We start from the raw sequence: 57671 nt of genomic DNA, 5'->3' as shown, positions 1-57671 counted from the left end.
GATCCGCACCGGCAAGACGCAAGCCACCGATCCGCACCCCATCGCGATCGCGTTCCAGCAATCCTGTGACTCGCGTGGCGTTGTCGCGTCGCTTCTCGACGAGGCTGGCGACGATGACGCCGTCGGTTCGACGCAATCCGGACACCGCAACATAGGTGCCGGGACGCCAGGTTTCGCGCCCCGTGAACGTCACCCGCTGGCCCAGCACCGACATCTCGCCTGCCCCGACGGATTGGATCGGTCCGATCACTTCGCTGACGGCCGAGATACCACGGGTGGTCAGCGCGCCATTGGCCTGACGCATCGCCACGACGCGCGCGACGTGTCCGATCCGCAGCGCCTTGACCGACGCCGCCTCGCCGTTGATCCGCACCGGCACATCAGGCGCGTAGCCGATGCGTTCGCCGTTGACGAAGATGCTGCCGAAACGCTGGATGACGCCGACAATGCCGGTACCACCGATACCGTGATCGTCACCGATTCTCGGGGCGCCGGTGCCGCCGATACCCTGATCGTCGCCGCTGCGGCCGCCCCGGACCTGTGCCCAGGCCGACGACACGCCCGCAAGCCAAAACCCCGCCAGCAGCGACCGACGGGTGACGATCGGCGGTTTGCTCATGATTGGCCGCCTTCTTTGGCGTCATCGCCGTCCGGCGCCTCGTGGTAGATATAGACGCCGAAATTCCACCTGGCGCCGCCGCCCTTGTCCTTGGCGACCGCGCGGTTGGCTTCGCGGTTGGCGGTCTTCAGCGCGTCCATCGCAAGTTCGCGTGAACGTGCTTCGAGGCGCTTGGCCAATTTGGGCGACAGGCCGTCGTAATGCACGGCGCGTTCGAGGAAGCGCGGCGTGACGGCTGACACGTTGTCCGCGGCCGCGGCGACGTGGTCATGCAAATTGCGGCCGAGATAGTGCCATTTGCGGTCGTCGTCGCCGCGCGGCACGAAGGCGGTATCGACCAGCACGATCTCTTCGTTCGCGTTGATGCTGACAAGTTGCCGGTCGAGCCATTCATCCAGCACCGCGCGCGGCCGGACATCCTTGGTGACCGACTCGACGAGCGCCTCGAACGATGGCGCATCGCCGTCGGCGGTGCGCGGCAATGGCAAGGGGTCGCCGGCCTTGTCGGTGAATTCGGGCGCGGCCATCCAGCGGGCGATGATCGCGCTGGTCCGCGACAGCGTGGCCGGCGTTTCGTTGACGGGCGTTCCGGCGCCGCGCAGCCGGGCCACTTCCTTGCGGTGGATTCCGGTCAGCAGGCTGACGCGGCTGTCGGTCTGCTCCTTGCCGTCAAGCGCGAAGTCATGCTCGGCGACATTGACGAAGAGTTCGCGCAGCAGCTGCGCCAGCGCGGGAAATGTCATGCCGCCGCGGATGCACAACCTCACCAGCGGACGCAACAGGCGCGCCAGCGGCGCCTGCAGACGGTCCGCGGCGATCGGTTGATGCGAAGCCGGCTTTGGCGGCGGCGGGTTAGCACTCATGGCGAAACTGTAGCTGCGCTCGACGTGGGACACAATCCCACTTTTTTGCGGTTGGTTATTGACGTGTGAAATTTTCCCACATATACGCAAATCATCAACCAGGGGAACCCAACCATGCACGTCCTTTCGCCCCGCAATTCCGCTCCATCCCTCCCGGCGGCACGTCGCCTCGCCCAAAGCGCGAGGCCGGCGGTCGTCGTGCCCGTGCTGCCGGCGCTGATCCGCTGCGTGACGTTTTTTGCAGCGCTGGCGACGCCGTTCGTCGCTGCCCTCTTCATCCGCTGACCGGCGCGAGCTGCATGATGACTTCGATCGACACCTCCGCCCGCCGCCTGTCGGTGCTTCACATCTTCAAGGTCTATTATCCCGACCTGTTCGGCGGGACTCTCACCGTGATCCGCGACATCTGCACCGGACTGAAGGCCAGCTTCGCCTTCGCCGTGCTGGTCTGTTCCAGCGCGAATGGACGGCGCCGGATCGTCGTGAACGACGTGCCGGTCGAGCGCGTGCGCTCGTTCGGCGACATCCTGTCACTGCCGTTTGCGCCGACCTATCCGTTGCGGCTGTGGCGCCGGATCGCACAGCACGACCTGCTGGTGCTTCATGCGCCGTTTCCGCTGGCCGATCTCGTGTTCGCGCTCGGCTTTGGCCGCAAGCGTCCGCTCGTCGTGCACTGGCATGCCGACATCGTCACGCACGCCAAGCTCAGGCGGTTCGTCGAACCGCTGATGCGCCGGACGCTCTCGCGGGCGGAAGCGATCATCGTCTCCGATCGCGCCCTGCTGGACGAAACCCCGTTGCTGCGCGAATTCGCCGACAAATGCCACGTCGTCCCCTTTGGCATCGACGTCTCGAAGTATGAGCGGCCGGCCCCGCGTCACCACGACCTCAAGGTCGGGCACGATCGCGGGCGGCTGGTGCTCGCTTGCGGCCGCCTTGTTCCCTACAAGGGTTTTGACGTGCTGATCCGCGCCGCGGTCGGCCAGACCTTCGAGGTCTGGATCGTTGGCGAGGGCCGCGAACGCGCGAGGCTGGAGCAGTTGATCCTGAGCCTCGGCGTCGCCGATCGTGTTCGCCTGCTCGGCTCTGTTCCCGATGGTGAACTGGTCAAATTGATGTACATCGCTGATGTCTTCGTGATGCCGTCGGTGACGTCCGCGGAAACCTTCGGACTGGTTCAACTGGAAGCGATGGCGGCAGGTCGCCCGGTCATCAACACGTCGCTCGACACCGCCGTTCCACACATCGCACGTGATGGGATCGAGGCCATCACCGTGCCGCCGGGCGATCACGGCAAGCTTGCGGAAGCGATCGACGTCCTGATCCGTGATCCGGAGCGACGTCAGCGCATGGGGCTTGCCGCCCGGCGGCGCGCCATGTCGAAATACTCCACCACGCAATTCAAGCAGGCGATCGAGGCGATCTATCTCGATGCCGCCACCTGCAAGGCGGAGGTGCGGTCCGCCCGTGCCATGCGATCCGAAACCGCCGGGCTCGTCGGCGCTGTCAGGATCGCCGCCACCCTCGCCTGGTCGGATATGCGTCACCGTTACGTCCGCTCGCTGCTGGGTCCGTTCTGGATGTCGATCCAGATGGCGATCATGGTCGCGGTGCTGGGTTCGGTGATCGGACATTTGTCCAACGCCAGTGCCGTGGCGCGGCTTCCGATGCTGGCGATCAGCCTGACGGCCTGGACCTTTCTCAACAACGTCGTGCTGGATGCGACGACGGCGCTGCAGAATTCGGCCGGCCTGATCAAGGATCGCGCGCTGCCGCCGGTGACCTTCCTGCTGCAATGCCTGTTCCGGCAGGCCCTGTTCGCGCTCCACAATGCCAGCGTGCCGTTTATCCTCTGGCTTGCTTTGGCCCGGACCGATATCGAAGGCTGCATCGCCGCCGTGCCGGGATTTGCGCTGTTCGTCGCCTGCACGCTTGGCCTCGGCCTGGTCCTCGGCGCATTGGCCACGCGATTCCGCGACATGAAGCCGATCATCGAATCGACGCTGACGCTGGCCTTCCTGTCCTCCCCGGTGATCTGGACCGCGGAGATGGTCAATCCGAATTCCACGGTCATGCGACTCAACCCGCTGACGCATTTGTTCGCCGTGTGGCGCGAACCGCTGGCGACCGGTCATGTCAGCCAGACCAGCATCATTTACGCCCTCGTGTGCGTTGCCGTACTGGCAATCGCGAGCGTCGTGACGGTCAAGCAGCTGCGCAAAGCCGCGTTCTGGATCTGAATCATGGTCAGCATCAGCCTGCGCGACGTCAGCCTCGATTATCCGCTCTACGGAGCCTACGACTTCTCGGTCAAGCGCCGCCTCCTCGGACGGTTGCTCAACGAGCGGAGCGAGATGCGCACGATCCGCGCCATCGACAACATGTCGCTCGAAGCCACCGCCGGTGCGCGCATCGGCCTTGCCGGGCCGAACGGCTCCGGAAAATCGACCCTGCTGCGGCTTCTTGCCGGCGTTTATCCGCCGACGCGCGGCCGCATGGAGATATCAGGCAATGTCGTGCCGCTGATCGGCCTGAACGCAGGCGCCAACATGGATTTCGTGGCGGATGACAATATCCGCCTGCTGCTGCGGATCAGCGGACACACGCCGACCCAGGCCGTCGTGGACGAAATCTGGCAGTTCACCGAGCTCGAAGAACGCATGCGGCACATGCCGCTGCGCATGTTCTCCTCGGGCATGCTGATGCGGGTGCTGTTCGCCACCGCCACGGCGTTTCCGGCCGACATCCTGCTGCTCGACGAATGGCTGAGCGTGGTCGACGAAAAATTCTCGGCGAAGGCCGAGCAGCGGATGCTCAAGCTGGTCTCGATGGCCGCGATCGTGATCATCGCGTCCCACGATCAGGCGCTGCTGCGCCGCACCTGCACCAGCGTCATCAACCTCGATCAAGGGCGCATCGTACGCACGATTCCGCTCGACAGATATTCCGAACGCCCATTCGAACTGGAAGAGAAGAGAGCATGAAGATCCTGGTTGTCAGCGAGGCGCTCGGCGAGCCGAACCACAAGCGCGGCATTTTTCATTTCACGCGCGAGCTGATCCGGTCGCTCGCCGCCGACGGCCACGACCTGACGCTGCTCGTCGAAACGACGCGCCGCTATCGTCAGTTGCGGACCCGGCAGCGGCGCGCGCAACTGTTTCCGGCGGATTCGCGCCTGATCGAACTGCTGGCGCTCTACCGGTTCCTCGACGAAGCCGACATGAACGAGCCGGTGGCGCGGAGCGCGGTGCGGCGCACGATCGACTGGGTCAAGCACCGGATCCGCGCGTGCACCTCGTGGGAGTTCGGCGCCTGCCTGCTGCGGGCGATCGGGCTGCTGCCTCTGCGGGTCAAGCTGATCGAGAACAAGACCGCGGGACTGGAGTATATCCCGACCGATTTGCGCCACCTCGAACTGTTTCGCGACTTTCTGCTCGAGCCCGGATTTTACAGCTACCAGGACGCTTCGGCGCTGACCCAGCTGCCACCGCCGCAGATCGACGCCCGCGACTATGACGTCATCCTGGTCGATACGCCGACGCGGGTTGCGATCAAGCGTGGCCCCAACGCCAAGGTCATCTGCGTGGTCCACGATCTCTTGCCGCTCACGGATCTGAAGCTGAGCGACGTCGCGACGCGCCTGTTCCTGTCGCGCCTGATGACCAGCCTCAATCAAGCCGACGAACTGGCCTTCGTTTCCAACTACAGCATGAACCGGTTCCGCGACCTGCTGCCGCAATTCTTCTACCTTCCGGCGCGGGTGGTCTACCCGCGCACGCGCTTCGAGCCGTTCCGGCTCGCGCCGGTGCCGGTGCCGGTTTCGACCGCACGGCCGGGACAACCGACCTTCGTCGTGATCGTTTCGGCGGAACCGCGAAAGAACCTCAACGCGGTGGTCCGCGCGTTCCGGAAGATACCCCATGCCGACCTCGTCGTGATCGGTTACGCCGGCGGCACCAGCCTGATGCGCAATCCGCCACCGAACGTCCGGTTTGCGGGCTATGTCGAGGAACATGACAAGGCCACGCTGATATCAGATGCGCACGGCCTGATCATGCCGAGCCTGGCCGAAGGTTTTGGCGTGCCCATCATCGAAGCGCTGGCGGCCAACACGCCCGTTCTATGCTCGGACATTCCGGTGTTTCGCGAAGTGGCCGGCGAGCTTGCCGACTATTTCGATCCGTTCTCAACCGAGTCCATCTGCGCATCCGTCACCCGGGTGCTCTCCGGTCAGGATGAATGGCGCCGCAAAATTCGCGAGCGCCGCGGCGAACTGGTGGAACGCTTCGGCCACCAGACCCAGGCTCGCGACCTCCTCGCTCCCCCGAGAACCGTCGAGTTCCTGGTCGCCGCGCAATAGGACGCCGGCGGAACCGCCGACGCCTCTTGGCGACGGCCGAACGAGATTTTCAGAACCTTGAAAAACCCTGGGATGCTGCGATGACGAGCGTCGAGCGTAATGTGCTGTGCGGCCATGCCGGACCGGCCGGCCAAGCGGGATGGCGCGGCACGCTGCGCCGTCTGGCGGTCGATGTCCGCAATGCCGATATCCTGGCGGCCCTGACCGCGGCGGCGCTGCCGTGGTCGACCTCCGCCACGGCCATCCTCATCGTGCTCTGGCTCGTCGTCCTTGTCCCAACCATCGATCGAGACGCCTTCGTTCGTCATCTGGCGCATCCGGCCTGCGCCCTGCCCTACGCGTTTGTCGCGCTCGCCATTCTCGGCGTGTTCTGGACGGAAGGCACATGGTCGGCGGCTTTGCACGGCATCAAACCAGTCGCAAAACTGCTGATGATCCCGTTTCTGCTCTATCACTTTCAGCGTTCGCAGCGCGCCATGTGGGTTTTCGTGGCGTTCCTCGGCTCCTGCACGCTGATGATGATCCTGTCCTGGATCGTATTGTTCTATCCGGCGTTCAAGCTCACGCGGACCGTGTCGGATGGCGTCCCCGTCAAGAACTATATCGACCAGAGCCAGGAGTTCGCGCTGTGTGCATTTGCGCTGGCGTTGCCGGCGCTGATCGCGCTTCGCGAGCGGCGGCTGGCCTCGGCGATCGGCTGGCTGGTGCTGTCGCTGGCATTCGTTGCGAACATGATGTTCGTGGCCTCGGCGCGGACGGCGCTGGTCTACATGCCGGTGCTTCTGGTGTTGTTCACCGCATTGCATCTGAGCCGGCGCACCATGCCGGCGCTGTTTGCGGCCGCCATCGTCGCCGCCGCCATCGTCTGGTCGACCTCGCCCTATCTGCGGCAGCGCATCGCCGACATTGCGACCGAGTATCAGGGCTATGAAACCAACACGGTGGTGTCGACGGCGCAACGATTGCACTACTGGCGCAAGTCGCTCGGCTTCTTTGCCGATGCGCCCTTGTTCGGCCACGGCACCGGCTCGACCCGGCAGTTGTTCGCGCGCGCAGCCGCCGGGCAGACCGGGCTGTCGGCCGAGGTGGTCAGCAATCCGCACAACCAGACCCTCAACGTTGCCGTGCAATGGGGACTGCTCGGCGTCATGACGCTGTACGGGATGTGGCTGAGCCATCTCCTGCTGTTCCGCGGTGAAGGCCTGGCGGCCTGGATCGGCCTCATCACCGTCGTGCAGAACTTCGTCAGTTCGCTCCTGAACTCGCATTTGTTCGATTTTCACGAGGGATGGATGTACGTGCTCGGCGTCGGCGTCGCCGGCGGAATGTCGCTGCGCGCGACGATCCGGCGGCCTCGATCTTTGGGAAATCCTGCGAGCCGGAGTGCGGCCTAGCCCGGTTGTTGGCCGCCTCCCCGCGTCATGCCGATACCTTGTAGTCCGGCGCAGAAGCGAGAAACCGCGCATACGCATCCGCGTCCGGCGGAGTAAATTTCTCCGTCAGCGCGCTGCGCCGGCGCGTCGTTGCCCCGATGTCGGCGATCAACTCGTCGAAATGCTTGAAGTGGTAGGGCGCCACGCACAGCCCGCCATAGACGCCGGCCGCCGGCCGCTCCACGCGCTTGAAGTTGAGCATCAATTCGATGTTGTCACGCATCTCGGTGGGGCTCGGCTGCTGTGCAAGCTGGCCGTCGGCGTAACGGACCAGCCAGTTTGCCGCCAGATCGGCGCACAGCACCGTGCAGAAGCTGGAGTTGAAGCCGACAAAACCCATGTCCGGCAGATCCGGGTTGGCGATCAGCCGGTAGAGCCTGTACTGGCCATCGGGGTCCACCAGCCGGTCTCGAAGCGCCGGCGGCAGGAACGGCACGCCGAGCTTGTAGCCGATGGCCAGGATGGCGAGGTCGGCTGCAACGCGCTCGCCGCCGGTCATCACGATGCTGTTGCCGTCATAGTGGTCAAAGCTGCCGCGGATCGCCTTGATCCGGCCATCGGCCACCATCGGAAAGAAATCCGGCGTGGCGATCGGCACCGAGCAATTGACGCCGTCCTCGATGCGCTGCTTCGGAACCATGTCGCATTTCTTCAGCTTGAGCTGCAGCTTCAGCATGCTTTCCAGGCCGCGCCAGTTGGCCCAGACAAACGGCTTCGCCACCGCGTGCTTGAACCGCGACAGCGCCCCGATGCCCCAGCTCTTGAACATCTCCTCCTGCGCGCGGATGTAGAGGATGCGCTTGAAGTTGATCAGGCCGCCGATGAAGTAGGGAATCCGCCACACCGGTTCGCGGTACACCAGCGTGACCTCGCTGGCGCCGGAATTGACCGCGTTCACGGCGATGTCGGTGGCCGATTTCGAGCCGCCCAGCACGACCACCTTCTTGCCCCTGGCGAGGCCGGCATCGTTGTATTGCGAGGAGTGCAGGACGCGCCCGCCCTGCGCCTTGAACGCCTCCTCGCCGCGCAGGCTGAGGGTCTGCGGTTCGTTGAACTGCCCGATGCAAACAGCAACGAAGTCAAAATCCTCCTGGGTTGTGCCGGCGGGGCTACGAAGGTCGAGCCGCCAACCCGGCTTGGAGTCCGAGCGGCTATTCATCTGCACCACTTCGGTGTTGAAGCGGATCAACCGATCGAGGCCATGGTCGCGGGCGTATTCGGCCAGATAGGCATGGACCTGCGGACCCTTCGGCCATTCCGGATAAGATGCCGGCATGGCCTTGTCGGTGTAGCGGTAAAGCTCCTTCGGGCTTTGGGTCTGCACATCGGGATAGGATCTTGCCGGCTCCCACACGCCACCGAGATCGCCGCTGCGCTCGACAATGGTGACGCCGTGTCCGCGCGACAAAAACGCCTTGGCCGCAGCAAGCCCGGACACACCGGCGCCAATGATGCAGACCTGCTTTTGCTTGACCATGGATTTGTCTCCGTCGTGAGGTGAAAGCTCGCCGCTATTCGTTGGCCTCGGGCGGCAGGAAGTTCACCTCGTGCTCGGCGGAAACCCGGACCACCTCCGCGGGGTCGGTCAAATTGTGCAGCCGGTTGAACAGCGCTTCGAGTTTCTGCATCGGCGACACCCAGAACAGCGCGCGCGCCGGCTTGTCTGATTTGTTGAAGTAACCGTGCGGAATGCCGCGCGGCAGCCGCACCAGGTCGCCGGCCTTTGCCTTGACCCAGACGCCGTCGAGTTTGAGATCAAGTTCGCCTTCCTGCACCAGAATGAACTCATCCTGGGTCGGATGGATATGGACCGGCACGAACTGCCCGGGGTCGCTGTTGGTCTCGAAGGCGAAGGTGGAATCGGTCACCGCCTTCGGGAAATAGACCTGACCCAGGATATTCCAGGTCACGCCGCCGTAGCCGGTGCCATCAGCGGTAATCCCCTTTTCGAGTGCTGCCATGTGCCGTCTCCTGTTGGATGGCTGATCGGTCAAGATCAGTTCTGTTTGCGCAGGCTGCGGCGATCCCACCCGGCCGTCTAGCCGCAAAACGAATCCGCCATCGGCGCCGAAGAATTTCTTTTTGGACGGGCGCGGGCGATGTTGCGGCGCAGAATCGTCGTGGCGCTGATGTCGCCGGCTGCGCAACGATCGGGCACAATCCGCTGCCAAATCGCCTTTCCAAGCACCCGCTCCGGAGATATTATAGGGTTCAAACAAACCCGAAGGCCGTGTGAGGACGATGGGCGCAGCCGTTGCGGAAAGGGTAGGAGACGCGAGGCTGGCCGCGTTCAATCGCGTATCGACCGGCGATGTCGATGCCGCCGCCGAGGCGATCGGACGCATCTTCTGTCCCCATGAGCTGACGCCTACCCGCCCGTCGGCGCCGGGTTTCTACGCCCTGCACAATTGCGCCGCCTTCGACGGGTTCTCCATCAACTACGTCGCCTATGGCGGATCGGTATCGATCGATCCCGGCTGCCTCGATCGCTTCTTTCTGCTGCAGATTCCGCTGCACGGATCGGCGCGAATAGCCACCGCGGCCTGCGAGGTTGAAAGCAGCCCGGGCACGCGCGCTTCGCTGCTTTCCCCGACGATCCCGACGCAGATGACATGGGACGGCGATTGCGCGCAGCTGATCCTTCTGGTGGACCGGCGGCTGGTCGAACAGCGGGCCGCAGCGCTTTCGGGCAAGCCGGCGGGTGCGGTCGAGTTTACGCCGGCGATCGATCTCAACCAGGCCTGCGGGCGCGAGCTGCAGTCAGGGGTCGCCGACCTGGTCGATCTGGCCGAGCGTCTCGGACCAAACCGCCGCCTGGCACCGGTTGCCGCAGCCGAACTGCGCGAGGCGCTGCTCGGCGCCCTGCTCCATGGTCAGCATCACAGCCGGAGCGAAGCGATGCAGGTATTCGGCGGCTGCGCTGAAACGCTGCCGCAACCGTTGCGGCGGGCGCGAGATTGCCTGCACGCCCACGCCGCCGAGCCGCTCGATCTGGCTCAACTCGCCGACATCACCGGCATCGGCATCCGCGCGCTGCAGATCGGCTTCCGCCGCCATTTCGGCACGTCGATATCGCAGATGCTGCTCGATATCAGGCTGGCGCACCTCAATGCCCGGCTGACCAGTGCCCGCCCCGGCGAGAGCATCACGGAGATCGCGTTCGATCTCGGATTTACCCATCTCAGCCGCATGGCGCACGCCTACGGCCGGAAATTCGGCGAGACGCCGTCCTCGACCTTGCGCAGGATGAGCTGAATCAATCCCCTGGCTTAGTGCCCCACCTCACCCGCGATGATGTCGCCGAACAGCTCCCAGCTTGCGCCGTTGAACTTCATCAGCTGCATCTGCTCGATCGGAAAGAAATCGTTCGGGCCGGTGTTGACCTGGATGCCGGGCAGCAGCACATCGCTGGTAAAGCCCTTCAGACTGGCGGCCTGCTTCATCACGTTCTCGCGCGTGAGATTGTCGCCGCATTGCTTCAACACCTGGACCATGGTCTGCGCCGTCGCATAGCCATAGACGTTGTTGTTGTTGGTCTTGTCGCCGTCCGGAAAATACTTGTCCATGAAGGCGCCCCACGCCTTGATGCCGGGATCGTCCTTCCACACGGGATCGGTCGGATCCTTGATGTAGGCAGTCGAGATAATGCCCTTGGCGTTGTCCAGTCCGGCCGGCTTGAGCACGGTCGCCACCGACGTCGAAACGTTGCCGAGCAGGTAGACCGGCTTCCAGCCGAGTTCCGCGACCTTGCGGATTGCCTGCGCCGCACCCTTGGGCGCTGCCCACGTCATGAAGATGTCGGCGCCGGAATCTTTCAGCGCCACGATCTGCGAATCGATGGTGGGATCGGCAACCTCGTATGATTTGTCGGCGATGATCATGCTGGCCTTGGCGCCGAGGCCGTCGCGCAGTCCCTTCATCTGATCCCGGCCGGCGTCGTCGTTTTGCCAGATCGCGGCGATCTTGCCGTTCGGATAATTCTTCAGGATGTAGGCCGCGTAGATCCGGCCCTCGCTCTGGTAGTTTGGCTGCCAGCCCATGGTCCACGGGAAATTCTGCGGATCGCCAAATTTGGTGGCCCCTGTCGCCACGAAAAGCTGCGGGACTTTCTTCGCATTCATGTATTTCTGGATCGCCGAGTTCGACGGCGTGCCGAGCGGCTGGAAGACCAGCAACACCTCGTCGCTCTCCACCAGCTTGCGTGCCTGCTCGACGGCCTTCGGCGGACTATAGGCGTCGTCATAACTGATGAAATTGATCTTGCGGCCGTTGATGCCGCCTTCGGCGTTGATCTTGTTGAAATAGGCGGCCTGAGCCTTGCCGATGGTGCCATAGGCGGAGGCCGGGCCGCTATAGGGCATGATGTTGCCGATCTTGATTTCGGTATCGGAGGCGCCCGGATCGTATTTCTTCTGCGCGTGGGCTGCGGTCGCGGTCATCGCGGCGATCGCCGTCATGGCAACCAGGGTTCGGATTCGAGCCGTCATCGTTCTCTCCCAAGTCGTTTATTATTATGTCGTTTATTGTTTTGGCAAAGTGTCGCAAGCCGCGCGCGGGCTGGCAAGCGGCGGCTTATTCCGCTGGATGAAACAGCATTGTTGCGCGCCGCCTTTTATGATTGATGCATGGCGACACGTTTCCCTTGCAAGGCTTCCTTGGAATTGAACCCGACGACACGCATTGGCCCCCGACATCCGAAGCTCGCCGCAGGCGGATTCCGTGCCGCGCGATGGCTGGCTGCGAAGACGTTTGGCGCGGCCGGCTTTCACCAGCTCGGCTCGAAATTCGCCGATGCGAAGCTAGCGCAGGTGCGCGACAAGCTCGCGCGCGGGGAAACGGTCTATCTCGCCGGCCTCGGCGCACCCGGCACGCACAATTCAGGCGTGGCGCTGGTCGACGTGACGCAGGCCCATGGCCCCCGCCTGATCCTCAACAACGAGGAAGAACGTTTTTCCGGCAACAAGCACACGACGGAATATCCACACGCCTCTGTCGATGCGATGGTTGCAGCCTTGCGCGGCATCGGGCGCGACATCGGCGATATCGACGCCTGGCTGACCAGCTGGGACTACCCGACATTGGCCGGAACACTGGCACGCTCGGTGCTGGAAGAGGTGCCGCAAAGCCTGAAGCTGCTGCGCACCACCGAAGCCGCGGGCTTCGACGGACGGCGTCTCGACCAGATGACGCGCACGCCGAAGATCCTTGCGAAGCAATTGGGGCTTTCCGAACGCGTGCCGCTGATCTGCCTGCCGCATCACGACAACCATGCCTGGTTTTCCTATGCGGCCTCGCCCTTCGCCGACGACGGCGAGCCGGTGGCGGTGGCGGTGCTCGATGGCACCGGCGATCAGGGGTCGATCTCGCTGTACGTCGTCCAGAACGGCAGGATGCGCCGGCTCTACTGCAACGACAGCATGTTCGATTCACTGGGCGCGTTCTACAGCGTGATATCTTCGACGCAGGGCGGTTGGACCTGGCTCTCCAGCGAAGGCCGCTACATGGGCGCGGCCGCCTGGGGCGACATGGACCGCGCGACAAATCCGTATTACGCGCGGCTGCGAAACGTCCTGCACTTCGGCGAAGCCGGCGAAGTCAGGCTCAATCGTGCGATGGCCAACTGGTATTGCGACCCGTTCGACAACCCTTACAAGGCAGCCCTCACCGACGTCCTCGGGCCACCGCTCAAGCCCGAGCAGCTCTGGAATCCCGACGCGGTGCTGCGCGTCGAGGACATCCATCACCGTCCCGATACGAAGGATCGCCTCGACAAGGCCGCCGCGACGCAACTGGTGTTCGAGGATGCCATGATCCACGTCGCGGATCACCTGTTGCGCATCACGGGCGCGAGCCGGCTGGTGCTCACCGGCGGCGTGGCGCTGAACGCGATCGGCAACATGCGCCTGCTCGAACATTTCGATGAGGCCTGGTTCGCCGGCGCCCAGCAGCGCAACGCGCGCCTGCATCTGTGGGTGCCGCCGGTGCCCGGCGATCCCGGCGTCACCATTGGCGCAGCGTGGCTGTTCGCGCATCTGGCGGGCGCCCCGCGCGGCACGCCGATGACGCATGCGTTCTATTGCGGCCTGCCGCCGACAAATGAAGCCATTGTGAGCGCGCTTGAATCCGATGATATCGACTCGCAACGCATCGGCGATATCTCGACCGCTGATGGGCGCGACGCCATCGCCGACCTGATGGCGTTCGTGGTTGCGCAGAGCGGCGTGATTGCGCTGTACCAGGGCGCCGCCGAGACCGGCCCGCGCGCGCTCGGCCACCGCTCGATCCTCGCCAACCCCTGCGATCCCAACGCGCGGGAGCGGCTCAACGAGCGCGTCAAATACCGCGAGGCGATCCGCCCGCTGGCGCCGATCGCAACGCTGGAAGCTGCCCGGGAATATTTCGAGCTGCTGCCAGGCGCGTCGGACGCCGGTTACAACGCCTACAATTACATGGTGCTGACGGCGCAATCGAAGCCGGGCGCGCGTGACAAGATTCCGGCCGTGATTCATGCCGACGGCACCGGCCGGATCCAAATCGTCAATGCGGATGACGATCCCCTCACCCACGCTTATCTGAAGGCGCTCGGCCGTCATGTCGGCGTCGAGATATCCGTCAACACGTCCTTCAATGTCGCCGGTCCAATCGCGCAAACGCCGCAGCAGGCCATCGACACGCTGCGCCGTTCCAAGGGCCTCGACGTTGTTGTGCTGGTGGCCGACAACGGCGCGGTCTATGCCGCCTGGCACGGCGGCGAGCGCGACAGTGGAAGATTTTCAAGCTGGTTCGCGCAATGGAAGAGCCGCCGGTAAGGTTGACAGGTTAGCTTAACCAGCGACTTCAATTGCATCACGACCGCCGCGGGCTATCCTGCATGCAGTGGACGATTTGTCCGTTCCAACCCCTGTTAACTTCGCCGTCGGGCGACCAAATTCCGCCCGGCGGCCTCGTTATATCGTGAGCGCGCGCCATGCATGCGGAAAGCCAGGAGCGGTTACGAATATTGAGCCTCAGTCCGAAGCCCGCCTGGGCCGAAGTCTGGCACTTGCGGAAGATTTTCATTCCGCGGCGATCCATCACCGGACGCTTGCTGACCGGCAAGGTCTGGCGTCGTCATGACGGAAGGCGCTGGATCTACAAAAAATTCATCGAACCCGCCGGCTGAGCGCCATCTATCCGATAGCAGCCGGCCGTCGAAACAACCCGAGCACCCGCCCGTCGATCAACAGCAGCGCGCTGCCGATCACCAGCGCGCCCGCGATCTCGCGCAGCGAAATCTGTTCGCCCAGCACCAGATAGCCGAGCACGATGGCGGTGACCGGAATCAATAGCGTCACCAGCATGACGTTGGTGGCGCCGGAGCGGCGCAGGATCTGGAAGAACACGATATAGGCCAGCGCCGTCGACAGGACGGCCAGACCGATCACCGCACCCCACGTCGCAAGCCCCGGCATCGGTAATTGCCAGGGACGATCGACGAAGCCGGCGACAATCATCATCATGACGGTTGAGGCGAGCAACTGAAACGTCGCCGTCCCCAGCGGCGGCGAGTTCGACAAAAGCCGTCGCGCCAATAGCGCCGACAAGCCATAGCTGAACGCACCGGCGAGGCAGAGCAGGATGCCGATGCCCTGCCCGCTCCAGACTCCGTCGCCGTCAAAACTCCAGCCGCGCAGGATCACGACGCCGATCAACCCCACGACGACCCCCGCGATCCGCCGCGCCTGCAGCTTCTCCTCGCCGGCCGCCGCCATCACCACAACGGTAAACAACGGCGTGGTGGCGTTGAGGATCGAGGCGAGCCCGCTCGGGATCGTCGTCTGCCCCGCCACGATCAGCGAGAACGGCAACACGTTGTTGAACAACCCGATCGCGAAAAACGGCTTCCAGCCGGCAACCCCCTTCGGAAAATCAATCCGGTAGACCCACAGCAAAGGCAGCAGGATGATTGAGGCCAGCGCCACGCGCAGCAGCACCAGTGTCAGCGGCGGCAATTCGCGCAGCACCACGCCGTTGAAAAAGAACGAGCCGCCCCACAGGATCGAAAGCACGCCGAGCAGCGACCAGTCGCGGGCGTCGATCCGGTTGTCGGCGGTGGTCATGTACGGCTCATATCTGCGTCTGCTGCAGATCTATTCCGGCTCGGGAGTCGTTCCCACCCGATTTCCGAACGGAGGCGCGCCTATTTCGGGCGCGACACGATCTCGATCATCCTGCCTTCGTCGTCGTCGGGCATCTTGGCCGTGGCATGGGCGTAAGCCTCCACTGCGGCGCGGCCGACTGGCGGCGTACGGGCCAGCAGGCTTTCGGCCAGCTTCACCGCATAGTCCGCATCCTTGTGGCGGAGCGCCGCCGTGAACGACGCACCGGAGAAGTCGCGTGCCACCATGCGCTTTGAATGACGGATCACCTGCGGGCTCGCGACCGCGCCGGTCGCTAGCGCTTCCGCCACGAGGTTCATGTCCAGCCCGGCCTGCTCGGCCATCGCAATGCCTTCGGCCAGACTGGCGATCTGCACCGCGCCCATCAGGTTGTTGATCAACTTGAAGACGGTGCCGGTACCGACCGCACCAAAGTGCCGGACCACGTCACCGATCGGCGCCAGATATAGTTTTGCCTGATCGAGATCAGCCGCGTCAGCACCGACCAGCAGCGTCAGTTTTCCGGCGGCCGCCGCGCTCGGCAGGCCGGTGACGGGACAATCGATGTAGATCAGGCCGCGCCCGCGCAGGTCGCGCGCCAGATCAAGCGCGTGCTGGTACGACACCGTCGAGCATTCGATCGCCAGCGCACCGGGCTTCATCTTCGTGGCCGCGCCATCCTGGCCGAGCCACACGGCGCGAGACGCCCCGTCATCGGCGACCATGGTGACGACGGCATCCGCGCCATCGGCCGCATCCGCCGGTGAGCCCGCCCAGCGCGCGCCGCGCGCGATCAGATCCTCGGCCTTTGCCTTGCTGCGATTCCAGATCGCAACCGAAAAGCCGGCATCGAGATAGCGGCCCGCCATGCCGTGCCCCATGCGACCGAGGCCGATGAAAGCGACTGTCGTCATGGGCAAATTGTCATGGGTTAATCCACATCCTCGACCGAACCGGGCGAGGTGCCGAACGCGCGCTGCGCCAGGGTCGCGGCCATGAACTCATCGAGATCGCCGTCGAGCACGCCCGACGTGTCCGAGGTCTGCACACCGGTGCGCAAATCCTTGACCATCTGGTAGGGCTGCAACACGTAGGAGCGGATCTGGTGGCCCCAGCCGATATCGGTCTTGGCGGCCTGATCGGCCGCGGCCTGTTCCTCGCGCTTCTTCAGCTCGATTTCGTAGAGCCGCGCGCGCAACATGTCCCAGGCCTGCGCGCGGTTCTTGTGCTGCGAACGGCCGGCCTGACAGACCACGGCGACGCCGGTCGGAATATGCGTCAGCCGCACGGCGGATTCGGTCTTGTTGACGTGCTGACCGCCGGCGCCGCCCGAGCGCATGGTGTCGGTGCGCACGTCGGACTCCGCGATATCGATCTTGATGCTGTTGTCGACCACGGGAAAGATCGCGACCGACGAGAACGAAGTGTGCCGGCGCGCGTTGGAATCGTACGGCGATATCCGCACCAGCCGGTGCACGCCCGCCTCGGTCTTGAGCCAGCCATAGGCGTTGTGGCCCGAGATCTGGATGGTGGCGGATTTGATGCCGGCTTCTTCGCCTTGCGTCTCTTCCAGGTACTCGATCTTGAAGCCGTGCTTTTCGGCCCAGCGCGTATACATGCGCAGCAGCATCTCGGCCCAGTCCTGGCTCTCGGTGCCGCCCGCGCCGGCATGAACTTCGAGATAGGAATCGAACCGGTCGGCCTCGCCCGACAGCAGCGCCTCGAGCTCGCGGCGCGCCACTTCCTTTTTCAGCGCCTTCAGCGCGTTCTCGGCTTCGGTGACGACGCCGGCATCGTTCTCGGCTTCGCCGAGCTCGATCATCTCGACATTGTCGCTGAGCTCACGCTCGACCTTGCCGATGCCTTGCAGCGCATCCTCCAGCGAGGTGCGCTCCTGCATCAGCTTCTGGGCCTTCTGCGGATCGTTCCAGAGAGTGGGATCTTCGGCGAGCTTGTTCAGCTCGGCCAGCCGTGCCGTGGACTGTTCGACGTCAAAGATGCCTCCTCAGCAGCCCGACTGACTGCTTGATCTCTTCAACGAGGCGTTCAATTTCGGCGCGCATGGTGTCTCTGATCTGCGGTGTAGAAACCGCCAACTATAGATGTTCGCAGGGATGTAGCGGCGACCGCTACAAAGCGCAATCCGCCTGGGGTTTGGTCCCAAGCGGTTTCTTCGTATCAAGGCTAGTACAGCCCGCCGGGCCGCATGATGTGGCCGGAGTCAGGCGACTGATATCCCCCCTGATATCCGGCCGGATATCCCTGCGGGGCGCGCCCATCGGCATCGGCCACGCCAATGACGGAGTAATTGTCCGGCGGCGCGGTGCCCGGCTTGAAGGCTTCCAGGATGGTCCGGCCACCTTCGCCGGGACCTGCGCGCATGCCGCTCTTGGCATCGACGCGAACCAGCTTGATTCCGGCCGGCACCTTGAACGGAATCGCGGCCTTGTCGGCGAGCGCGAGCTTGAGGAAGTCGCGCGCGATCGGCGCGGCCAGCGCACCACCGGTCGCCTTGCCGCCGAGGGTGCGCGGCTTGTCGTAGCCGACATAGATGCCGACCACGAGGTCCGGCGAGAAGCCGATGAACCACGCGTCTTTCGCATCGTTGGTGGTTCCGGTCTTGCCGGCGATCGGCTTGCCGACTTCCTTCACGACAGTCGCGGTGCCGGCCTGCACGACATATTCCATCATCGAGGTGATCTGGTAGGCCGTCATCGGATCGAGCACCTGCTCGCGGCGGTCGACCAGCTGCGGTTCGGGCTGATTCTTCCAGCCGCCGGGCGCGTCGCAGCCGCGGCATTCGCGCGCGTCATGCTTGTAGATCGTGTGCCCGTAGCGGTCCTGGATGCGATCGATCAAGGTCGGCTTCACGCGGCGGCCGCCATTGGCGAACATCGAATAGGCCGTGACCATCCGCATGACCGTGGTTTCGCCGGCGCCCAGCGAATAGGACAGATAGTTCGGCAGTTCGTCGTAAACGCCGAAGCGCCGCGAATATTCGCCGATCAGGGGCATGCCGATGTCCTGCGCCAGCCGCACCGTCACCGTGTTGAGCGACTGCCGCAGCGCATTGCGCAGCGTCACCGGACCGTTGTACTTGCCCGACGAATAGTTTTCCGGTCGCCAGACGCCGGCGCCCTGCCCCTGATCGATTTCGATCGGCGCGTCGACCACGACGGTCGACGGCGTGTAGCCATTGTCCATGGCCGCCGAATAGACCAGCGGTTTGAACGAGGAGCCCGGCTGCCGGTACGCCTGCGTCGCGCGGTTGAACTGGCTCTGGTCGAACGAGAATCCGCCGACCATGGCCAGCACGCGGCCGGTCCAGGGATCCATCGCCACCATCGCGCCGGATACTTCCGGCAATTGGCGCAGGCGGTACTGCCCCTCCACCGGATTGCCGTCCTTGCCGAACAGCGGATCGACATAAATCACGTCGCCCGGGGCGAGCACTTGCGCGACCGATGTCGGCGTTCTGCCTCTGGTCGGTCCCGACGCCGCCTTGGCCCATTTGACGCCTTCGATGGTGATGATGCCGGTCTGCCGTTGCTTGGCGACGGCGCCGCCAAGCTCGCGGCCCGGCTGGAAACCGACCCGCGCCGACTGGTCGCTGGTCTCCAGCACCACAGCCATCCGCCAGGGCGAGATATCGCTCAGCGCCTTGACGTCGGCCAGCTTTACGCCCCAGTCGCCGGAAATGTCGAGCTTGCTTGGCGCACCCCGCCAGCCCTGCGCCTCATCGTAATTGACCATGCCGGCCGCCATGGTCTTGCGCGCCATCACCTGCATCTTCGGGTCGAGCGTCGCCCGGACCGAGAGGCCGCCTTCATAGAGCTTCTTTTCGCCGTAGCGTTCGAAGATGTCGCGGCGGACTTCCTCGGCGAAATATTCGCCGGCGAAGATATGCGCGCCGGTACCGCGGCTGGTGACGAGCAGCTGATCCTTGCGCGCCTTGTCGGCATCGGCCTGCTTGATCCAGCCGTTTTCGACGAGACGATCGACAACGTAGTTGCGGCGTTCGATCGCGCGGTCGCGGTTGCGCACCGGATGCAGCGCCGCCGGCGCTTTCGGCAGCGCCGCCAGGTACGAGGCTTCCGAGATCGTGAGTTCGTTCACCGACTTGTCGAAATAGACCAGCGACGCCGCCGCGATGCCGTAGGCGCCGAGGCCGAGATAGATTTCATTGAGATAGAGTTCGAGGATGCGGTCCTTCGAATAGGCGCGCTCGATGCGCATCGCCAGCAGGGCTTCCTTGATCTTGCGGGCGAAGGAGACCTCGTTGGTCAGTAGGAAGTTCTTTGCGACCTGCTGGGTGATGGTCGACGCACCCTGCGGCCGACGGTTGGAGCCGTAGTTCTGCGCATACAGCACCGCCGCGCGCGCCATGCCGGTGAAGTCGATGCCGCCATGCTCGTAGAAGTTCTTGTCTTCGGCGGCGAGGAACGCGTTGATGACGAGTTTCGGCACCGCCTGGATCGGCAGATAGAGCCGGCGCTCCTTGGAATACTCGCCGAGCAGCGCGCCATCGGAGGCGTGCACGCGCGTCATCACAGGCGGTTCATAATCCTGAAGCTGCGAATAGTCCGGCAAGTCCTTGGAGAAATGCCAGATCGCGCCCGCAACGCCGGCGACGCCCACCAGGAACACCACGGTTCCGGCGGCAAACAAGAAACCCAAAAACCGCACCAGCAAGCGCATGATCGAAGTTCCGTTCCAACCCTTGCGCCGTGACTTTCGGCGTCTGCCTTGCCATCAAAATCCAAGCGCAAATCGAAGCGCTCGAGCCCCGCCCAACGGACCGCCGTTGCGCGTACGAACAATAAAGGGGCCGACGGACAATAATGGCCGATTCCGAAGACCCTGCGGTAGTTTTCTATACCGCTGCCGCTGTGGCCAAACTAGGGCTTCCTCCATGGCATCGCGTGCATTTAATCAGCATTTTCATACGGCTTTTCATTTGCCGGGCCCGGCAGTTGCCAGCCGTTTGGCGAAAAATGCATCAATCGCCAGCGCCATCGACCCGACGGTCTTGTTCCGCCAGTTCTCCGACATCAGGAGTTCGAGGTCGCCCTTGTTCGAGACATAGCCGAGTTCGACCAGCACCGAGGGCACGTCCGGCGCCTTCAAGACGCGGAAGCCGGCGGATTTCAACGGGTGCTTGTGCATCCGCACCGTGGTCTTCATCTCGCCCATCAAGATGCGGGCGAACCGGTTTGAAAACGTTTTGGTCTCGCGCTGCGCGAGGTCGATCAGGATGTCGGCGACTTCGGTCGGCTCGTCGGTGAGATTGACGCCGCCAATGGCGTCCGACTTGTTCTCGGCCTCGGCCAGCCGCTCGGCCTCAGCGTCCGAGGCCTTGTCAGACAAGGTGTAGATGGTGGCGCCGTGGGCATCGCCCTCCCGCCGCGGCAGGGCGTCGGCATGGATCGAGACGAACAGCGCGGCCGACTGGGTGCGCGCAACCTTCACGCGGTCGTTCAACGGAATGAACGTATCGTCCGTACGGGTCATGACGACGCGGTATTTGCCTGATTTCTCGATGCGATCGCGCAGCGCGAGGCCAAATCCCAGCACCAGATTCTTTTCCATCTCGCCGCCGGCCTGGGTGCCGTTGTCTATGCCGCCATGGCCGGGATCGATCACGATCAGTGGACGGGTATCCTGCGCCTGTGCGGGCTTTGCCGCCGCCGCAGCATCGTCCGGCCCGACCGCGGCATTGGCAGAAGCAATCGCGGGCCGCAGTTCGGGGCGATTCTCGGGCGCCAGCAACTGCACGAAGGCGGTCCGGTCCACCTCTTCCAGCTCCAGCACCAGCCGCGGCGGCTGGTCGTTGGCCGCTTCCAGCACATAGGATTTTGCGACCTTGGCCGGTCCCGTCAGGTCGAACACGATTCGCGAACCGCCCGGCATGACGAGGCCATAGCGGAACGCCTTGACCAGCCCGCGCCCCGCGCTGCCGGTGCCCGCGGCCAGCTTGAAGCTGACCTGGGGAATATCGACGACCACGCGATAGGGATCGGCCAGCGCAAAGGCGCGAAACTGGATCGGCCTGTCGAGATCGAGCACGAAGCGGGTTTGTTTGCTGTCGCCGGCCAGCCTTGCATCGGAGGCGACCGGAAAATTCAAGGCGGCGGTCGGGGTCGGACTGGGGGCGCTTGGCGCAGCGGGACCAGGCGCAGGCCCCTGCGCCGCGCTCGGGGTGATGAAATTGGCACACAGCAATGCTGCGACGCACAATAGGCCGCGCCCCAGCAAAACCCGGTGATTTGCGCGGTTAGCCAACGATTCGACGCCTCCGAGCCGCTCTCTTACCGCATTAGAACCACAGGGTTAATCGCACCTTAAGGGTCCAAAAGCGAAAAGGGATGAGTGTTGCCGTGCTGCGACGCTTCCCTGATGCTTCCCTTGCACCGGGCGGGCAATCCACGTATGTACGACGTGCTGACGGCTAATACTCCCGGTTGTGTCGCGTTCAGCCTCCCGGTGCAGCGCCGGAACCTTCGAAGCCGAAGTTTCCTGCGTCTTTCCCGATCCCCTCCACCAGCCAGCGCTGCGCGCGGCTGACACGGAGTGGCGGTTTCGAGCCCGAGCGGCGTCCGCTCCCAGGTACTAACTTGCAAGGTACTATCTTGCTCCAGGGACGGTTTAAAACACGGCAGAACCGATTATCCGGACCCCCAAACGGTCCGATATGCGATGGCCGGCGAGCGCTTTGGCGCCGCGCCGGGCCTTCAGCGATAGATACGGCGGTCAATTTTGCCGCCAACATGTTCAGACGGGCCGACGCTTGATGCGCCAGACTGTGTTGCCGACCAAGATCCACGGATCGATCGCGCCGATGCGAAGCGAAAGCTTCGCGCGTCGCCTTGTTCCGGTGGGTTCCCGTTCGGCGCGGCGCCAAGGTTTGCGTTTTGGCCTTCCCCTCACCCCCGAATCAGGTGGACCGTCGCGTCACCGGGCCGCGCAATATGCGCGCGCCTTGCACCGCGCCCGCCGCCGTCAAGAGCTCCAAAATGCCCAACAAGATGTTGATCGATGCCACCCACCCGGAAGAGACCCGGGTCGTCGTGGTCCGCGGCAATCGCGTCGAAGAATTTGACTTCGAGACCGCCCAGCGCAAACAACTGCGCGGCAATATCTACCTCGCCAAGGTCACGCGCGTAGAGCCGTCGCTGCAGGCGGCCTTCATCGAATATGGCGGCAACCGCCACGGCTTCCTGGCCTTCAGCGAAATCCACCCCGACTATTACCAGATCCCGGTCGCCGACCGGCAGGCACTGATCGAGGCCGACGAACGCGCCCATCGCGAGGCCGAGGAAGAGAGCGAGAACCGCTCCTCCAACCGTCACCGCGGCCGTTCGCGCCACCGCAACGCCCGCCGCCGCGGCCATGGCGAACGGGTGCAGAGCGACGTCGTCGAAAACGCCGCGATCGATCCGGCGCAGGCCGCCCAGCCCTATGAGGGCGAGGCGCAGCGCTTGCATGAAGGCGCGCACCCCGACGAAGCCCACGCCCATGATGGCGGTCACCATCCCGCCGATACAGCCGACCACGGCCACGATCATGGGTACGTTGCGCATCATCACGACGACCATTCGCATGAACAGGGTCGCCCTCAGGAAGAGCATGTCCAAGAGCACGCCCAAGATCGCGTCCAGGATAACGCCCCTGATCATGCCGCGGCCGAAGCACCGGTAGCTTCATTCCAATCCGATGCGGCACCGGTTGAGGCCGTCGCCGCGCCGGCAGAGGCAACGGCGAGCGCGGTCAGCCACGAGGATCATGCGCATCACGACGAGCCGGCGCATGACGCACGGCACGACGACGAACACGCGCTCGAAAACGCCGCCCATGCCGATGATGCGCCGCGCGCCGAGCATGCCGGCGAGGAATACGCCGCCGCCTCCCACGAGGATCGTGCCCCCGCGCCGGAAGGCGACGAGCAGGACGACGACGCGCAGGACGATGAAGACGACGGCGACGATGCCGAAGAGGAAGTCGTCGAATCCGTCGGCGGCGACGATGTGCTCGAGGAGGTGCCGGAGCGCGCCTTCCGCCCGCGCCGCCAGTACAAGATCCAGGAAGTCATCAAGCGCCGCCAGGTCATGCTGGTGCAAGTCGTCAAGGAAGAGCGCGGCAACAAGGGCGCGGCGCTGACTACCTATCTGTCATTGGCCGGCCGTTACGCCGTGCTGATGCCCAACACCGCGCGCGGCGGCGGCATCAGCCGCAAGATCACCTCGGCCCAGGACCGTTCGCGGCTCAAGGAAGTGGTGCAGGATCTCGACGTGCCCGAGGGCATGGGCATCATCCTGCGCACCGCCGGCGCCTCGCGCACCAAGCCCGAAATCAAGCGCGACTTCGAATATCTGATCCGCATGTGGGAAACCGTGCGCGACATGACGCTGAAGTCGCAGGCCCCGACGCTGGTCTACGAGGAAGGCTCGCTGATCAAGCGCTCGCTGCGCGACCTCTACAACAAGGAAATCGACGAAATCCAGGTCGCCGGCCAGGCCGGCTACGATGAAGCCCGCGACTTCATGAAGATGCTGATGCCCTCCAACGTGCGGGCGGTCCGGCAATATCGCGACGGCCAGCCGCTGTTCTCCAGGATGGGCGTCGAGAGCCAGCTCGATGCGATGTTCTCGCCGACGGTGCAATTGCGCTCGGGCGGCTACATCGTCATCAACCAGACCGAAGCCCTGGTCTCAATCGACGTCAACTCCGGCCGATCGACCCGCGAGCACCACATCGAAGACACCGCGCTCAAGACCAACCTCGAAGCATCAGAGGAAGTCGCGCGGCAGCTGCGCCTGCGCGATCTCGCGGGCCTGATCGTCATCGACTTCATCGACATGGACGAGAAGCGCAACAACCGTGCGGTCGAGCGCAAGCTGAGCGACTGCCTGCGGCAGGATCGCGCCCGCATCCAGGTCGGCCGCATCTCGCATTTCGGCCTGCTGGAAATGTCGCGCCAGCGCATCCGCGCCAGCGTGCTGGAGAGTTCGACCGAGCCCTGCGCACATTGCGGCGGCAGCGGCCATGTCCGCTCGGTGTCGTCGGTGGCGCTGCAATTGCTGCGCGGCATCGAAGAAATTCTGATGAAGGGCGCGACCCACAATCTGGTGGTGCGCACCCGCACCGACGTCGCGCTCTACGTCCTCAACCACAAGCGCGGACATCTGCGCGATCTCGAAAACGCCTTCAAGGTCACGCTTGCGGTGGTCGCCGATCCGACCGTCGCCGGCCAGCAATCGTTCATCATCGATCGCGGCGAACAGGTGCACACGCTGGAAGCAGCCAAGGCCTTGCTCGCAGCGCAGGCCGCGGCCTCCCCGTCCCAGGTCGAGGAAGCCTATGACGACGAAGAGCCGTTCGACATTGAAGGTGAAGTCGAGACCGAAGAGACCGAAGGCCTGACCGAGGAAGCCGCAGGCGGCGAAGAAGTCGCCGGTGAAAGCGAAGCCGACGGCCACCGCCGCAAGCGGCGCCGGCGCCGCCGCGGCCGTGGCGAGCCGCGTGAAGGCGGCGCCCCGCGCGACGACAATGACGCCCTGCGCGTTGCACCCGAAAGCGCTGATGGCGCGGTCACGGTTGCCGACGACGGCGAAGCCGACGACGACGAGGGCGACGAACAGGGTGCCGTTGCGCGCGGCGAACAGGGACCAAACGGCGAGCGCCGCCCGCGCCGTCGCGGACGTCGCGGTGGACGCCGCCGGCGTGGCAGCGGACCGGAAGATGGTCTCGCCGGATCAATCTCCGACGAACTCGGACCGACCCCGGTTTCGGAAGTCACCAGCGCGGTTGCCGATTTCGACGGCCCGTCGGCTGAGCCGGCGCCGACATTGGTCGAACCCGAGCCCGTTCCGCAGCCGCCGCAACCGCAATGGCAGCCCGCGGAACACGCCTCGCCCGAAACCGTCAGCAGCGCGCCGACGCCGACGCCCGAGGAAACCGCGCAGGAGGCCGACCGGGCCGCCGCACGGCGGCGTTCGACGGTGCGCGAAAAAGTCTCGTTCCTGACCAGCGCCCCGTCAGAGCCAGCACCGGCCGTCAGCCATAGCGAGGCGGAGCCGGCGGCAACGGCCCCTGCTCCCGCGCCCGCTGAACCCGCGCCTGCCGCGGCCAGCGATGCCGCGCCGCGCAAGGCCGGCTGGTGGTCACGGCGTTTCGGCAGCGGCGAGTAAGCTTCAAACCCAGACAGAAAACCGCCCGGCAAAACCGGGCGGTTTTTTTATTGCATCAGGATGGTCCCGAAGACGCCGACCGTCAGTCGGTCGTCAGCGCCGTCTCCATGTCCGCCGGATCGATCTGCCTGTCGAGATTGGCGTGCAGCTTCTCCTGATCGAGTTCGCCCTCCCACCACGACACCACGATGCAGGCGACGCCGTTGCCGCAGATATTGGTCAGCGCGCGGCACTCGCTCATGAACTTGTCGATGCCGAGCACGATGGCCATGCCGGGCACCAGCCGCGGATCGACCACCGCGAGCGTCGCCGCCAGCGTGATGAAGCCCGCACCGGTGACGCCCGAGGCGCCCTTCGAGGTCAGCATCGCCACCAACAGGATGGTGATCTGCTGGCCCATCGTGAGATCGAAACCGAGCGCCTGCGCGATGAACAGGGTCGCCAGCGTCATGTAGATGTTGGTGCCGTCGAGGTTGAACGAGTAGCCGGTCGGCACCACCAGGCCGACGACCGACTTCGAACAGCCGAGCCGCTCCAGCTTTTCCATCAGCGACGGCAGCGCGCTCTCGGACGACGAGGTGCCGAGCACGATCAATAGCTCGTCCTTGATGTAGGCCAGGAACTTGAAGATCGAGAATCCGACCATGCGCGCGATGGTGCCGAGCACGATAAAGACGAACAGCGCCGCGGTGACATAGAAGGTCGCAATCAGCCCGACCAGGTTCACGATGGCGCCGGTGCCGAACTTGCCGATGGTATAGGCCATGGCGCCGAACGCGCCGATCGGGGCCGCCCTCATCACGATCGCGATCACGCCGAACACCGCGTGCGCGGAATCGTCGATGAAGGAACGCAGGGTATGGCCGCGTTCGCCGAGCGCCATCAGCGCAAAGCCGAACAGGATCGAAAACAGCAACACCTGCAGGATTTCGCCCTGCGCGAAGGCGCCGACGACGGTGTCGGGAATGATGTGCAGGAAGAAATCGACGGACTTCTGGGCCTCGGCCTGCTTGGCGAACCCGGCGACCTTGGCCGCGTCAGCCATCGCGCCGCCAAAGCCGTGGCCCGGCTTGACCACATTGCCGATGAGCAGCCCGATCACCAGCGCAAAGGTCGAGACGATTTCGAAGTAGACCAGCGCCTTGATTCCGATGCGGCCGACCTTCTTGGCGTCCTGGATATGGGCGATGCCCGACACCACGGTGCAGAAGATGATCGGCGCGATCACCATCTTGATCAGCTTGATGAAGCCGTCGCCGAGCGCCTTGATCCAGTCGTTGGTCGCCAGCGCCGGCCACAGCCAGCCAACCAGCGCACCGAGCACGATGGCGATCAGCACCTGGACGTAGAGAATCTTGTACCAGGGCTTGCCTGCGCTCACCGGTGCTTCAACCGCAATCGTTGCCGCCATGACGTCTACTCCCGTTCGACCTGCGGCGTTCTGCCACACCCCCGCCCGCTAGCACAGCCAAATTATTTCGGCCAGCGGGAATCAGGGGCGTTGCGCCGGTGTCCGAACGGGATCGGTCAGCGGCGGTCGAATGGGCGGCGGAACAAAGGCACGAGCGTAGCGCCGAGCGCGTTCTTGATCAGCGACGCCGCGATGAATGGCGCTATTCCGACCAGCCATGCCTTTTCAACGCCGAGCTTGATGCCAAACGCCAGCCAGACAAACCCAGCCGCAAGAATGATGACGTGGCCAAGTCCCATGGCGATGAAAAGCAGGGGTACTGACCGATCCCAGCCACGCTCGCTCAGCCATCCCGTGACGAAGGCCGCCGCCACGAAGCCGTAAAGATATCCGGCCGTGGGCCCGACCAACGGCGCAAGGCCGCCGACGGGGCCTGCAAACACCGGAAATCCGATCGCGCCTTCGGCGAGATAGGCCACGATGGTTGCGCTGCCGAGGCGCCAGCCATAGGCCGCTCCGATCATCAGTACGACCAGCGTCTGCAACGTCATCGGCACGTAGGGCAAAGGCAGATTGACCTTCGCCGACAGGGTCAGCAGCGCGGTTCCCAATGCAATCAGGATCACGCCGCGCATCAGTCCGGATCGATTTACGGGATGCGGCCACAGAACGGCGGCGAGCGGAAAATGCGGTGCAGCGACAGGCTGAGATGTGTCGGACAAGATGGTTCCCCGATTTAGATGGCAGATAGGATGAGTGATGGTGGCTGATGCGCTCTACCCGAGCCACTTCGCGATGCGGCTCACGGCTTCGCGCATCTCGTCGGAAGAGCGCGCATAGGAGAAGCGCACGAAGGCGCGTCCGTGGATCGGGTCGAAATCGACGCCCGGCGTGGCCGCGACGTGCGCCTTCTCCAGCATCCGGCTGGCGAACTCAAAGCTGTCGGACGTGAATTGCGAGACGTCGGCATAGAGATAGAACGCGCCGTCGGCCGGCAGGAAATTGGTCAGGCCGGCCTTCGGCAATCCATCGATCAGGATGCGGCGGTTCTCCTGATAACCGCGCTTGATCGCTTCCATTTCGGCCGCCCCCTCGAACGCGGCCTCGGCTGCGATCTGCGACAGCGTCGGCACCGAGATCGACAGGTTCTGCTGCAACCGCTCGATCGGCCGCACCAGCGGCTCCGGCACCACCATCCAGCCGACGCGCCAGCCGGTCATGCAGAAATATTTCGAGAACGAATTGATCACCAGCGCGTGCGGCGACAACTCGGCGGCGGACACCGCCGGAAACGCGTAATCGAGGCCGTGATAGATCTCATCCGATATGAAGCGAATGCCGGCGCTCTGCGCCGCCGCCATCAGGCTGGTGAGCGCCTCGCGCGACATCATGGTTCCCGTCGGATTGGCCGGACTGCCCACCAGCACGCCCTTGAGTGGCGTCTTGCGATGCGCGGCCAGCAACGCTTCGCCGGTCAGCGCGTGGCGCGTCTCGCTCGTGGTCTCGATCAGCACCGGCTCGCAGCCGAGCGCGGTGAGGATGTGCCGGTACGGCGGATAGCCGGGCACGGTCACCGCCACGCGGTCGCCCGGTTCGAACATCGCAAGGAACGCCAGGATGAAGCCGCCCGACGAGCCCGTGGTGACCACGATCCGCTCGGGATCAACGCTGCAGCCGTAAGTATCGCGGTAGTGCCGGGCGATGCGCGCGCGCAGCGAGGGAATGCCGAGCGCGGAGGTATAATCGATCCGGCCGTCGTCGAGCGCGAGACGCGCCGCCGCCAGCGCCGTCTTCGGAGCTGACGCCGCCGGTTGGCCGACCTCCATATGAATGACGTGGCCGCCGGCCGCCTCGATGCGGGCCGCCGCCGCCATCACGTCCATCACCATGAAAGGTGGAACATCGCTCCGGCTGGAAGCCGTTAGCAGGGTTTTCGCAGCGTCTCTAAGAGTCGATTCGAGCATCACTATCTGCAATTTGATCGGTTCGCGCCGATTTCGAGTTCCGGCACCCGTTTACCGCCCCAGACTGGCCGTATTCGGTGGCTCCTTATAGCGCTTTCAAGCCAAGTGGATACCGGTCCGCGGGAAGAAAAAAGCGTCAAAACAAGAGACTGGCGTTCGGTTCTGATTTAATCAGGGCTGCCCGACCCGACCGCCGATTGACCGCCAGTTCCGCCGCCAACGCCCAATAGATTGCTTCATGTTGTTCCGCCTCGCGCACCGCAAAACGACGCTGAAACTGACCGCCCTCGCCACGGCGGCCGCGCTTGTCATGACGCCGACGCTCGCAGCGGCCCAGAACAAGGGCCCCCCGGTGCTGCGCGATACCGAGTCGGAGCAATTGCTGCGCGACTACACAAGGCCGATCCTGCGCGCCGCCGGCATGGAGAAGCAGAACATCCAGATGGTGATCATCAACGAAGGCGTCTTCAACGCTTTCGTTGCCGACGGCCGCCGCATCTTCGTCAACTACGGCGCGATGATGCAATCGGAGACGCCGAACCAGATCATCGGCGTGCTGGCGCACGAGACCGGCCATCTGGCCGGCGGTCACCTCTCGAAGCTTCGCGAGCGGCTGGCGGAAGCGCAGACCCAGATGATCATCGCCATGCTGCTCGGCGTCGGCGCCATGGTGGCGGGTACGCGCGGTGGCGGCAACAACGGCCTGGCCAATGCAGGTGCGGCGGCGATGTCGGCACCCGCCGAGGTGATCAAGCGCACCCTGCTTTCCTATGTGCGGCAGCAGGAGGAAAACGCCGACAAGGCCGGGGTGAAATTCCTCAATGCCACCGGCCAGTCGGCGCGCGGCATGTACGAGACCTTCAAGCGCTTCTCCGACGAGAGCCTGTTCGCGGCGCGCGGCGCCGACCCCTACGTGCAGTCGCACCCGATGCCGGCTGAGCGCGTCCGCGCCCTGGAAGAGCTCGCGCGTTCCAGCCCCTATTGGGACAAGAAGGACGACCCGGCCCTGCAAATGCGCCACGACATGGTACGCGCCAAGATCTCCGGCTTCATGGAGCGGCAGGACACCGTCTTCCGGCGCTATCCGCTGTCCAACACCGGCATGCCCGCGCGTTATGCGCGCGCCATCACCACCTATCTGCACGGCGACCTGCGCAGCGCGCTGGCCCAGATCGACGGCCTGATCCAGCTGCAACCCGCCAACGCCTATTTCTACGAACTCCGCGGCCAGGCTTTGCTGGAGGGCGGCAAGCCGGCCGAGGCCATCGCGCCGCTGCGCAAGGCCGTGCAGCTTTCCAACAACGCCCCGCTCATCGAGATGTTGCTTGGGCAGGCGCTGGTGGCGTCCGACAACAAGGCCTACACCGAGGAGGCGATCGCCATCCTGCGCGCGGCGCTGGCGCGCGAGACCGAAGCCCCGATCGGCTACATGCAGCTCGCAATGGCCTATGGCCGTAAGGGCGACTACGCGCAGGCCGATCTGGCATCGGCCCAGGCCGCCTACCTGCGCGGTGACAACAAGACCGCGCGCGACCTCGCCTCGCGGGCCAAGACACGGTTCGCGATCGGGACCCCGGGATGGGTCAAAGCTGACGATATTGTGAGCGCCAAACCGCTTCCCGGCCAAAGAAGCAACTAGCGCCGCTACCGGAAATAAACTGAGTTGCACTACAACCGAACCTGAACAGCTATTCCAAGTGCCGGCCTTCATGTGAACGGCCCGGAACTCGCCACCCAAGGATTTACCGATGCCTTTGCTCCGTTACCTTGCTTCCGCCCTGTTCGCGATCGCCCTGTGCGGCGCGTCGCTGCCGGCTTCCGCGCAGAGCTTCTCCGATGTCCAGCGCAAAGACATCGAGAGCATCGTCCGGGAGTACCTGATCGCCCATCCCGAGGTGCTGGAAGAGGCGATGGCCGAACTGACCAGGCGGCAGTCCGCCGCCGAAGCCGAGAAGCATCAGGCCGGCATCGCCAAGAATGCCAATGCGATCTTCAACTCGCCGCGCAACGTGACGCTCGGCAACAAGGACGGCGACGTCACCTTCGTCGAGTTCTTCGATTACAATTGTGGCTACTGCAAGCGCGCGATGCTCGACATGATGGAATTGATGAAGGGCGATCCCAAGCTGAAGGTCGTGCTCAAGGAATTCCCGGTGCTGAGCACGGGTTCAGTCGAAGCCGCCCAGGTCGGCGTCGCGGTGCGGATGCAGGATCCAACCGGAAAGAAATATCTCGACTTCCACCAGAAGCTGCTGACCGGCCGCGGTGCCGCCGACAAGACCCGTGCCATGGCGGTCGCCAAGGAAGCCGGCCTCGACATGGCGAGGCTCGAAAAGGACCTGGCAAGCCCCGAAATTCGCGCCACGCTCGAGGAGAACATGAAGCTCGCCGAAGCCATGGGCATGAACGGCACCCCGAGCTATGTGATCGGCAAGCAGGTCGTGATCGGCGCGGTCGGCGTCGAGACCCTCAAGGAAAAGATCGGCATCGCCCGCTGCGGCAAGGCGACCTGCTGAAGCCAGACACCGGGCAACATTCGACGGACCAAATCCGGCTGCATCGCAGCCGGATTTTTTTTGCCCGCGCGCTTGCTGCGACTGAACCGCGGCGACGCTGCCGGCCACTAAGAGGGCTCGAACCAACAGGACCCCCGCATGAGCCTGGCGCCGCCAACCACCGCTTACGACCTCGAACTCCTCAAGACCGCGCCCGCGCGCGGGACCGAAACCGATCACGGCTGGTGCTACGGCCTGCCGCCCGGAATCACCGAGAGCCAATGGCCGCTCAGCCCGTATGACGGCTTTCCAATGCAGCCCTGTTTCACGCTGAAGCTGCCCAAGCAGTATCGCACCAAAGGCGCGGAGTATGTCGCGCTCACGATGTTCGCCGATCAACAGCATGACGAGCCGCGCGAAGTCGAAGCCGTGGCCGAATATCTCACGTCAGAGGAATCGGATCGTCCGGCCGATCCCGATCTGTTGCCGTTCTGGCTCTACAAGCAGAACCGGCACCGGATGGAATTCCGGATGAAGGACGTCATCGACCACAATTTCGCAGCGATCTGGCTGACCGAAGCCGAGTTCGCAGGACCGCTGTGTCAGCCCCCTCGCCTCGCCGGCAACGCGCTGCTGCAAGCGAATCCACCGCCGCCCTGGCTTGAGAGCGGTTCGGCGCGCGCCGTATTCGATCTTCAGATCGGCCGCTATGACAACGTCGATGAAATCGTCAACAAGTACTGGTACCGGCTGTTCGGGCGCGTGCCCGAGATCGGCCGCCACGCCTACGGCATTGCGGTCGCTGTGCGCGACGGCGATCCAAATGTCGGCCGCGCGCCGCGCGACAAGCTGTTGCACAAGGATGAACTCGGCGATTACATCGCGCCTTACAGCAAGGACGCCGAGCGGTTCGAACTGGAACGGCTGTCGGGGCGCAATCATCTCGGCGGCACGATGTTTCCCTGCCAATGGACGCCGAAATACAGCGCGACCTATCTCGAAATCGAAGAGCATTTCGGTGGCTTCAACTTCGGCGGCGGCAACGCGCAGCTCGATCTCGAAACGATGGAGTTCGACTGGGCCTGCGGTTGACAGCGTTTTCGAGCGAAAGTCTGCCCCGCACTTGATGCGGGGTGGGCAACCGGTACGGGTCAAGAAAACGCGTCTTGCCAAGTTGAGTTTCAAATTCACCCCGCATTCATCAAACTAATCTGATGGAACCGCGATTGGGCAGGAACATCGCACATCTCCTTTCGTTGTCGGTGCGGGCAATGCATCCACGTGAGGAGAAACGTATGACCAATCGCTTTTTGATTTCGGCCGCAGTGGCGGCGCTGATCGCCGGCACCGGGTTTGCGCATGCGCAAGGCACCGGCATGAGCCGCGAAGGCGGATCCGGTGCCGGTGGCGCCGCTACCCAGCAGACCGCGCCGTCACCGGGCGGAGCTGGCACGATGCAGCGCGATCCTGGCGGCGCTTCCGACATGAAGGGCGCAAAGGGCGCGGAATCCAACGAGAAGATGCCGTCCGGCAAGAGCGCTCAGGACACCAAATCGCCGGCGGGTGAGAAGTCGAAGAGCATGAGCTCGGAGACCGAAACCAAGGGCGGCAAGGACATGAAGGCCGAGGGCCGCGACAGCAAGAGCGGCATGGACAAGAGCGCAACCGACAGCAAGGGCGCGGCCGACAGCAAGACCGGCACCGCCCAGACCAAGGGCGCGGCCGACACCAAGGCGCAGACCACGGGCAACGCCGCGACTTCGGCGACCGCAGCACCTCCGGCTGAAAAGCGCTCCCAGATCACGACCGCCATCAAGTCGGAGACGAGCATCAAGGAAACCACCAACGTCAACTTCAATATCTCAGTTGGCACGCGGGTTCCGAGTTCGGTCCATTTCCACCCGCTTCCGCCCCGGATCGTCGAGATCTATCCGGAGTGGCGTGGCTATCAGGTGATCCTGGTGGGCGGCCGCTACGTCATCGTGCGCCCGCAGACGCATGAGATCGTCTACATCATCGAAGGCTAACGGTCCCAACAACCGCAGCTGACTTTCAGCAGCTGACTTGCAATGAGCCCCTGCCGAATCACTGGCAGGGGCTTTTTTTATGCGACCTCCCAGGCCGGGCCCCTGCGGCTCACGCAAGTTGCAATTTACAACTCACATTTGTGCCGGAGAGAAAAAACCTCGCACCAATGTTAGGCCGAAGGTCGAGAATCTAGCCGCTCCGTGTTTTGGCTTCTCCCGAATCAATTTAACCAGCACATTCGTAACGGAGCGGTTTTGATCTCTACTTGCGAGAGCGGGTCGGCAGCGACATCCGGCCCAAGGCCGCTTGCACGCTCAATCCAATTTCCTGGAAGGCTTCTTTCCTGTAAGGCTTCGCACTGTGGTTGCGTTCTCGATTGATTTCGATCGGCCCTGTCAGGAGCCGCATTTCCGATTTTGAAGCCTGGGGGCCGATTTGATGAAGCTCAGTTCAATTGCACCGGTCGCATCTTCACTTCGTTTCGTGTCATTGCTCGGTGGATGCGCGGTAGCCGCAACGCTTTTGGGCGCCAGCCCCGCCTTCGCCGGCTGTAACTCCGGCAACGTCGCGAACACGCTTTTGCTGAGCGACCCCGCCTGCCAAGCCACTGCGACAGGTGCGGACAGCACGGCTGTCGGCGCCGGTGCCACTGCCGCAGGCTCCGGTGCTTCGGCATATGGTCGTTCGGCAACGGCAGGCGTGGGCGGCAGCAACGATGGCGATACAGCCGTCGGTTTTTTCAGTACGGCCACCGGCGCTGCTACTGAGGCGGCGACGGCGCTGGGAAGCTTCGCCACTGCGAACGGCGCCGGCGCGACGGCGGTCGGCAACGACGTGTCGGCAAACGGCGGCGGTGCGGTCGCGCTCGGCGGCGACGACCCGCTTGCCGGAGGAACCCAGGCTAATGGCGCGGCGAGCACCGCCGTCGGCGCAGGCGCCAGATCGACCGCGGCGAACGCCACCTCCCTTGGCAACAGCGCCCGCGCCACCGGCGCCTCTTCGACCGCCATCGGCAGCGGCGGCGCCGGCTCGCGGCAGACGATTGCCGCAGGCAGCTTCAGCACTGCGATCGGCACCGGCAACCAGATCGCCGCGTCCGGCACCGGCGCGACGGCCATCGGCGACGGCAACACCGCGAACGGTGCGTTCAGCACCGCGCTGGGCAATTTCAACAGCACGGCTGGCGCCAACGCAGTAGCGATCGGTACCAACAACACCGCCTCGGGCCTGCGTTCGGCCGCCATCGGCAGCAACGCGGTGGCTTCGGGAACGGATTCGATCGCAATGGGCACGTCAGCCTCGGCGACGGGAATCTCCGCGACCGCACTTGGCAACGGCTCGTCCGCAAACTTCGCGAACTCCACCGCCATCGGCAGCGGAGCGAGCACGACCCGGGCCAACCAGCAAAGCTTCGGCACGGCGACCAACACCTACACGATGGCTGGCCTCAACTCCGCCGCCAGCCTGGCCGCGCAGACCGGCCCGGTCCGCGTGGTGACGACGGACGGCAACGGCAATCTGGCAACCGCCGCGTTCGCAAGCCAGCAGGACGTCTCGGGATTGCAGTCCAGCGTCACCGCGCTGCAAGGGCAGATCCGGCAGGCTTTCGAGGGCACCGCGATCGCGGTCGCCATGGGTGGCGGAACGCTGCCTGACAACAAGAAGTTCGCGATCTCGAGCAATTGGGGCACCTTCCGCGGCGAGAACGCCATGGCCCTCACCGGCATGGCCCGCATCAGCCAGAACGTCGTGATCAATGGCGGCGTTGCCGCCGGCTTCCAGCAAGGCGGCGTCGCGGGGCGCGCGGGCGTGACTTACGCCTGGTAGACGGGGAGTGCCGGCCGTTTCGCGCTACACCAGACTAGGTCTTGTTATCGCAATGGCGTTCGCGACCGCGGGTTCGGTCGCCAATGCACAAGCGCCTGCGCCCGCACCCAAGCAGGCGCAGATCGACCGCAACGGCGTCATCATCCTGGTCCGCTCGGCGCTGCTTGCGCTCGACCAGGCCAACAAGACCGGCAATTACACCGTGCTGCGGGATTTGGGCGCGCCGGCATTTCAGGTCAACACCGCAGCGCGCCTTGCCGAGATTTTCGCGGCTCAGCGGCGCGACAATGTCGACTTGTCTGGAGTGGCCGTGATCGATCCGCAGCTTAGTCTGCTGCCGCAGATCGAAGCCAACGGCATGATGCGGATGGCAGGTTTCTTTCCCTCGGTGCCGACGCAGGTCAATTTCGAGCTGACCTACGCGCCGGTGAGCGGTCAGTGGCGGCTGTTCGGCATTTCGGTCAATCTCGGTTCTTCCGCGCCCGTACCGCCGCCGGAGCCGCAACCCTCCGCCTCCCCGGCCGCAGCCGCCAAGAACGGCGGTCCAGCCGCCGCGCCGAAAGCCGCACCCGCACCCCCCAAGCAACCCGCGCCGGCACCCGCTCCATCAACACCAAAACCCTGAGAGGCGGGCTGCTGTCTGCAACCTGGCTAACCAAGTGGTTAACGTGCAGAATCAGTAGGTTCCGCAAGTCTTTTTTCGAACTGGATGAGGCATTTGTGCCATTCTTGGGATGCCTGAAGGCTTCCCCTTGGCCGCGTTGTTACCTATAACCCCGCGACCTACCCGCCCCCCTTTGCTGGAATCCGGATGGCCCAGGCCTTAGCTGAACAAGCCTCAACCCCGACGATCCTTGTGCTCAACGGCCCGAACCTCAATTTGTTGGGGACGCGGGAGCCCGAGACCTATGGCCACGCCACCCTTGCCGATGTCGAGAAATTGTGCGCGGAGACGGCCACGCAATTCGGCCTCGCGGCCGATTGCCGGCAGTCCAACCGCGAGGGCGAGCTGATCGATTTCATCCATGAGGCCCGCGCCAAGAAAATGGTCGGCATCATCATCAATGCCGGCGGCTATTCCCACACCTCGATCGCGCTGCATGACGCGCTGGTTGGGGTGAAGATCCCGACCGTTGAAGTGCACGTCAGCAATATCCACGCCCGCGAGAGTTTCCGGCACCATTCGTTCACGGCCAAAGCAGCCTTCGCATCGCTGTGCGGGTTCGGCATCGACGGCTACCGGCTCGCAATCAACGGCCTTGCCGCCAAAATCGGCGTCAAGGCGAAAGCCTGATATCAAAAGCCTGGCGCCTCAGCCGTCATCACCCAGAGAATTCCGGACCCCGCATATGGCGAGCAAGCCTGACAACAAATCAGCCGCAAATTTCAAGAGCGACGACAGTGCGCTGATCCGCGAACTGGCGTTGCTGCTGGATGAAACCAGCCTCACCGAAATCGAGATCGAGCGCGCCGGCCTGCGGGTGCGCGTGGCGCGCAACATCACCGTCACAGCTTCGATGCCGGGCAATTACCAGCAGGCCCCGTCGGCGCACGCGGCAGCGGCCGCCAACGTGACCCCGGCGGCGATCGCCGATCTCGCCAAACATCCCGGCGCCGTCCCCTCGCCGATGGTCGGCACCGCCTATTCGGCGCCCGAACCCGGCGCCAAGCCGTTCATCGAGGTCGGCACCAAGGTGTCGGTGGGACAAACCCTGCTGATCATCGAAGCCATGAAGACGATGAACCAGATTCCATCGCCGCGCGCGGGCACCGTGACGCAGATTCTCGTCGAGGACGGCCAGCCGGTCGAATTCGGCGAGCCGTTGGTGATCATTGAATAGAATCCGTCAACGTCAGGCGCTGCGATGTTCGACAAGATCCTGATAGCCAATCGCGGTGAGATCGCGCTGCGCGTGCTGCGCGCGTGCAAGGAGCTCGGCATCTCCACGGTCGCCGTGCATTCCACCGCCGACGCCGACGCGATGCATGTGCGGCTTGCCGACGAAAGCGTCTGCATCGGGCCGCCGCCGTCGAAGGACAGCTATCTCAACATCCCCTCGCTGCTCGCGGCCTGCGAGATCACCGGCGCCGATGCCGTGCATCCCGGCTACGGCTTCCTGTCCGAGAACGCCCGCTTCGCCGAGATCCTCGCCGAACACAATCTGCATTTCATCGGCCCGAAGGCCGAGCACATCCGCCTGATGGGCGACAAGATCGAAGCCAAGAAGACCGCCAGGAAACTCGGCATTCCCGTGGTGCCCGGCTCCGACGGCGCGGTCGGCCCCGAAGACGACGCGATGGCGATCGGCGAGGCGATCGGCTTTCCGGTGCTGGTCAAGGCCGCTGCCGGCGGCGGCGGACGCGGCATGAAAGTCGCGCACACCGCTGATGAGCTGTTGATGGCGCTCTCGACCGCCTCCAACGAGGCCAAATCCGCGTTCGGCGACGCTTCGGTCTATCTCGAGAAATACCTGACCAAGCCGCGCCACATCGAAATCCAGGTGCTGGGCGACGGCCGCGGCGGCGCCATCCATCTCGGCGAACGCGACTGTTCGCTGCAGCGCCGCCACCAGAAGGTCTGGGAAGAAGGCCCCTCACCGGTTCTCTCCGCCGCCGCGCGCGCCAAGATCGGCGCCACCTGCGCCAAGGCGATGCAGGACATGAAATATCTCGGTGTCGGCACCATCGAGTTTCTCTACGAGGACGGCGAGTTCTATTTCATCGAAATGAACACCCGGATCCAGGTCGAGCATCCCGTTACCGAAAGCATCACCGATATCGATCTCGTGCTGGAACAGATCCGCATCGCCGCCGGCGGCGACCTGCCGGCGACGCAGGACGAGATCACCATCATCGGCCACGCCATCGAGTGCCGCATCAATGCGGAAAACCCGCAGACGTTTCGTCCCTCGCCGGGCAAGATCACGCAATTCCATCCACCCGGCGGCCTCGGCGTCCGGATCGATTCCGCCGTCTATCAGGGTTACGTCATCCCGCCCTATTACGACTCGCTGGTCGGCAAGCTGATCGTTCACGGCAAGACCCGCGGCGAATGCCTGATGCGGCTGCGCCGCGCGCTGGACGAGATGGTGGTCGAAGGTATCGAGACCACCCTGCCGCTGTTCCGTGCCCTGGTCCGCGAGCCCGGCATCATCGACGGCGACTACCATATCCATTGGCTCGAGCAATATCTCGCCGGCCAGGCGGCGAAGACCAAAACTTCCTAGCCATGCCCTGAACCGACCCTGCTGCCCGTGGAACCAATCGTTCCCCCGAGCGTTGAATGGTATTGGGGGCCGGTTTGGCAGGGGCGGTTTGTTTCGTTTGTTCATGACGCGAGATCATTGTGAACACTAAAGCCCAGCGCCGCCGCGCTTTGGGGCAAATCCTGCTGCTTGCGGCGGGGTTTTCGGTGCTGGTGGCGATCAGCGCCTTATCGGTCATTCTCGTTCATGAGGCCCGCAAGGACAGCGGCAAGGTCGTGCATACGGTCGAGGTCGAGAACCAGCTTTCGACCTTGCTATTGCAGATCCGCCGCGCCGAAAGCTCGGCACGCGGCTATCTCCTGACCTCAGAGCCGCGCTTCCTGACCGAGCATGAATCCGCCATCGGGACCATCCTCCCCGATATCGACAAGCTGACCCGGCTGACTTCGGACAATCCGGTCCAGGCCGAGAACGCCCGGCAGCTGCGGCCACCGGTCGAAGCCCGGCTTGCCGAATTCGCCAGGGCCATCGCATTCGTCAAACGCAACGATCTCGCCGGCGGCATCGCGATGCTGCGTGAGGCCGGCGCCAGCGACTCCGTCCAGAAGATCGGCGAGCTCAGCAACGGGATGCGCGCCGAGGAGGACCGGCTGTTCGCTCTGCGCACTGCGACCGCGGATCGCACCCAGCAACTGGCTTCGGCGGTGACGGTGGCCGGTTCCGGCCTCGTAATCGCGCTCGCCGGCATCTCGATCTTCCTGGTGCGCCGCTCCTCGCGCGCCCGCGACGATGCCGAAACCCAATTGCGCGACAACAATATCAACCTCGAGAGCACGATCGACGAGCGCACCGCCGATCTGCGCGAAGCCAATGATGAGATCCAGCGCTTCGCCTATATCGTCAGCCACGATCTGCGCTCGCCGCTGGTGAACATCATGGGCTTTACCAGCGAACTCGAGGAACTGCGCGGCGATATCTTCAAGCGGATCGCGATCCTGGCGCGCGCGCAATCGGCCACGCCGGCGACAGCTGATAACGCCACCGATAGCGCCGAGCCCGTCCTCGAAGGACCCGACAAGCAGTTATCGGAAGACTTCACCGAGGCGCTGGGCTTCATCAAATCCTCGATCGCCAAGATGGATCGGCTGATCTCGGCCATCCTCAACCTCACCCGCGAAGGCCGGCGCGAATTCGAACCGGTGCGGATCGAAACCCGCGAGCTGATCGAGGGCATTGTCGCGACGGTGGCGCATCAGGCCGCTGAAGCCGAGGCCCAGATCCGGATCGAACCGCTGCCGAACATCGTCAGCGACCGTCTGGCGCTGGAGCAGATTTTCTCCAATCTGATCGAAAATGCACTGAAATACCTCAAGACCGGCGTTCCCGGCGACATCCAGGTGCACGGCCGCACCAAACTCGGCTTTGCAATTTTCGAGATCATCGACAATGGGCGCGGTATTGATCCCAAGGACCATCAGCGCATTTTCGAGCTGTTCCGCCGCGCCGGAACCCAGGACAAGCCCGGGCAAGGCATCGGCCTTGCGCACGTCCGCGCGCTGGTGCGGCGGCTCGGCGGAACCCTGTCGGTCGCCTCGGAACTTCACAACGGCAGCACATTCACGATTACACTGCCGATCAATTGGACCATTCGTAACCGGAACACACAGTCATGAGTAACCCAGTCACTATCATCATGATCGAGGACGATGAGGGCCATGCCCGCCTGATCGAGCGGAACATCCGCCGTTCCGGCGTCAACAACGAGATCATCCCGTTCACCAGTGGTACAGCTGCGCTGAAGTACCTGTTCGGCAAGGATGGAACGGGCCTTGTTCACAAGGGCAACGCGCTATTGATCCTGCTCGATCTCAACCTGCCCGACGCGTCGGGCATCGATATCCTGAAGCAGGTCAAGGACAACAAATATCTCAAGGCGACCCCGGTCGTGGTGCTGACCACGACCGACGATTCCCATGAAATAAAGCGTTGCTACGATCTCGGTTGCAACGTGTACATCACCAAGCCGGTGAATTACGAAAGCTTCGCCAACGCCATTCGCCAGCTCGGCCTGTTCTTTTCCGTCATCCAGGTACCGCCAGCCGCCACATGACAACAGCCACGCCGACACTGCTGTACATCGATGATGACGCCGCATTGGCGCGGCTGGTCGATCGCGGCCTGACGCGGCTCGGCTTCAAGGTGGTGCATGCCGCCGATGGCCAGCAGGGCCTCGACCGCCTGGCGCAAGGCGGCATCGACGCCATTGCGCTCGACCAGTACATGCCGGGTCTCGACGGCCTCGAAACGCTGGAGCGGATCCTGGCGATCCCGGGTGCGCCGCCGGTGGTATTCGTCACGGCCTCGCAGGATTCGGCGATTGCCGTCACCGCGCTGAAGGCGGGCGCGGCGGACTATCTCGTCAAGGACGTGCAAGGCGAGTTCATTCCCCTGCTCCAGGTCGCCGTTAACGGCGCGCTGCGGCAGGCGGAGATTCAAAGAGCCCGCGATGAGGCCGAGGCTGAGGTCCACGCCTCGCGCGACCGCTACGCGGCGCTGGCCGCCGAGCGCGAGGTACTGCTGCGCGAGGTGAACCACCGCGTCGGCAACTCGCTGCAGATCATCGCCTCGCTGCTGCACCTGCAGGCCAATTCCACGACCCAGGACGACGTCAAGGCGGCGCTCACCAATGCGATGGGGCGCGTCGCCGCGGTCGCCCAGGTCCATCGCCGGCTCTACACCTCGCACGATCTGAAGAGCGTGCTCCTGAACCAGTATCTCGAGGCGCTGCTGGAGGATCTTCGGCGCTCGGCCGAGGGCAATCGGATGTCGCGGCTGACGCTGAAGGCCGAGCCAATCGAGATCGACCCCGATCGTGCGGTGGCGATCGGCATCATCGTCAACGAACTGATCATGAACGCCGTCAAATACGCCTACCCCGACGGCGCCGGCCCGATCCACGTCGAGCTCAAGCCGCTCGGCGACGAACTCCTGCTGTCGATCACCGACGACGGCGTCGGCCTCAACGTCAAGGCCGACCCACGCTCTACCGGCATGGGACAGCGCATCGTCTCGGCCATGGCATCAAAGCTCGAAGCCGACGTCGCGCGCGATCCCGACCATGCCGGCACAAAGATCGTGCTGCGCTTTGCCCGCGTCAACAAGCCGGCGCCGCGGCCGAATGAAGCCGCGGCTGGATAATCTTCCGTTTGCGGCGTTTGAACCGCGACCTGCCAAAAGCGCGTCCCGGCGCGCCTAGACTCTTATTTTGACGTGTTTTCTACCGCAGATAAGTCTACGCAATCTGCGTAAACTTGATTGCTATGCGATCCGGGTATCCACTTCGCTCGAAAACGCTTTAGCTCGGCGCAAGTCCGGCCTCGCGTATAATCGCTGCGTTCTCTTCGAATTCCTTCTTCTGGAAACTCGCAAAGCCCTCCGGACTTGCGGAGCCTCGGAGCTCCAAACCCTCCTTGCCGAGTGCCTGTTGCAGCGACTTGTCCCCTATCACCGTTTGGATCGCCGCGTGCAGCTTTGTCACGACGGCCACAGGGGTTTTCGCGGGTGCGAAGAGGCCAAACCATCCAACCGAATCCAATCCCTTGAGGCCAAGTTCGTTGGCTGCCGGAATATCCGGCATGACGGAGGAGCGCTCCGCGCTCGTTGCGCACAGCGCCACAAGTGCACCCGAGTTAACGTGCGGCAGGATCGTAGGCGGCGTTCCGATGATCATCGGAATGTTGCCACCCAGAACGGCGGTAACGGTTTCAGCGCCGCCCTTGAAGGGAATGTTGACAAGCTTGATCCCGGCGATTTTGGAGATCTGGACGGCCGGTATCTGGAAGCCGACATTGGAAGTGCCGTAGAACACACCATCACGCTCGCCTTTTGCTTTCGCGAGGAATTCTGCCCAATTCTTCACGCCATACGCAGTTGATACGGCCACCAGACTCGAATTCGTTGTAACCTGGGAAATCGGCGCAAGCGCCGTCAGTGGATCATACGATAGCTTCAGCATCGTCGGCGCGATCACCTGGGAGACGTTCGCGCCGAGAAAAAGCGTATGTCCATCCGGTTCGGCGCGCAGGGCCTGTACGGCCGCGAGCGTCGAAGATGCGCCAGGAACGTTCTCGATCAAATGCTTGGCGCCTAGTACTGCATCAAGGCGATGTGCAAATTGGCGCATCGTCAAATCGGCTGAGCCGCCCGGAGGGAATCCGACAAGAAAACGGATGATTTTTGATGGGTACTGCTGCGCGCGTGAGGCGGTGGGCCATGCGGCGGCTGCAGCGGTTGCAATCGAGCGTTGCAGAAAGCGGCGTCGGTTCATTTTCTTTCCTCCAGTCCCCCGGCGGCGTACTTCTTTTTTCCCGGTATCCAGGCCGCTCCGCCGGTTTTTTCAAGGCATAGCACAGGCCACCGGCTCCCTGCTATTCTCCCGCCATGACATCGCGCGAGTCCGCCGTTTCCGAAATCACGCCCGAGGTGCTGCTGCGCGCCTATGCCTGCGGCATCTTCCCGATGGCCGAAAGCGCCGATGATCCCACCCTGTTCTGGGTCGAGCCGGAAATGCGCGGAGTGATCCCGCTCGACGGCTTTCGCATCGCCTCGCGGCTTGCCCGCACGGTGCGCTCCGACGCCTTCACCGTCACCGTCGACACCGCCTTCAAGGCGGTCATTGCGGGCTGCGCGGCGCCGCAGGTCGGGCGCGACGACACCTGGATCAACAAGCGGATCCGCGATCTCTATGGCGGGCTCTACCAGATCGGGCACTGCCACAGCGTCGAGGTCTGGCAGAACGACGACCTGGTCGGCGGCCTATATGGCGTCAGCCTGGGCCGCGCCTTCTTCGGCGAGAGCATGTTCCACACCGCCAGAGACGCCTCGAAGGTGGCGCTGGTCCATCTGGTGGCGCGGCTGATCGCGGGAGGGTTTGAGCTGCTCGACACGCAATACGTCACGGAGCATTTGAAGAGCTTTGGCGCGGTCGAAATATCCAGGCGCCGCTACCGCACGATGCTCGACAAGGCGATCGCAGGCGAGCCCGCGGACTTTTTGAAGTTGCCGTCCGACGGGCCGGTCGACGGCGCCGACGCGCTGGCGATCATCGCTGCGCGCGGCTGAAGCCTGGACTTTCTGGCCGTGGAGCCTGTCCTTTCGGACAGTATCGACTGCACGATTCCCGGTTTAGTCTCAGTCTGGGGGTTTGGGGGCACCCAGGCCGACAGATTTTGAGTCCGCGGCCAATGAAGGATATCCTTCGCTGGCTGCCTAGAATTGCTGAGTGCCTGGCCATGATCGCACAGTTGACACGATACGAGCGGCAACTTGCACTTTTCATCCTGCTGGCACTGTCCATATGCGGACTTGCGATGGCGGTAGCGGGAACGGGGGACCCCCTTGGGGTTCACGGCGCCATCGTGCTGCTGGCCGCCATAGCCGGGACATTCTGGGTCATCTCCGGATACTACGAGCCTGAACCTTCCGACGATCGTCTGGACCGCTACTTCGACGATCCCAGTCGGTTGGGCATTATCCTCGCGATGGTTTGGGTCGTAGCCGGACTTTTCGTCGGCGACTGGATCGCGTGGCAGCTCGCCTATCCGGACCTGACGTTCGACGCTGCATGGTCGAGCTTCGGGCGCCTCCGTCCCGTGCACACCTCGGGTGTGATCTTCGGCTTCGGCGGTAATGCGCTGATCGCAACTTCGTTCTACGTCCTGCAGCGAACCACGCGCGCGCGCCTACCCGACCAGTTGAGCCCGTGGTTCGTGCTGCTGGGATACAATCTGTTCTGCGTCATCGCCGCGACCGGCTATCTGATGGGCGTCACGCAGTCGAAGGAATATGCCGAACCGGAATGGTATGCGGACATCTGGCTGGTGGTCGTGTGGGTGACCTATTTCATCATCTACCTGCGCACGCTGGTTCGCCGCAAGGAGCCCCATATCTACGTTTCGAACTGGTATTACATGGCCTTCATTCTGGTCGTGGCGATCCTGCACATCGTCAACAATCTGGCGATGCCGGTATCGCTCGGCCATGCCAAGAGCTACTCGGCATTCTCCGGCGTGCAGGATGCGATGACGCAGTGGTGGTACGGTCACAACGCCGTCGCGTTTTTCCTGACCGCCGGCTTCCTCGGCATGATGTATTATTATCTGCCTGTCCGTGCCGGCCGCCCGATCTTCTCCTATCGGCTGTCCATCATCAGCTTCTGGGGCATCACCTTCATGTACATGTGGGCGGGCTCGCACCACCTGCACTACACGGCATTGCCACAATGGGTGCAGACGCTCGGCATGACGTTCTCGATCATGCTGCTGGTCCCGTCATGGGCCTCGGCCGGCAACGCCCTGCTCACCCTGAACGGCGCCTGGCACAAGGTTCGCGACGATGCGGTCCTGCGCTTCATGATGGTCGCGGCGGTGTTTTACGGCCTGGTCACCTTTGAAGGCTCGTTCATGGCCATCCGTGCGGTGAACTCGCTGTCGCATTACACGGACTGGACCGTCGGCCACGTCCATGCCGGGGCGCTCGGCTGGGTCGCGATGATTACATTCGGCGCGATCTATGCCTCGGTGCCGTGGCTTTGGAAGCGCGAGCGGATGTATTCCGGCAGGCTGGTCGAAGTGCATTTCTGGCTCGCGCTTGCCGGAACGGTCATTTACGTTTTTGCGATGTGGAATTCCGGCATCATCCAGGGCCTGATGTGGCGGACCTACAATGAAAGCGGAACGCTTGCCTATTCGTTCGTAGAGTCCATGGTCGCGATGCGCCCCTATTACATCGCTCGCGCCATCGGCGGGCTGCTATTCCTGATCGGGGCGCTGGTCGCCTGCTACAACATCTGGATGACGATACGCACGGCCGACCAGCCGGCCGACCAACGGCTGGGCGACCGTCCCGTGCCCGCGCTTGCAGGCGGTACCGCGCCTCAACCGGCGGAGTGAGCGCATGTTCAACCTCCATTACCGCCTTGAACGCAAGACGATCGGCTTTCTGCTCGCCATCATCGGAGTGGCCAGCATCGGCGGCGCGGTCGAGATCATCCCGCTGTTCACGATCCATCAGACCGTCGAAGATGCGCCGAATATGCGGGTTTACACCCCGCTCGAAATCGCCGGCCGCAACATCTACATCCGCGAAGGCTGTTACGCCTGCCATTCGCAGATGATCCGCACCTTGCGCGACGAGGTCGAGCGCTACGGCCCGTATTCGCTCGCCGTCGAATCCAAATATGACCATCCGATGCTCTGGGGATCGAAGCGAACCGGTCCCGATCTTGCGCGCATGGGCAACAAATATTCGGACGAGTGGCACGTCCGGCACCTCAACAATCCCCGCGACGTGGTGCCGGAGTCGGTGATGCCGCATTATTCCTGGCTCGGGCGAACCGAGCTGCGGAGCGAAGACCTCGGCCGGCATATGGTGGCGCTGCGTCGGGTCGGGGTGCCCTATACCGACGACATGATCGCAAACGCGAGGTCGGATGCCTACGGTCAGGCCGCGCCCGATACGCCTTTCGCCGAAGGGGTCACCAAGCGATATGGAGCGGCGACGAATGTAAGGGCCTTCGACGGCAAACCGGGCAATCTTACCGAACTCGATGCCCTGGTCGCCTATCTGCAGATTCTCGGCAAGCTAACCGATGCTGCGCATAAGCCGGTCGCCGCGGCGGGAGGTTGATCATGGACAATGATTTTGCGGTCTGGTTCTCGAAGTCATTCGGCCTGTTTTATCTGATCGCGCTCTCGATCGGCGTGCTGGTCTATGCGTTCTGGCCGTCGAACAAGAAGCGGTTTGACGAAGCCGCGCAATCAATTCTCGGCCATGAGGACAAGCCGCACAGGGATCAGCCATGGCGGTAGAAGAACGCGATCCATACACCGGCCACATGACCACCGGTCATGAATGGAACGGCATCAAGGAATTGAACACGCCGGTGCCACGCGCGGTCTTTTTCTTCCTGATCGTGACGGCCTTGTTCTCCGTCGGCTACTGGATCCTGATGCCGGCGTGGCCGCTCGGGGTGACCTACACCAAGGGTCTGCTCGGCATCGACCAGCGCAACATCGTCACCGAAAGCGTGAAGCAAGCCGCTGTCGAACGGGGCGTCTGGACCAGCCGCATCGAGGCTGAAAGCTTCAAGGACATCCAGGCCGATCCGCGCCTGATGGAACGAGTGCGGCAGACCGGCCGAACGCTGTTCGGGGACAATTGCGCGGCGTGCCACGGATCGAATGCCCGGGGCGGTCACGGGTTTCCGAACCTGACGACGGCGTCATGGCTGTGGGGCGGCGATCCCGAAAGCATCGCCGAAACGATCCGCGTCGGTATCAATTCGACGCATCCGCAGACCAGGACGTCGCAAATGATGGCGTTCGGGCGCGATCAGATGCTCAAGAAGGACGAGGTTGAAAACGTCGTGAACTATGTGCGCAGCCTCTCCGATCCGGCCGTCGCAAAGGACGTGCCGGCGGCAAAGATGGAAGCCGGCAAAGCCGTCTTCGCCGCCAATTGCGTCGCCTGCCACGGTGACGACGCCAAGGGCAAGACTGATCTCGGTGGACCCGACCTGACCGATCGATTTTGGATCTACGGCGGCGATGCGGAATCGATCACCACGACGGTGTGGGGCGGCCGGCAAGGGCAGATGCCAAGCTGGGAAGGAAGATTGTCTCCGCTCGACCGCAAGATTCTCGCGCTTTACCTGTTCGATCTTCGACGGGAGCAACGATGAGCAACGCCGGCGCCGCGACAGGGACATTCAGGACAAGGGTGGTCGTTTGGACTGCGGTCTGTGCCGGGCTGCTGCTGGTGCTGATCGCCAATTCGCACCTGGTCTATATGGCGATCATATCGCAACCGGAATGCGTTGCGCATGTGCGCCAGGGTGAAGGCGGAACCGGGGACGGAAAATTCAGCGCAGCAAGGTCGTCATGCACGCCGCGATGAGAATGCAGGGAGGCCAACGATGATTTCGATCCCGGATGTTGTTCCGCCACTGCCGCGAGAGCATACGTGGAAGCGAAACGTCGCCCCCGCGGCCGCCTGGGACTGGCTCTCGGCCGGCTGGCGCGATTTCAGGATTAATCCGGTCACCAGCATCAGTTACGGGGTACTTGTATTTCTGGTGTCGGTCGTCACCACCGTCGGCCTGTTTGCCCTGCGCCTCGACTATATCCTGCTTCCGGCGTTTGCGGGCTTCATGGTGGCTGGGCCGGTCATTGGAATCGGACTTTACGAAAAGAGCCGGCGCATCGAGGAAGGCAGGCCCGTCAGCCTCTGGCAGATGATCTTCGTCAAGCCGGAATCGGGCGGCCAGATTCTATTTGCCGGCGTCCTGCTTTTCATGTTGACGCTGTTGTGGATGCGCGCCGCGGTCATCCTCTACGCGCTGTTTTTCGGCCTGCGTCCCTTTCCCGGCATCGACCACATCGTCCCGATGCTGTTCACGACCCAGATCGGCTGGGCCATGCTGGTGGTCGGCAGCGCGGTCGGCGGCCTGTTTGCAGCCTTTGCATTCGCCATCAGCGCGTTTTCCATTCCGATGCTGCTGGCCGAGCGTACCGATGCACTGACCGCGATGGGCACCAGCATGGCGCTGGTGTGGAACAATCTTGCGGTCATGCTGACCTGGGCGGCGATCATGCTGGCGTTGATCGTTTTCGGCATCGCCACCGGGCTTCTGGGAATGATCGTCGTTTTCCCGGTGCTGGGACACGGAAGCTGGCACGCGTATCGAACGATGCGGCTTTAACGCGCGGCGTCTGGAGCAATTTCCGATGGGTTGTTGCGGCTCGGGAGCGGAATTCACGGCACTGCCGCCGGATGCGCGCGCAACAGGCGAGGAAGTGCTGCTTGCCAGCCGCATCGTGGCCGACGGCGTGCGCCAGACCGACCTCTCGGTGCCCGCAATTCACTGTGGTGCTTGCATTCGAACGGTCGAGACGGCGCTCGGCGGGCTTTCCGGCGTGGAGAGCGCGCGCGTCAACCTTTCCAGCAAACGCGTAACGGTCCGTTGGCGCGCCGACGCTATCCCACCGCCGTTTGTCGAAACGCTGAAGCGGGCCGGGTTCGAGGCGCATTTGTTCGACATTGAATCGGACAAGGAGGACGGTGCGCTTTCGGAACTGATACGCGCCCTCGCCGTCGCGGGCTTCGCGGCGAGCAATATCATGCTGCTGTCGGTGTCGATCTGGTCGGGCGCCGACGCCGCCACCCGTGACCTGTTTCATTGGTTGTCGGCGATCATCGCCCTGCCCGCGCTGGCCTATTCCGGCCGGCCATTTTTTCGTTCGGCCTGGCGAGCCCTGAGCCACGGACGCACCAACATGGACGTGCCGATCTCGCTGGGCGTGCTGCTGGCCTTCGGCTTGAGCCTTTACGAGACAGTGCATCACGGCCCGCACGCCTATTTCGACGCCGCGATTTCGTTGCTGTTCTTTCTGCTGATCGGACGCACGCTCGACCATGTGATGCGTGAACGCGCCCGGCTGGCGGTCAAGGGATTGGCGCGCCTCTCCGCGCGTGGCGCGCTCTTGGTGCAGGCCGATGGTACCCAGGCCTATCTTCCGGTGAGCGATATCCGGGTTGGGACGACCCTCATGCTCGTGGCCGGAGAACGCGTGCCGGTGGACGCTACCGTGATCAGAGGGGCTTCAGAACTCGACGTCTCGCTCGTGTCCGGCGAGCATACACCGTTGCCGGCCACAGTCGGCTCACAGCTTCGGGCTGGCACCCTGAACCTGACCGGCCCCCTGACGATCGTCGCAACAGCCACGGCGGAGAATTCCTTTCTCGGCGAGATGCTGCGAATGATGGAAGCGGCTGAACAGGGCCGATCGAGCTACCGGCGTATCTCCGACCGCGCCGCCAGTCTTTACGCCCCGGTGGTCCATCTCACAGCGCTCCTGACATTCGCCGGCTGGCTCGCCGCCACCGGCGATGCGCATCGGGCGGTGACCATCGCTATCGCGGTTCTCATCATTACCTGTCCTTGCGCGCTGGGTCTTGCGGTGCCGATGGTGCAGGTGGTGGCGGCCCGGCGCCTGTTCGAGAGCGGGATCATGGTGAAAGACGGCGGCGCGCTCGAGCGTCTCGCTGAAGTCGATACGATCGTGTTCGACAAGACCGGCACGCTGACGTCGGGCGCTCCGCGTTTGGTCCGATCCGGTGAAACGGACCAGGGGTTGGTCGCTGTCGCCGCGGGACTGGCCTGTCATTCCCGCCATCCATATTCGCGGGCGCTGGTCGATGCCGCCGCCGGTCATCCCGCATCTCCGGTCAGGTTCGACGAAATCGCCGAGCATCCCGGATACGGGCTTGAGGCTCGCGCGGGGACGGACGCCCACCGGCTCGGCCGACCGGAATGGGCGCTTGCTGACAGCACCAAGGCAGAGCGGATATCCGGCGATGAATCGGTCGTGCTTGCAAGGAACGGCATCCGCCTGGCGGATTTTCGTTTCGAGGACCGTCTGCGGGCGGATACGGCAGAAGCGGTCGCCGAACTCAAGGACAACGGCCTTCGGGTCGAGATCGTTTCCGGTGACCGCGAGAGCGCAGTGGGATCGATCGCCGCGGAACTTGGCCTGCCATACGTCGCAGCCGTATTGCCCGGCGGGAAAGCCGATCACATCGCTGGTCTCCAAGCGTCTGGCCGAAAAGTCCTGATGGTCGGTGATGGCCTGAATGATGCGCCGGCATTGGCGGCTGCGCATGCGTCAATGGCGCCGGCTTCAGCGGCGGACGTCGGCCGTAATGCCGCCGATTTGGTGTTCCTGCGCGAAAGCCTGTCGGCGGTGCCGCTGGTGATCTCCGTCGCCCGTAGCGCCGGCCGCCTGATACAGCAGAATCTTGCTTTCGCCGTGGCTTATAATGTTGTCGCGGTGCCCGTCGCGATCATGGGCCACGTTACGCCACTGCTTGCCGCGATTGCAATGTCGGCATCATCCGTTGCCGTGGTTGCCAATGCACTTCGCCTCAAAGGCCGGCAAGGCGCGGTGCGAGGCGGCACCGCGAGCAAACAGTTTCCCGTCAGGCCCGTTCTCGGGGCAGCCGAATGACGGACTATTTTTACCTGATACCGATCGCGCTCGGCCTCGGCGTCACCGCACTCGCCGCCTTCATGTGGTCGCTGAAGAGCGGCCAGTATGACGATCTCGACGGCGCCGCCGAGCGGATACTGCACGAGGACAGCGACGCTCCCATCCGCAAGAAATCGCATACGCCGTAATGCGAAAAGGCTTGAACTCGAAAAGGCTTGGCGACGCCGACGCACTCGCGATCGTCGCGGCGTGCGGCTGAAGGCCTGTTCCGTATTGTGACGTCCGTCACAGCCCCTCCCCGCGACCTCACTTATCCCTGTTTTCACGGCGGGCGGGAACGCTCCGCCTCCGACAACGACAGGGATCGCTCAGATGAGCCACGCGTTGCACGCGACACTGGCGGCCGAGCCCGGCGAAAACTTCGTCGCGAACCACGGCGCCGAACAGGTCGTTGCCAGCATGCCGCCGCCGCTCACCTTCGTCGTGCCGGCCCGGTTGCCGCCGCCGCTGCCCAAGCGCCCGGCGCTGAACATCATCGCGCGGCACTGGCGCGGCGAACTCTCGCTGCCGCGCTCCTACTGGATCAATTATGTGGTGCTGGGCACGAGCTTCGGACTTGCGTCCAGCGTTCTGGGCGCTGCGATCAACCCAAGCGTTGGCGAACAGCCGGTGCGCTGGCTGATCTCCCACGGCCTGACCTGGATCGCGATCATCCTGTTCACGACCTGGGGCGCGATCGGCGTCTGGCGCTCGGCGACCGCCTACCGGCGCGCAGGAAAGCGCTTCTGGGGCACCGCCGCCAAGGCGACCATGGCGCTCGGCGCTCTCCACCTCGTTTACAGTGTCTACTACGTCGCGATCCCGCAGGGCCTCGGCATCTACGAGATCGCGGCCGGCGACGCGCGCCTCGCGTCACACCAGTTCAAGGTGCTGAACAACGGCACCATGCTGGATTTCTCCGGAGGTATCTCGTTCGGCACGGCGAAGGAGTTCGAGACCATTCTGAAGGCGATGGACAATGTGCGCACCGTGCGGCTGAACTCGAACGGCGGGCGCGTCGCGGAGGCGCAGAAGATCTCCGACCTGATCAAGGCGCGAGGCCTGTCGACCTACGTCACCCATCAATGCGCTTCCGCCTGCACCATCATGTTCCTCGGCGGCAAGCAGCGCCATCTGCACGCGAACGCACGGCTCGGCTTCCACCAGCCTTATTTCCGCGGCATGACCGCGAACGAACAGCGCATCTCGATTGCCCGCGAGCAGGCGCGCCTTGAGAAGTTCGGCCTCAGCGCCGCCTTCGCCGAACGCGCCAACAGCGCAGGTCCATCTGGCATGTGGTTTCCCGAACAGAGCGAATTGCTGCGCGAGCGCGTGGTGACGTCGATCTTCAACCCGCAGCCGCCGAAGCCGGTGGCCGCCGCGGCGCCGGCGCCATCTGCTCCCGCTTCACGTAGCGTGCCCGTGCTGCCAAAGACGCAGGCGGCCTATCAGGCGCCGCCGCAATAAGCGAATTGCGGAGCGTGGGCCAGGTCTCGTGTCCCGGACGCGGTGCAGCGTGACGTTAGCGCGTTTACGCGCGTCTTCGACACGCTATGGCTCCGCAGAGCCGGGACCCCAAACTTGCTGTGATTGGGAATGGACCCCGGCTCAGCAGCGCACCGCTAACGCGCTGCGCTGCGTCCGGGGCACATAAGGCTAATTCCCGAACAATCCACCAAACAGCCCGCCGGGCCGTTGTTGCTGCGGCGGCGGTGGCGGCGGTTGCTGCTGGAACTGCGGCTGCGGCGGCAGCCCCGACGGCGGCGGACGCGGCGCGGCCTGCTTCGGCGCCGGCGGGCGCTTGGCGGCAGGCGGCGGCGGAGCCGGCTTCGGCGCTTCAGGCTGCGCGCTGACGATGGTCTGGTCGGGGACTTTGCAGTCGGTCAGCCAGATATCGTAGACCGGGTGCTCGACACCGTGCAGCCCGGGGCTCGCGGCGTACATCCAGCCCGAGAAGATCCGCTTCACCTCGCCCTGCAGCGTGATCTCGTCGACCTCGACAAAGGCGTCGGTATTGGCGGCTTCCGTGGACGGCCGCGTGTAACAGGCCGACGTCTTCACGCGCAGCGCGCCGAACTGCACCGTCTCGCCGATGTCCTCGTCGAAATTGATGATCCGGCCGGTGATCTTGTCGAGGCCGGAGAAGCTGGCCTTCTTGTTGGTAACCTTAGATGCCGGCGGCTCGGACACCACCTCGTCGCCCGGCTGCAGGCTGGCGGAGGCCGGTGGGACCGGTCCCTTGGGCTGGCGCTGCCCGGGTGGCAGGCCCGGCTGCGCATTGGCCGCAGGCGGCACGGCGCCCGGCGCACCCGGCTGCGGCGGCGCTACCGCGATCCCCGGCTGGGTATTCTGTGGAACGACAGTGGTACCCGGCGGCGGTGCCAGGGGCTGGGTCTGCACGCTTCCGGGCGGCGGCACGCCCTGCCCCGGGGCGGGGCGGTTCGGCGTCGGCAGCAGCCGGCCGCGCGGCAATTCGGGCACTTCCTCGTCGTCGTCGAGTTGCTGCTGTTGTTGCTGCTGCTGGTTGCCACGGGGGATCGCGCCTGGCGGCCGCAGCGGCGGATCGGAAAAAATATTGCCGATCTGCGCGCGCGCGGGGGGCGCAAGCGAGATTGTCGAGGCGGCCACTAGGGCCGCAATACCAGTCAGGGCAATGGTTCGAAACATCTCGCGGCTTTAAAGGGCGAATCGGGCTCGCGACATAGTACAATCTATCCGCCGCTCGCGTGCCCACCGGTTAACACGTGGAATACGGCGGGGAAAGGGCGGTTACCCTCGTCCCGGGGACGGGCTTCGCCCGCTCCGGGGGACGGGCTTCGCCCGCTCCGGGGCCTCTGGTCAGCTCCCGCTACAAATGAAATAGTCGGTTTCGATCAGCTTTCGCGCGTCGCCTGCGCGAAAACCATGAAAATCCGGGACAACCGGACGAGCCAGAGGAAACCCCAGACATGACCGATCGAATTCGACTGGACGGCCGGGTCGCCGTCGTCACCGGTGCGGCCGGCGTCATCGGAACCGCCACCATCAGGCTGCTCGCCGAGCGCGGGGCGCGCATTGTCGCCGTCGACCGCAAGGAGGCCGACCTCAAGGCCGCCATCCATGACCTGCCGGCCTCCGCCGAAGCGCTCGCGATCGCCGCCGATGTCACCCAGGAGGACGACGTCGCCGACTATGTCCGCGCCAGCGTCGACAAATTCGGCACCATCGACGCCTTCTACAACAATGCCGGCATCGAGGGCGACATCAAGCCGATCCCGCAATATTCGCTGGAGAGTTTTCGAAAAGTGCTCGACGTCAACGTGGTCGGCGTCTTCCTCGGCATGAAGCATGTGCTGCCGGTGATGCTCAAACAGAACAAGGGCAGCATCATCAACACCGCCTCGATCGCGGGCCTGATGGGTTCGCCCTACATCGCCGTCTACAGCGCCAGCAAGCATGCAGTGATCGGACTCACCAAGACCGCGGCCTGGGAATGCACGGGCACCGGCGTTCGCGTCAATTGCGTCTGTCCGGGCCTGATCGACAGCCGGATGCTGTCGACGATCTATCAGGGGCGCAACGGCGGCAATGCCCCCATGCCGATCGAAAAGATGGTCGACCGGATTCCGGCGCGGCGGCTCGGACATGCTTCCGAAGTCGCCTCCGTCGTGGCGTTCCTGGCGTCCGATGAAGCCAGCTACGTCACTGGCTCGTCCTATACCGTCGACGGCGGCCGGACGGCCGCTTAGGGAGTCGTCATTCCGGGATGGTCCGAAGGACCAGACCGGAATCTCGAGATTCCGGGTTCACTCGCTTCGCGAGCGCCCCGGAATGACAGCACAAAACACCAGAGGTCTTCACTAGCATGCCCGTCGTTCTCGATCCCGATGCCGCCGCCGTCTACAAAGCCTTCCAGGAAGCTGGCCGCCCGCCCTATGAGTCGGGAACACCGACCCAGGCCCGCGCGATGTATCTGGCCGCCCGGCCCGTCGCCAATCCCGAACCGCCGGAACTGGAATCCGCAGAACCGCTCTCAATCCCCGCCTCGCATGGCGCGATCCCGGCCCGCATCTACACGCCGAAGACGCTGCGAAAAACCGGCGGGCTCGCACCCTGCCTGGTGTTCTATCATGGCGGCGGCTGGGTGATCGGCGATCTCGATTCCCACGACGTGGTCTGCCGCAAGCTCGCGCATGAAGGGGAGTTGATCGTGATTTCGATCGACTACCGCCTCGCCCCCGAGCACAAATTCCCCGCCGCTGTTGACGACGCCGTCACGGCGGTGAAATGGATCGCAGCCAATTCAAAAGACCTCGGCATCGACGCGGCGCGCGTCATGGTCGGCGGCGACTCGGCCGGAGGCAATCTCGCGGCCGTCGCTGCGCTCGCGGTGCGTGACGGCGACGGGCCAAAGCTCGCCGGTCAGGTGCTGATCTATCCCGCGACGGACTTTGCGATGAAGCACCCCTCGCACAGCGAGCCAGAGACCAGCATTCTGCTGACGCATTCCGTCATCAACTGGTTCTGCAACCACTACCTCAGCGGCCCCGCGGACATCGATAATTGGCAGGCTTCGCCGGCGCGTGCGCAGACGCTGGCCGGATTGCCGCCGGCCTATGTGCTGACCGCCGGCGGCGATCCCCTGCGCGACGAAGGCGACGAATACGCCGCACGTTTGAAGGAAGCCGGCGTGCCCGTCACCTACAAGCACTTTCCCGGCCAGTTCCACGGCTTCTTCACCATGGGCAAGCTGCTGCAGCAGGCCAACGTCGCGGCAACCGATATCGCGCTCTGGATGAAGGCGCTGAATTGACAAATTCACACGCGCGAAGGAATTGACGGCAACCATGCTCCTGTTCGGGATACCCGTCGACTTCATCCTGTTCGCGCTCACGCTGCTCGGCGTCGCGCTGTTTCATCACCATACCCTGCCCGTCGCGTTGACGGGGCTTGCGGCCATCATCCTATACAAGCTGATCTTCACCGGCTTCAAATACGGCGCCGGCCTTGGTGGCCTCGGCCACCACATGGCGCATGAATGGGTGACGCTGGCCAATCTGTTCCTGCTGCTGATGGGATTTGCGCTGCTGTCGCGGCATTTCGAGGAAAGCCGGATTCCCCACGAAATGCCGGCGCTGCTGCCGGACGACTGGAAGGGCGGCGTCATCCTTCTGGTGCTGGTGTTCGTACTGTCGGGCTTCCTCGACAATATCGCCGCGGCCCTGATCGGCGGCACCGTGGCGCGCAGTGTTTTCCAGGGCAAGGTCCATATCGGCTATCTCGCGGCCATCGTCGCGGCCTCGAATGCGGGAGGGGCCGGCAGCGTCGTCGGCGACACCACTACGACGATGATGTGGATCGCCGGGGTCAGTCCCCTCGCCGTCATCGAGGCCTATATTGCCGCCATCGCCGCGATGCTGATCTTCGCCGTGCCCGCCTCGCTGCAGCAGCAGCGCTATTCGCCGATCGTCAAGAAGCCGCCGAGCGGCCTGAAGGTCGATGCCATCAGGGTGTTCATCGTCGCCGCCATTCTCGTGGCCGCACTGGCCGCCAACATCACCGCCAATCTGAAATTCCCGGCCCTGCTCGACATCCTTCCCGTGCTCGGCATCGCGGTCTGGGTGGTGATCCTGCTGACGGCGGCGTTGCGCAAGCCGGACTGGTCGGTGATGCCCGAAACCTTCAAGGGCACCATCTTCCTGCTGGCGCTGGTGACGGCCGCATCCATGATGCCGGTCGAGAAACTGCCCGCCGCCTCGTGGCCGACGGCGCTCGGGCTCGGCTTTGTCTCCGCGGTGTTCGACAATATTCCGCTGACCGCACTCGCGCTGAAACAAGGCGGTTATGATTGGGGCTATCTCGCCTATGCCGTCGGCTTCGGCGGATCGATGATCTGGTTCGGCTCGTCGGCAGGCGTCGCCCTGGCGAACATGTATCCGGAGGCAAAGTCTGTCGGCCGATGGATCACCCAGGGCTGGCCGATCGCGGTCGCCTACGTCGTCGGATTCTTTGTCATGCTCGCGATTCTCGGCTGGCGTCCCGACGCGCCGCTTTAGCGCATTGCTCGCCTCGCCCACGCCGCTGCGAAGGCACATGTGCCGGCGGTGGTCTACGTTGCGACCGGACGCCGAACATCGATATTCATCACGTTGTTTTCGTAAGCCTGATCGCCGATCCGAAACTGCGTGGTGCCGATCTTGTTGAAGCCATGCTTGAGATAGAAGCCGATCGCTCGGCTGTTCCTGGCATTGACCGTCAACCAGACGCTCTCGCCGCCGAGGTCCCGGCAATGCTCGAGAGCACACTGCAACAGTGCGGCGCCTCTTCCGCCTGACTGCTGTCTCGGCCGAACATACAGGGTTGCGATTTCCAGCGGCGAGCAATCGGCCAATGGCGGCGTCGCCGATGAACACACGGTCACGAACCCGTCAATTCCGGCGGCGTTCTCCGAGACCCAGATCGCCTTCGCCGAATCTCCGATCGCATCGCGAAAATTCTGCGCTGTGAATTCCAAGAGGACATACTCCGCAAAGTGCGGACTGACGCCCTCGCGAAGATAGGTGTCTAGCCAGACCTCAATGCTGATCGCAGCGAGAGGCGATGCGTCACATTCTTGCGCTTTCCTGATCATGTCAGCTGAATTTGCCGCATCGGCCCCTCACCCCGCGCGTGCCGCCCGCCGCAGCGATTGCGGCGGCTGGCCGAAGGCGCGGATGAAGGCGCGGCGCATCCGCTCCGGATCGCGAAAGCCGGTGGTCTCGGCGACGCGTTCGATCGCCTCGCTGGACGACTGCACGCGCTGCCGCGCCACCTCGATCCGCAGCCGCTCCACCGCCTTTGAGGGCGTGGTGCCGGTCTCGGCAATGAAAGCGCGGGTGAAATGCCGCGAACTCATGCCGGCCTGCTCGGCCAAATCCTCCACCGTGAGCGGCGCATCGAGATGTTCGCGCGCCCATGCCAAAAGCGGTCCAAACCGTCCGGTCGGCGACTTCAATTCCAGCAGCGAGGAGAATTGCGACTGGCCGCCGCTGCGGCGGTGGTACAGCACGAGCTGCTTGGCGGTGCGCTGCGCGAT

50 protein-coding genes (2 of these 50 cut by a window edge) are annotated in these 57671 nt (G+C 64.0%); 33 read left to right on the top strand and 17 right to left on the bottom strand.

Annotation, left to right across the window (positions count from 1 at the left end):
* Positions 1-619 carry the 5' portion of a DUF5666 domain-containing protein gene (locus tag JQ641_RS05740; RefSeq protein WP_211994939.1) on the bottom strand. The gene continues 575 nt to the left of window position 1, outside the view, so the window shows 619 of its 1194 coding nt (coding positions 1-619); it begins with the start codon at positions 617-619; its stop codon lies off the left edge, out of view.
* A complete protein-coding gene (locus tag JQ641_RS05735) occupies positions 616-1482 on the bottom strand; it encodes a DUF6502 family protein (RefSeq protein WP_211995261.1) in 867 nt (288 codons plus the stop codon). The genes JQ641_RS05740 and JQ641_RS05735 overlap by 4 nt, the downstream gene beginning before the upstream one ends.
* 114 nt (positions 1483-1596) lie before the next feature.
* On the opposite strand from JQ641_RS05735, the gene JQ641_RS05730 reads away from it, so the two are divergent.
* From JQ641_RS05730 to JQ641_RS05710, 5 genes are all read left to right on the top strand, one after another.
* Entirely contained in the window at positions 1597-1767 is a 171-nt protein-coding gene (locus JQ641_RS05730; protein ID WP_211994938.1) for a hypothetical protein, read from the top strand.
* Positions 1768-1784: 17 nt separating this feature from the next.
* Positions 1785-3722 carry a glycosyltransferase gene (locus JQ641_RS05725; protein ID WP_211994937.1) on the top strand — a complete coding sequence of 646 codons (1938 nt, stop codon included), beginning with the start codon at positions 1785-1787 and terminating at the stop codon, positions 3720-3722.
* Between the two features lie 3 nt (positions 3723-3725).
* Complete coding sequence (locus JQ641_RS05720; protein WP_211994936.1) at positions 3726-4466, top strand: ABC transporter ATP-binding protein; 741 nt, start codon at positions 3726-3728, stop codon at positions 4464-4466.
* Entirely contained in the window at positions 4463-5842 is a 1380-nt protein-coding gene (locus tag JQ641_RS05715) for a glycosyltransferase family 4 protein (RefSeq protein ID WP_211994935.1), read from the top strand. Before JQ641_RS05720 ends, JQ641_RS05715 begins: the two co-directional genes overlap by 4 nt.
* Before the next feature lie 80 nt (positions 5843-5922).
* Positions 5923-7236: an O-antigen ligase family protein gene (locus tag JQ641_RS05710; protein WP_211994934.1), complete on the top strand. Its 1314-nt coding sequence runs from the start codon at positions 5923-5925 to the stop codon at positions 7234-7236.
* 25 nt (positions 7237-7261) lie between these two features.
* Here JQ641_RS05710 and JQ641_RS05705 read toward each other — a convergent pair whose 3' ends face one another.
* A complete protein-coding gene (locus JQ641_RS05705; RefSeq protein ID WP_211994933.1) occupies positions 7262-8752 on the bottom strand; it encodes a flavin-containing monooxygenase in 1491 nt (496 codons plus the stop codon).
* 34 nt (positions 8753-8786) lie between these two features.
* Positions 8787-9236 (bottom strand): cupin domain-containing protein, encoded by a 450-nt coding sequence (locus JQ641_RS05700; RefSeq protein ID WP_211994932.1) that lies wholly within the window; start codon positions 9234-9236, stop codon positions 8787-8789.
* Between the two features lie 280 nt (positions 9237-9516).
* Between JQ641_RS05700 and JQ641_RS05695 the strand changes: the two genes are divergently transcribed.
* Positions 9517-10530, top strand: coding sequence for an AraC family transcriptional regulator (locus tag JQ641_RS05695; protein WP_211994931.1), 1014 nt, complete (start codon positions 9517-9519; stop codon positions 10528-10530).
* A gap of 14 nt (positions 10531-10544) precedes the next feature.
* Here the strand turns inward: JQ641_RS05695 and JQ641_RS05690 are convergent, their stop codons facing one another.
* Entirely contained in the window at positions 10545-11762 is a 1218-nt protein-coding gene (locus JQ641_RS05690; protein WP_211994929.1) for an ABC transporter substrate-binding protein, read from the bottom strand.
* 138 nt (positions 11763-11900) lie between these two features.
* Between JQ641_RS05690 and JQ641_RS05685 the strand changes: the two genes are divergently transcribed.
* Positions 11901-14084 (top strand): carbamoyltransferase C-terminal domain-containing protein, encoded by a 2184-nt coding sequence (locus tag JQ641_RS05685; protein WP_211994927.1) that lies wholly within the window; start codon positions 11901-11903, stop codon positions 14082-14084.
* Positions 14085-14444: 360 nt separating this feature from the next.
* Here the strand turns inward: JQ641_RS05685 and JQ641_RS05680 are convergent, their stop codons facing one another.
* From JQ641_RS05680 to JQ641_RS05660, 5 genes are all read right to left on the bottom strand, one after another.
* On the bottom strand, positions 14445-15374 hold the full coding sequence (locus JQ641_RS05680; RefSeq protein ID WP_211994925.1) for a DMT family transporter: 930 nt from the start codon (positions 15372-15374) through the stop codon (positions 14445-14447).
* Between the two features lie 80 nt (positions 15375-15454).
* Entirely contained in the window at positions 15455-16333 is an 879-nt protein-coding gene (locus JQ641_RS05675; RefSeq protein WP_283815165.1) for an NAD(P)-dependent oxidoreductase, read from the bottom strand.
* 11 nt (positions 16334-16344) lie between these two features.
* A protein-coding gene (gene prfB, locus JQ641_RS05670) for a peptide chain release factor 2 (RefSeq protein WP_192739837.1) occupies positions 16345-17476 on the bottom strand; the annotation gives its coding sequence in 2 pieces (ribosomal slippage) (positions 16345-17406 and positions 17408-17476; 1131 coding nt in all).
* Between the two features lie 121 nt (positions 17477-17597).
* A complete protein-coding gene (locus JQ641_RS05665; RefSeq protein WP_211994921.1) occupies positions 17598-20111 on the bottom strand; it encodes a penicillin-binding protein 1A in 2514 nt (837 codons plus the stop codon).
* A gap of 255 nt (positions 20112-20366) precedes the next feature.
* Positions 20367-21695, bottom strand: coding sequence for an N-acetylmuramoyl-L-alanine amidase (locus tag JQ641_RS05660; RefSeq protein WP_211994918.1), 1329 nt, complete (start codon positions 21693-21695; stop codon positions 20367-20369).
* 731 nt (positions 21696-22426) lie between these two features.
* Between JQ641_RS05660 and JQ641_RS05655 the strand changes: the two genes are divergently transcribed.
* On the top strand, positions 22427-25600 hold the full coding sequence (locus JQ641_RS05655; RefSeq protein WP_211994916.1) for an Rne/Rng family ribonuclease: 3174 nt from the start codon (positions 22427-22429) through the stop codon (positions 25598-25600).
* Positions 25601-25682: 82 nt separating this feature from the next.
* Here JQ641_RS05655 and JQ641_RS05650 read toward each other — a convergent pair whose 3' ends face one another.
* The 3 genes from JQ641_RS05650 to JQ641_RS05640 all read right to left on the bottom strand — a co-directional run bounded on the left by JQ641_RS05650 (position 25683) and on the right by JQ641_RS05640 (position 28975).
* Complete coding sequence (locus JQ641_RS05650) at positions 25683-27011, bottom strand: dicarboxylate/amino acid:cation symporter (protein WP_211994915.1); 1329 nt, start codon at positions 27009-27011, stop codon at positions 25683-25685.
* A 116-nt stretch (positions 27012-27127) separates the two neighbouring features.
* Positions 27128-27646, bottom strand: coding sequence for a biotin transporter BioY (locus JQ641_RS05645; RefSeq protein WP_211995260.1), 519 nt, complete (start codon positions 27644-27646; stop codon positions 27128-27130).
* A 141-nt stretch (positions 27647-27787) separates the two neighbouring features.
* The gene (locus JQ641_RS05640) at positions 27788-28975 is read right to left on the bottom strand and encodes a pyridoxal phosphate-dependent aminotransferase (protein ID WP_211994914.1); all 1188 of its coding nucleotides are present in this window, start codon (positions 28973-28975) and stop codon (positions 27788-27790) included.
* A 238-nt stretch (positions 28976-29213) separates the two neighbouring features.
* Between JQ641_RS05640 and JQ641_RS05635 the strand changes: the two genes are divergently transcribed.
* From JQ641_RS05635 to JQ641_RS05580, 12 genes are all read left to right on the top strand, one after another.
* Positions 29214-30614, top strand: a complete 1401-nt coding sequence (locus JQ641_RS05635) for a M48 family metalloprotease (protein WP_211994913.1) — start codon at positions 29214-29216, stop codon at positions 30612-30614.
* A 109-nt stretch (positions 30615-30723) separates the two neighbouring features.
* A complete protein-coding gene (locus JQ641_RS05630) occupies positions 30724-31491 on the top strand; it encodes a DsbA family protein (RefSeq protein WP_211994911.1) in 768 nt (255 codons plus the stop codon).
* Between the two features lie 138 nt (positions 31492-31629).
* Complete coding sequence (locus JQ641_RS05625; RefSeq protein ID WP_211994908.1) at positions 31630-32562, top strand: hypothetical protein; 933 nt, start codon at positions 31630-31632, stop codon at positions 32560-32562.
* 203 nt (positions 32563-32765) lie between these two features.
* Entirely contained in the window at positions 32766-33497 is a 732-nt protein-coding gene (locus tag JQ641_RS05620) for a DUF1236 domain-containing protein (protein WP_211994906.1), read from the top strand.
* Between the two features lie 439 nt (positions 33498-33936).
* Positions 33937-35325: a YadA-like family protein gene (locus JQ641_RS05615; protein WP_211994903.1), complete on the top strand. Its 1389-nt coding sequence runs from the start codon at positions 33937-33939 to the stop codon at positions 35323-35325.
* 52 nt (positions 35326-35377) lie between these two features.
* The gene (locus JQ641_RS05610) at positions 35378-35950 is read left to right on the top strand and encodes a hypothetical protein (protein ID WP_249150238.1); all 573 of its coding nucleotides are present in this window, start codon (positions 35378-35380) and stop codon (positions 35948-35950) included.
* A 186-nt stretch (positions 35951-36136) separates the two neighbouring features.
* Entirely contained in the window at positions 36137-36619 is a 483-nt protein-coding gene (gene aroQ / locus JQ641_RS05605) for a type II 3-dehydroquinate dehydratase (protein WP_211994902.1), read from the top strand.
* Between the two features lie 55 nt (positions 36620-36674).
* Positions 36675-37166, top strand: a complete 492-nt coding sequence (gene accB / locus JQ641_RS05600) for an acetyl-CoA carboxylase biotin carboxyl carrier protein (protein ID WP_211994899.1) — start codon at positions 36675-36677, stop codon at positions 37164-37166.
* A gap of 24 nt (positions 37167-37190) precedes the next feature.
* On the top strand, positions 37191-38552 hold the full coding sequence (gene accC, locus JQ641_RS05595) for an acetyl-CoA carboxylase biotin carboxylase subunit (protein WP_211994896.1): 1362 nt from the start codon (positions 37191-37193) through the stop codon (positions 38550-38552).
* A gap of 119 nt (positions 38553-38671) precedes the next feature.
* The gene (locus tag JQ641_RS05590; RefSeq protein WP_211994894.1) at positions 38672-40204 is read left to right on the top strand and encodes a sensor histidine kinase; all 1533 of its coding nucleotides are present in this window, start codon (positions 38672-38674) and stop codon (positions 40202-40204) included.
* Entirely contained in the window at positions 40201-40641 is a 441-nt protein-coding gene (locus JQ641_RS05585) for a response regulator (protein WP_192739821.1), read from the top strand. The genes JQ641_RS05590 and JQ641_RS05585 overlap by 4 nt, the downstream gene beginning before the upstream one ends.
* Positions 40638-41729: a sensor histidine kinase gene (locus JQ641_RS05580; protein ID WP_192739820.1), complete on the top strand. Its 1092-nt coding sequence runs from the start codon at positions 40638-40640 to the stop codon at positions 41727-41729. Before JQ641_RS05585 ends, JQ641_RS05580 begins: the two co-directional genes overlap by 4 nt.
* A gap of 157 nt (positions 41730-41886) precedes the next feature.
* On the opposite strand, the gene JQ641_RS05575 is transcribed toward JQ641_RS05580, so the two are convergent.
* Complete coding sequence (locus JQ641_RS05575; protein ID WP_211994893.1) at positions 41887-42858, bottom strand: Bug family tripartite tricarboxylate transporter substrate binding protein; 972 nt, start codon at positions 42856-42858, stop codon at positions 41887-41889.
* A gap of 113 nt (positions 42859-42971) precedes the next feature.
* Between JQ641_RS05575 and aat the strand changes: the two genes are divergently transcribed.
* The 10 genes from aat (at position 42972) to JQ641_RS05525 (ending at position 52084) form a co-directional block, all read left to right on the top strand.
* A complete protein-coding gene (gene aat, locus JQ641_RS05570; RefSeq protein ID WP_211994892.1) occupies positions 42972-43652 on the top strand; it encodes a leucyl/phenylalanyl-tRNA--protein transferase in 681 nt (226 codons plus the stop codon).
* 170 nt (positions 43653-43822) lie between these two features.
* Positions 43823-45481: a cytochrome-c oxidase, cbb3-type subunit I gene (gene ccoN, locus JQ641_RS05565; RefSeq protein WP_211994890.1), complete on the top strand. Its 1659-nt coding sequence runs from the start codon at positions 43823-43825 to the stop codon at positions 45479-45481.
* Between the two features lie 4 nt (positions 45482-45485).
* Complete coding sequence (gene ccoO, locus JQ641_RS05560; RefSeq protein ID WP_192739816.1) at positions 45486-46217, top strand: cytochrome-c oxidase, cbb3-type subunit II; 732 nt, start codon at positions 45486-45488, stop codon at positions 46215-46217.
* Positions 46218-46219: 2 nt separating this feature from the next.
* Complete coding sequence (locus JQ641_RS05555) at positions 46220-46399, top strand: cbb3-type cytochrome c oxidase subunit 3 (protein ID WP_211994888.1); 180 nt, start codon at positions 46220-46222, stop codon at positions 46397-46399.
* Positions 46390-47271 carry a cytochrome-c oxidase, cbb3-type subunit III gene (gene ccoP / locus JQ641_RS05550; RefSeq protein ID WP_211994886.1) on the top strand — a complete coding sequence of 294 codons (882 nt, stop codon included), beginning with the start codon at positions 46390-46392 and terminating at the stop codon, positions 47269-47271. Before JQ641_RS05555 ends, ccoP begins: the two co-directional genes overlap by 10 nt.
* The gene (locus tag JQ641_RS05545) at positions 47268-47486 is read left to right on the top strand and encodes a hypothetical protein (protein WP_211995276.1); all 219 of its coding nucleotides are present in this window, start codon (positions 47268-47270) and stop codon (positions 47484-47486) included. Before ccoP ends, JQ641_RS05545 begins: the two co-directional genes overlap by 4 nt.
* A gap of 19 nt (positions 47487-47505) precedes the next feature.
* Entirely contained in the window at positions 47506-48291 is a 786-nt protein-coding gene (locus tag JQ641_RS05540) for a DUF2189 domain-containing protein (RefSeq protein ID WP_211994883.1), read from the top strand.
* Positions 48292-48316: 25 nt separating this feature from the next.
* Positions 48317-50596 carry a heavy metal translocating P-type ATPase gene (locus JQ641_RS05535; protein WP_211994880.1) on the top strand — a complete coding sequence of 760 codons (2280 nt, stop codon included), beginning with the start codon at positions 48317-48319 and terminating at the stop codon, positions 50594-50596.
* The gene (gene ccoS / locus JQ641_RS05530) at positions 50593-50766 is read left to right on the top strand and encodes a cbb3-type cytochrome oxidase assembly protein CcoS (protein WP_211994878.1); all 174 of its coding nucleotides are present in this window, start codon (positions 50593-50595) and stop codon (positions 50764-50766) included. Before JQ641_RS05535 ends, ccoS begins: the two co-directional genes overlap by 4 nt.
* A gap of 184 nt (positions 50767-50950) precedes the next feature.
* Positions 50951-52084 carry a COG3904 family protein gene (locus JQ641_RS05525; protein WP_211994875.1) on the top strand — a complete coding sequence of 378 codons (1134 nt, stop codon included), beginning with the start codon at positions 50951-50953 and terminating at the stop codon, positions 52082-52084.
* Positions 52085-52273: 189 nt separating this feature from the next.
* On the opposite strand, the gene JQ641_RS05520 is transcribed toward JQ641_RS05525, so the two are convergent.
* Entirely contained in the window at positions 52274-53284 is a 1011-nt protein-coding gene (locus JQ641_RS05520) for a DUF2155 domain-containing protein (RefSeq protein WP_211994874.1), read from the bottom strand.
* Positions 53285-53565: 281 nt separating this feature from the next.
* Here JQ641_RS05520 and JQ641_RS05515 point away from each other — a divergent pair, with 281 nt between their 5' ends.
* The 3 genes from JQ641_RS05515 to JQ641_RS05505 all read left to right on the top strand — a co-directional run bounded on the left by JQ641_RS05515 (position 53566) and on the right by JQ641_RS05505 (position 56652).
* Positions 53566-54345 (top strand): SDR family NAD(P)-dependent oxidoreductase, encoded by a 780-nt coding sequence (locus tag JQ641_RS05515; RefSeq protein ID WP_211994873.1) that lies wholly within the window; start codon positions 53566-53568, stop codon positions 54343-54345.
* A 116-nt stretch (positions 54346-54461) separates the two neighbouring features.
* On the top strand, positions 54462-55409 hold the full coding sequence (gene lipP1, locus JQ641_RS05510; protein WP_211994871.1) for a LipP1 family hormone-sensitive lipase: 948 nt from the start codon (positions 54462-54464) through the stop codon (positions 55407-55409).
* Between the two features lie 34 nt (positions 55410-55443).
* Positions 55444-56652: a citrate transporter gene (locus JQ641_RS05505; RefSeq protein ID WP_349628507.1), complete on the top strand. Its 1209-nt coding sequence runs from the start codon at positions 55444-55446 to the stop codon at positions 56650-56652.
* Between the two features lie 53 nt (positions 56653-56705).
* Here the strand turns inward: JQ641_RS05505 and JQ641_RS05500 are convergent, their stop codons facing one another.
* Complete coding sequence (locus JQ641_RS05500) at positions 56706-57110, bottom strand: GNAT family N-acetyltransferase (protein ID WP_249150221.1); 405 nt, start codon at positions 57108-57110, stop codon at positions 56706-56708.
* A gap of 144 nt (positions 57111-57254) precedes the next feature.
* Positions 57255-57671, bottom strand: the 3' portion of a protein-coding gene (locus JQ641_RS05495) for a GlxA family transcriptional regulator (RefSeq protein WP_211994862.1). It continues 522 nt past the right edge of the window; only the last 417 of its 939 coding nucleotides appear in the window; the start codon falls outside the window, past its right edge; the stop codon is at positions 57255-57257.

It is taken from the genome of Bradyrhizobium sp. JYMT SZCCT0180 (assembly GCF_018130165.1).
Classification (GTDB): domain Bacteria; phylum Pseudomonadota; class Alphaproteobacteria; order Rhizobiales; family Xanthobacteraceae; genus Bradyrhizobium.
Note: the sequence above shows the minus strand (reverse complement) of the source record. Positions and strands in the feature narration are given on the sequence as shown.

What these genes read in the sequence shown, in the direction of transcription:
- aat (WP_211994892.1), top strand. Translation starts at nt 42,972, where the DNA reads ATGACATCGCGCGAGTCCGCCGTTTCCGAAATCACGCCCGAGGTGCTG.
- JQ641_RS05555 (WP_211994888.1), top strand. Translation starts at nt 46,220, where the DNA reads ATGGACAATGATTTTGCGGTCTGGTTCTCGAAGTCATTCGGCCTGTTT.
- JQ641_RS05610 (WP_249150238.1), top strand. Translation starts at nt 35,378, where the DNA reads ATGGCGTTCGCGACCGCGGGTTCGGTCGCCAATGCACAAGCGCCTGCG.
- JQ641_RS05545 (WP_211995276.1), top strand. Translation starts at nt 47,268, where the DNA reads ATGAGCAACGCCGGCGCCGCGACAGGGACATTCAGGACAAGGGTGGTC.
- JQ641_RS05515 (WP_211994873.1), top strand. Translation starts at nt 53,566, where the DNA reads ATGACCGATCGAATTCGACTGGACGGCCGGGTCGCCGTCGTCACCGGT.
- JQ641_RS05655 (WP_211994916.1), top strand. Translation starts at nt 22,427, where the DNA reads ATGCCCAACAAGATGTTGATCGATGCCACCCACCCGGAAGAGACCCGG.
- JQ641_RS05585 (WP_192739821.1), top strand. Translation starts at nt 40,201, where the DNA reads ATGAGTAACCCAGTCACTATCATCATGATCGAGGACGATGAGGGCCAT.
- JQ641_RS05700 (WP_211994932.1), bottom strand. Translation starts at nt 9,236, where the DNA reads ATGGCAGCACTCGAAAAGGGGATTACCGCTGATGGCACCGGCTACGGC.
- JQ641_RS05685 (WP_211994927.1), top strand. Translation starts at nt 11,901, where the DNA reads ATGGCGACACGTTTCCCTTGCAAGGCTTCCTTGGAATTGAACCCGACG.
- JQ641_RS05645 (WP_211995260.1), bottom strand. Translation starts at nt 27,646, where the DNA reads ATGCGCGGCGTGATCCTGATTGCATTGGGAACCGCGCTGCTGACCCTG.
- JQ641_RS05625 (WP_211994908.1), top strand. Translation starts at nt 31,630, where the DNA reads ATGAGCCTGGCGCCGCCAACCACCGCTTACGACCTCGAACTCCTCAAG.
- JQ641_RS05720 (WP_211994936.1), top strand. Translation starts at nt 3,726, where the DNA reads ATGGTCAGCATCAGCCTGCGCGACGTCAGCCTCGATTATCCGCTCTAC.
- JQ641_RS05520 (WP_211994874.1), bottom strand. Translation starts at nt 53,284, where the DNA reads ATGTTTCGAACCATTGCCCTGACTGGTATTGCGGCCCTAGTGGCCGCC.
- JQ641_RS05535 (WP_211994880.1), top strand. Translation starts at nt 48,317, where the DNA reads ATGGGTTGTTGCGGCTCGGGAGCGGAATTCACGGCACTGCCGCCGGAT.
- JQ641_RS05665 (WP_211994921.1), bottom strand. Translation starts at nt 20,111, where the DNA reads ATGCGCTTGCTGGTGCGGTTTTTGGGTTTCTTGTTTGCCGCCGGAACC.
- JQ641_RS05615 (WP_211994903.1), top strand. Translation starts at nt 33,937, where the DNA reads ATGAAGCTCAGTTCAATTGCACCGGTCGCATCTTCACTTCGTTTCGTG.
- aroQ (WP_211994902.1), top strand. Translation starts at nt 36,137, where the DNA reads ATGGCCCAGGCCTTAGCTGAACAAGCCTCAACCCCGACGATCCTTGTG.
- JQ641_RS05525 (WP_211994875.1), top strand. Translation starts at nt 50,951, where the DNA reads ATGAGCCACGCGTTGCACGCGACACTGGCGGCCGAGCCCGGCGAAAAC.
- JQ641_RS05725 (WP_211994937.1), top strand. Translation starts at nt 1,785, where the DNA reads ATGACTTCGATCGACACCTCCGCCCGCCGCCTGTCGGTGCTTCACATC.
- JQ641_RS05710 (WP_211994934.1), top strand. Translation starts at nt 5,923, where the DNA reads ATGACGAGCGTCGAGCGTAATGTGCTGTGCGGCCATGCCGGACCGGCC.
- JQ641_RS05690 (WP_211994929.1), bottom strand. Translation starts at nt 11,762, where the DNA reads ATGACGGCTCGAATCCGAACCCTGGTTGCCATGACGGCGATCGCCGCG.
- JQ641_RS05580 (WP_192739820.1), top strand. Translation starts at nt 40,638, where the DNA reads ATGACAACAGCCACGCCGACACTGCTGTACATCGATGATGACGCCGCA.
- ccoP (WP_211994886.1), top strand. Translation starts at nt 46,390, where the DNA reads ATGGCGGTAGAAGAACGCGATCCATACACCGGCCACATGACCACCGGT.
- JQ641_RS05505 (WP_349628507.1), top strand. Translation starts at nt 55,444, where the DNA reads ATGCTCCTGTTCGGGATACCCGTCGACTTCATCCTGTTCGCGCTCACG.
- lipP1 (WP_211994871.1), top strand. Translation starts at nt 54,462, where the DNA reads ATGCCCGTCGTTCTCGATCCCGATGCCGCCGCCGTCTACAAAGCCTTC.
- accB (WP_211994899.1), top strand. Translation starts at nt 36,675, where the DNA reads ATGGCGAGCAAGCCTGACAACAAATCAGCCGCAAATTTCAAGAGCGAC.
- JQ641_RS05695 (WP_211994931.1), top strand. Translation starts at nt 9,517, where the DNA reads ATGGGCGCAGCCGTTGCGGAAAGGGTAGGAGACGCGAGGCTGGCCGCG.
- JQ641_RS05540 (WP_211994883.1), top strand. Translation starts at nt 47,506, where the DNA reads ATGATTTCGATCCCGGATGTTGTTCCGCCACTGCCGCGAGAGCATACG.
- ccoO (WP_192739816.1), top strand. Translation starts at nt 45,486, where the DNA reads ATGTTCAACCTCCATTACCGCCTTGAACGCAAGACGATCGGCTTTCTG.
- JQ641_RS05630 (WP_211994911.1), top strand. Translation starts at nt 30,724, where the DNA reads ATGCCTTTGCTCCGTTACCTTGCTTCCGCCCTGTTCGCGATCGCCCTG.
- JQ641_RS05705 (WP_211994933.1), bottom strand. Translation starts at nt 8,752, where the DNA reads ATGGTCAAGCAAAAGCAGGTCTGCATCATTGGCGCCGGTGTGTCCGGG.
- JQ641_RS05650 (WP_211994915.1), bottom strand. Translation starts at nt 27,011, where the DNA reads ATGGCGGCAACGATTGCGGTTGAAGCACCGGTGAGCGCAGGCAAGCCC.
- ccoN (WP_211994890.1), top strand. Translation starts at nt 43,823, where the DNA reads ATGATCGCACAGTTGACACGATACGAGCGGCAACTTGCACTTTTCATC.
- JQ641_RS05635 (WP_211994913.1), top strand. Translation starts at nt 29,214, where the DNA reads ATGTTGTTCCGCCTCGCGCACCGCAAAACGACGCTGAAACTGACCGCC.
- JQ641_RS05680 (WP_211994925.1), bottom strand. Translation starts at nt 15,374, where the DNA reads ATGACCACCGCCGACAACCGGATCGACGCCCGCGACTGGTCGCTGCTC.
- JQ641_RS05730 (WP_211994938.1), top strand. Translation starts at nt 1,597, where the DNA reads ATGCACGTCCTTTCGCCCCGCAATTCCGCTCCATCCCTCCCGGCGGCA.
- accC (WP_211994896.1), top strand. Translation starts at nt 37,191, where the DNA reads ATGTTCGACAAGATCCTGATAGCCAATCGCGGTGAGATCGCGCTGCGC.
- JQ641_RS05640 (WP_211994914.1), bottom strand. Translation starts at nt 28,975, where the DNA reads ATGCTCGAATCGACTCTTAGAGACGCTGCGAAAACCCTGCTAACGGCT.
- JQ641_RS05620 (WP_211994906.1), top strand. Translation starts at nt 32,766, where the DNA reads ATGACCAATCGCTTTTTGATTTCGGCCGCAGTGGCGGCGCTGATCGCC.
- ccoS (WP_211994878.1), top strand. Translation starts at nt 50,593, where the DNA reads ATGACGGACTATTTTTACCTGATACCGATCGCGCTCGGCCTCGGCGTC.
- JQ641_RS05575 (WP_211994893.1), bottom strand. Translation starts at nt 42,858, where the DNA reads ATGAACCGACGCCGCTTTCTGCAACGCTCGATTGCAACCGCTGCAGCC.
- JQ641_RS05715 (WP_211994935.1), top strand. Translation starts at nt 4,463, where the DNA reads ATGAAGATCCTGGTTGTCAGCGAGGCGCTCGGCGAGCCGAACCACAAG.
- JQ641_RS05735 (WP_211995261.1), bottom strand. Translation starts at nt 1,482, where the DNA reads ATGAGTGCTAACCCGCCGCCGCCAAAGCCGGCTTCGCATCAACCGATC.